Source organism: Ornithinibacillus scapharcae TW25 (assembly GCF_000190475.1).
GTDB lineage: Bacteria > Bacillota > Bacilli > Bacillales > Amphibacillaceae > Ornithinibacillus > Ornithinibacillus scapharcae.
In genome coordinates this window covers 1-49,948 of record NZ_AEWH01000014.1, presented here as the reverse complement: position 1 = coordinate 49,948, position 49,948 = coordinate 1, and the positions used below count along the sequence as shown (strand labels likewise).

Sequence of the window (49,948 nt, the reverse complement as noted above, 5' to 3'; positions counted from 1 at the left end):
AAGGTATAATTCCTTAAAAAAACTTGATTTTTTTCGAAAAAACGATTATAATAAAGTTTGTCACGAAAAAATCTGATCACTTGGTGATTAAGTATTATGTCTGGTGATGAAGGCGAAGAGGTCACACCTGTTCCCATACCGAACACAGAAGTTAAGCTCTTCAGCGCCGATGGTAGTTGGGGCATTGCCCCTGCAAGAGTAGGACGTTGCCAGGCATTTAATTCCATTCCACAGTAGCTCAGTGGTAGAGCAATCGGCTGTTAACCGATCGGTCGTAGGTTCGAATCCTACCTGTGGAGCCATATGGAGAGCTGTCCGAGTGGTCGAAGGAGCACGATTGGAAATCGTGTAGGCTGCGAAAGTGGTCTCGAGGGTTCAAATCCCTCGCTCTCCGCCACTATTCTTATATATCCAAACTCTTATATGGCCCGTTGGTCAAGCGGTTAAGACACCGCCCTTTCACGGCGGTAACACGGGTTCGAATCCCGTACGGGTCACCATGTGGAGGATTAGCTCAGCTGGGAGAGCACCTGCCTTACAAGCAGGGGGTCGGCGGTTCGAGCCCGTCATCCTCCACCATTTAAAATTTTTACTTCAAAAGATACACTTTATATCACCGCGGGGTGGAGCAGTCTGGTAGCTCGTCGGGCTCATAACCCGAAGGTCGTAGGTTCAAATCCTGCCCCCGCAACCAAAATCATTAATAGTTGGTCCGGTAGTTCAGTTGGTTAGAATGCCTGCCTGTCACGCAGGAGGTCGCGGGTTCGAGTCCCGTCCGGACCGCCACTATAATTTTTATTTGATACATAATGGCTCGGTAGCTCAGTCGGTAGAGCAACGGACTGAAAATCCGTGTGTCGGCGGTTCGATTCCGTCCCGAGCCACCATTTATGTTTTTTTCTTTTTCTGGAGGGGTAGCGAAGTGGCTAAACGCGGCGGACTGTAAATCCGCTCCTTCGGGTTCGGCAGTTCGAATCTGCCCCCCTCCACCACTTTCAATTAAATAGTAGTCATATTTTTGACAGTAGGGGTATAGTTTAATGGTAAAACGAAGGTCTCCAAAACCTTTGATGTGGGTTCGATTCCTACTACCCCTGCCATTTTTTTAATATGGCGGTCGTGGCGAAGGGGTTAACGCACCGGATTGTGGCTCCGGCACTCGTGGGTTCGATTCCCACCGATCGCCCCATATTATCCCAAAATTATTGGGCTATAGCCAAGCGGTAAGGCAACGGGTTTTGGTCCCGTCATTCCTAGGTTCGAATCCTAGTAGCCCAGCCAGTGCGGAAGTAGTTCAGTGGTAGAACACCACCTTGCCAAGGTGGGGGTCGCGGGTTCGAATCCCGTCTTCCGCTCCAATTACATGATAATGGCGGTATAGCCAAGTGGTAAGGCAGAGGTCTGCAAAACCTTTATCACCGGTTCAAATCCGGTTACCGCCTCCAGATTTACTTTCTATCAATAAATAATAGCTTTATTCTCAGAATAAACTCTTTTGTTTTAACTGCTATATTCATAGCAACTAAAACAAGAGAGTTTTTATTTTGCCTTTTTATGGGAGTTATGACTGTATAATATTTACATCTAGGGCATACTAATGTTTAGTATTAGTTCTGGAGGTAAGGTAAGTATGGAAATAGAACATAACCCTCGTTTATCTGCTGTTGAAATAACACAGGTTTGGAATGCGTATATGACAAACAGTCTTTCAGTATGTGCTTATAGTTATTTTCTTAATAGTGTAGAGGATCAAAGTATAAAGGAGGTAGTACGATTTGGTCTAGATTTGTCAAAAGCAAATCTAGATGCTCTAGAGGGATTTTTTAAGAAGGAAGGATATCCGCTTCCAATTGGATTTAATGTGAAGGAAGATGTTGATGTACATGCTCCTAAACTCTATTCTGATAATTATATCCTAAACAACGTTCGTGACAATGCAATGATAGGGATGAATACGTATGCTGCATGTATTGGACTTGCAGCAAGGAAAGATGTGTATGAATACTTCTCAGCGTGTTTTGCTAAGACCAATCAACTTCATCGAATGGCTAAGAACCTCATGCTTGAAAAAGGTACTTATGTAAGAGGTCCATATCTACAACCACCTTCTAAATCGGACTACGTTAAGAAGCAGAGCTTTTTAACCGGTTGGTTTGGTGAGAGAAGACCATTAACAGGGTTGGAAATCACAACCTTATATGCAAATATACAACGAAACCATTTAGGTGGTTCAACATTAATTGGATTTGGGCAGGTAGCACAGTCAAAGGATGTAAAAAAATATCTAATTAGAGGTAAGGAAATAGCGTCTAAACACGTTGAAATCTTTGGCTCCTTATTAAATGAGGAAGACCTTCCAACACCAATGTCATGGAGCTCAGAAGTTACCGATAATACTTCGTTTGTCTTCTCTGATAAATTAATGATGTTTGAAACTTCCTCTTTAATCTCAGCCAGCATGGGGTATTATGGCCTTGCATTGTCTCAAAGTATGAGAAGAGATGTGTCTACCCACTATACCCGCTTATTGGCTGAAATTATGAAGTATGCAGAGGATGGAGCTAATATTATGATTAAAAATGGTTGGTTTGAGGAACCACCTATGGCTTTAGACCGAGGTAAATTAGCAGATGGGTAGTGTGGTTAATGTCTCAAAGTAGAAAAGCAGAAGTATTTTTCTGGAGTATCGCCTTACCAGGTTTTGGTCAATATTTAAACGGAAAAATAGTAAAAGGTACGGTTTTAATATTATTGGAATTTATCGTTAATGTTAAGTCAGGACTTAATCATGCCATATTACCAAGCTTTTATGGAGATATACCCGCGGCGATTTCACATGTGAATTATCAATGGTTAATGTTTTATCCATGTTTATATTTATTTGCCATGTGGGATGCATATCGGGATGCAGGTGGAGGAGAGGAACCTTATGCTTTCTTACCATTTGTGTTTTCTGCTTTTATTGGTACGATTGGAGTAGTTTATTCTCCTTTATTTCATATTAGTCGTGTTTATTTTGGCCCAATATGGTTACCTATTCTATTTCTATTTTTAGGATTTTTCATTGGGAAGGCAATCCAGATAATTATTAGGAAGTTGGCAAAATAAAAACAGCCTGCCGGCAAATAGAAACTGACATTGTGAACAATAAACTTTTCATTGACTTAGAGGAGTATTTTGTGCTATATTATTACTTGTCAGTCAAGATTTACGTCATTTATTATTATGCCGGTGTGGCGGAATTGGCAGACGCGCGGGACTCAAAATCCCGTTCCTTCGGGAGTGTCGGTTCGACCCCGACCACCGGTATCATAAAACGTTGATAGGACGGCGTTCTCTACGGGGAGCGTCGTCTTTTTTGCGTTCAATTTAACGCAGAATGTGCGAAGATTAGTCCCACGCGCTTTCCTTTGATTTTATCGAAGGGGAGCGCTTTTTTTATGTCAAAACGTAGAAATAACGCACTTACCGCAGAGGAAATCGAGATAGCTTCGGAACCCATCGAACTGGATACGTTATCCTTTGACGAGGCTATGAGTCGCTTCATTTCTGACGGTGAACGCAGAGGATTACGTCCGGACACTATTACGTACTACCGGACAAAGCTCGGTCAATTTAGGCGGTGGCTGGTGTCGGTTGACAAGGTGGATAAAATTAGCATGGTCCTACGACAAGATATTGACGACTATGTGGTCTATCTAAGAGATAACCGAGGACTAAAAAACGGAGCTATCAATACCTCTATTCGTGCAATACGGTCGTTCTTCGGATTCCTCTACGAATCTAAATATCTACGTAATAACCCGTTAAAAGGCTACTCGTTGTTAAGTGTGCGATCGGGGAATGTTGAAACCTTTACTATAAAGCAGTTACGGGACTTACTTAACGCGCCCGACAAGCGGACATTTATAGGAGTTAGAGATTATACATACATGCTATTACTCTTGGAGACTGGTATTCGACTATCAGAATCCGCAGCTATTCTAGTTGAGGATGTGAAGTTGTCGGAAGGGGTTATTTTTGTCCGACATACAAAGAATCACTTTCACCGATATGTGCCGATACAAGCAAAAATGAAAGAGCAGTTAAAACGATATTTAAAATTAAGAGGGACATGTGAAAGTAATCACTTGTTTGTGACTTTGGACGGAGAGGCTATGAAAAGAAGTGCTTTGCAAAAGATTGTTGCGAAGTATGGCAAGATAGCAAAGATAAAAGACGTCCGATGTAGTCCTCATACGTTAAGGCATACCTTCGCTAAACTATCGGTTATGAATGGTGCCGGAGTGTTTGAGCTACAAAAAATTCTAGGTCATTCCACAATGGAAATGGTAAAAGTCTATGTAAATTTATATTCAAGTGATGTTTACGAAAAACATAAAGAGTTTTCACCTTTAAAGAATCTATAAAATAAAAAAAGTGCAATGCACGGATTTACACCCGATACATCACACCTGTCGCTAGGTTTAATTGTATCGAAAAAGTAAACGTATTGCAAGGCTTATTTGCTTTACGTTTCTAATAGAACATATATTCCTATATTAAATATGTACGTTTCTGGACTAAATAACTTATTTATATGTATGGGAGTGTCTGTAACCGTGTATATGCGCCTCAATATGGAGGGATACGCATGGAACATGTAACACTATCATTCGAGAATATCGAAAAGTACCGCACATTCGAAACCACTCGCGAAATGGACGATACCATTTACGAGTATATCGACATACTATTAAAGGATGAAGCTGCGCCGTCAGTAATCGAAGTATTACGATTCTTTGGGCGTTCTAGTTTGCGATTTACTGGCGTATCATTTGCTAAGTACCAAACTATCGCTGACAGTATCGGAGTATCAAAAAGAACGGTTCTGCGTGCGGTCAAGACGCTTGAACAATACGGAATGATCGAGAAGGTTGCAACGGTTAAAAAGTGGCGCCGTTCCGTTAATATAATCCGTATTATGCCGGAGATGTCACCGCAAAATGTCGCCACAACGGAGAGCGTCGAAACTAACGGAGACAAGGCAAGCATGTCCGAAATGGAGCCGCAATCAACTATATTTAATCACTCTAAAAAGAATTACATATTAGATACGGCACTCGCGACTAAGAATGCAATCCCTGCGCCAATATATAACGCATTATCTCCGTTCTTTAACGGTGCAGACATTCGCAGATTAACCGGAATCATACTGCGAGCTAAACGAAAGGATCAACGTGTAGAGTCGTATTCCGACGAACTAAATATGCTGATATTAGACGTTATCAGGCGTTTTAAAGGCGGTCTAATCTCGAATATAGACGGATACTTATATACGTCTGCACAGCGCTTATTTAGACGTTTATACTGGATGGAATTGCATACCGAAGTATACGGAGAGTCGCATTGATAAGTAGTCGACCGTTCATAAAAAAATTGGTACTTGTCTCATTTGTTACTTGTCCGTTACTAACATCGGCTATTTGATGACCGGACATACTCCGAAAAATGCACATAAGAAGAAACTCGGGTAAATGACGTTATTTTCATGTCCGATAGTGTCCGAAATTATGTTAGTTTACGTTAGTTTACATCGGTAATTATCGGTAAATTTACGGAATTTTAATGAGCGATTTTGCACGGTTTTTGTGCGACTCAGTTAAACTATATTGAGCGTTTTATCTGCGAGGAGGGGTTGGCGCGTGACCCTCCGAACACTTTGAAAAGGTGTGCGTAATTGTGCATATATCGGATATTATGGGTCTGCGAGGAGGCTCCGGAGTGGACGCCTATCCAAAACTCGGGGGGTCTGTCGATGTATAAAAGCGCCTGTTTTTATGCACTCGGAGTGTTCGGTTACTATTAGTAAGTATACGGTATATAAGGGTTTCAGCGTAATGCATAAAAAATTGTATGCGGTAACTAATTAGCGATTGTCAGAACGTAGTAGTATCAACATTTCTTACGTTTAGTAAGTAGACATAATGTAAGTTATCGGAAGTAATTACTGTATATTTATACGGATAATATACGCCACATCGGCGCGCTCATGACGGTCAACGTGGCGTTGAAATAGCTTTATTAATAACGTGTTTACTTCGATATGTATAAGTCGATTAATATGATCGGAGCTTATGCGCAGACCCCCAACGGCACCCATCGTTATGCCGTTTCCTGGTGGGTCAACCGCCTGAGCAAAAATTTTAACTTTGACTTTTTTCTTCATATTCTACTTGTTCTAATGAAATGATATCGTTTATATCCCTTATATTGAAGATTTCCGCAATCTTAGCGATCGTTTCCGTGTTTATACGTTTAATTGGCTTCTTACACATATCATTAACTGTTGACGGACTTAATTCTAGTCTCCTCGCTAACTCATTTTGACTCATACCGTTCTTTGTCAATAAATCTTGCAAATGAATTTCTACTCTTACCTTCATAATTATTAAGCTCCTTTTTAGCATTGTATGAATCAATTATACACTTATTCGGTTAAACCGTAAATTTATGCTTGACATTCGGATAAACCGAACGTATACTAAGGTTAAGTTATTCGGATAAACCGAATACACTAAAAGGAGGGAATCACGATGAGTGGAGTAGTTTGGTTCAATGGTGAAGATTACATTAAGCAAGTTATCGAAACCTATGATGAACTCAAAACGGACTCACGACGCAACAGTCCGGAGGATTCACCGGAATACGAACAATGGGCGCTAGAATCGCATAACGCGGAGGTCGAGGTGATCGAGTCGTATCTGTATCAGTTTATTCATCCGGCGCAGCTACCACCGGTATTTGACCGCATTATAAAGGAATACGATTTCGATGAGGATGAAGTGGAGGCGATGCGGAAGGAGTTGGCGAAGTATGTTACCGACTAAAAATGCTCGTAGGCTACAGACGTTACTACAAGATGCGCGACAAATTGCGGTCAAGGAGCGCGCTAGGGTGCGCCAATGCTTATCGAAAGCCGACCGCGCCGTATCGGACTTGTATCACGATATAGAGTTTAGCAGAAATGTAAACGTACTTAATAGCGGTCGCACCGTTAAGAGCTTGCAAGCTGCGTTACAGCATAGGCGCAAGGTAAAGGACGAGCTTGCTAATTTAGAGTCATTAATGACGGCATTAGATAGAAATATAATAATCGAGGAGGAATCGGAATGATAGCAATAATGGAAAGAAATACGGATTTTAAAGCAATCGCAGATAGGTACATACAACTAATGAATGATGAGCGTAACCATCTACCGGAAGGACATCCGGAACTAGAAAAACTATACGAGGAGCAATTCGAAAATTGGGACGAAATATTATCGGCATATTATTACGCACATGTTCCGCCAGGAGTATTGCCGGATTGGATGGAGAACGCAATCTTTAATATGGATTTGACTGCCGACGAATGGGACAAGGTTATTAATTTCGTAATGGAACGCGCCGGAATAACACAAAACCCCTCTAGCGGGCAACTAGAAGGGTCGAAAGGATAAAACTTTGATGATTAATATTATAAAGAATTTTCGACGCAAGGTCAACGCTATTGACTCGTTTTACCTCACTTTATTTATAGGATCATTACTCTACTTGTTAATCGAAATGATAAACGCGTGACTGCGGCAACAGTTACGTAGTTTAAGACGCTGCCACGTCTCTAAATACCGAAAGCTTGGTCAGCTACAAATATGCGGGTGAGAAAACATGGGGTGTGTTTATGATACTTTGAATTGAACGGAAAAGGTGCGGCAACACCTTAAGCATTAATGTTACTCGGAATTGTTACCGACCATACGACGAATGGAATCAGCGATAGCAAGCAGGCGTTAGGTTACGATAAACCACGAAAAGGTGACGAGTAATACGGATAATAGACCGACTGTCATAGCGATAAATATAAAAAGCGTCACTCTTTCGGGGGTGGCGTTTTTGGTGTGAAAAATTCCGTTGGTGTGCGTCTAAATATACATAAAACTAAAAAGTTCACAAAATGTTCACAAATTATGTGTCGGAATGGGTTTGAGAAGCAACTCATATACCGTGAAGTTCTTTTTTAGGCGGAAAAGTCGCGCAGAAGGTCTTTCTCGCGCATCTATTAAAGAGATAGGTGTTTAAAAAAGAAAAGGTTCGCAGAATGTCTTTCTCATCCGTCATATATAAAAAGAGATATTTTTTCTGATTAATGGTGCGGTAAAAATTACCGGACGAGTTATCACTACTACATCCGATATTTACGATTTAGCAAATAAAAGTGCTAAAATTCGTTAGAAACGTTGATATACCGCGGTTTGTAGCGTCCTCTCTTAAAATAAGGGGTATAAAACGTGCTAAATGATGATAGCGGAAAAATTGAATTTTATTTTTACGCAAGGGTTTAACTGTAGTTACAAAGTTCAAGACATTCCGAGTCAGACAAGCTGCCTCGGGGTCATATATAAGTATTTATTTCGAAAGGGGGTGTTATATGTGGGTATTTGTCGGAGGTATTAGGTTTACCCGTTATAAGCGTGATAACCGGTTGTAGTAGTCAGAACGATTAAAAGTTTAGCGGTTACTTTTGTAGTGACCACGAATTGTGTCACGTCGTACAAATCGTAGGCACCACACCATAAGGGAGGTGTAAGTTGTGTTCGTAAGAGTAAAGAAACGGAAAAGCGTTAGAGGTCCAGGTCAGACGACATTCAACATCGTTTTAGTTGAGAATTACCGAAGTGGAGGGAAAGTAAGGCAACGTCATATCAAGCACTTAGCGACTATCAACGAATATCATGCAACGCTAGAGCATGTTCTATATAGAATGTTCAATGAAATAGAAACGCGCCTGGGAGAGATTAATAGACACCTTGATGTGGAGAGTATCATCTCCGAAGTAGAACGAAAACTTGACGTCAATAGACCGACGAGGGAGCAAGCGGAAGCCAGAGTGTCACAATTATGGCAGGAATTAGATTAAAAGGGGAGGAAAAGTTATGACGAAAATTAATATAATCGACTCGATCATGGGTAGCGGTAAAACGTCCTGGTCCATCCAATACATGAACGAAGCAAGCGCGCTCGAAAAATTTATCTATATAACTCCGTATCTATCGGAAGTTGAGCGTATTCGCGCAAACACTGAGCGGACGTTCTTTGAGCCGAATAACAACAATAAAGACGGAAGTAAAATGCGGAGTTTAAAAGAGTTGATAGTCGACGGTAAGGATATCGTCTCGACGCATTCTTTATTCCAAACGGCGGATGACGAGTTAATCGAACTCTTAACCGATTCGGGGTATACATTAATATTAGACGAGGTTATGGACGTTATAGACAAAGCTAACGTAACACAGCAAGATATACGTGATTTAATTGCGTTAGGGCATATCGAAGTAAGGGGTAATCGAGTCGACTGGTTATACGATGGTTATGACATTCTAGCCAAATATGCAGACATAATGCGGTTAGCCAAAGCCGGTAATCTATTTTATCACCGTGGGAGGTTCTTGATATGGGCGTTTCCACCAAGGGTATTCGAAGCGCTTTCTAATGTGTACGTAATGACATATTTGTTCGAAGGGCAGTTGCAACGGTATTATTTCGACTTATTTAATTTCGAATACAGATACTTCGCAATAAAACGCATGGGAGATAAATACGAAATTACTGACTATAATCCGCACAATGAAAATAGAAAAGCGCTCTATGAATTAATTAACTTGTACACCGGAAATTTAAACGATATCGGAGAGTTGGAAAACGCATTTAGTGCTTCTTATTTACGTAATATGTCAGCGGAAAAGAAAAACGAGGTTCGCAAAAACATCTATAACTATTTTCGAAACATCTCAAAAGCTAAAAGCAAAGAAATATTATGGACGACAATTAAAGATGCAAAATCGGGACTGTCCGGCAAGGGTTACGCTAGGTCATTTCTTCATTGTAACGCTAGGGCAACTAATGAGTACCAAGATAGATGGTCGTTAGCTTATGCATTTAACAGATATATGGGTCCGATGGAAAGGGCATTTTTTGAAGATCACGGTGTCACGGTCAATCAAGAATTATTAGCCGTATCGGATTTATTACAATGGGTATATCGCTCCAGGATACGAAACGGACAACCAATAGACTTGTATCTACCTTCGAAACGTATGAGGCGTGTATTAAAGCAATGGGCAGAAAACGAAATTTAGAAGGAGGGAGTAAAATGCGAGAACTAAGAAAACTTAAAGCAACTCATTCAGTAATGTATGACAAGGCTTTTCCTCAACGGAAATTATCGGAATTAGAGCAGTATGCCAACGTTGACGACGTTAAGCTAAAACGAGCGCCACTAAACACGTTAGAAGGCGTTGCTAATACCCTTATACTTAACACGCAACACGCTGAGCAACAACGCATAAAGGCGAATCCACCCGTATACGATAAAGCGTATGTCGAGCGCGCAGACTACTCTATAATGTCGCTATACTCCGATTACAAGGACGATATCGAGGAAGGCAACGCCACTTGGTCGGATTACCGGAAAGAACGCAAGAAATGGCGCAAATGCAAGCATAAGTTTTGCCTTAATATGTATCCGATTGATAAGGACAACTTTAAAGGTATGCGTGCAAAACGAAGTGACAGCCGATTCTGTTGCGAAGATTGCAAGGATAAGCACCACGAATCAATAAAACGATATAAGGAGACCGGATCATACTTATCGCGATGGTATTACGTGCCAGCGCTCGATGAATCGGTGGGAGATCGGACTCGTAAGCGTGATATTGCGGTAGAGGCGGACAAACTAGAGAGAGAAATAAGTAAGAATCGACCGATAAGGTATGCGCCATTAAAAAAAGAGAAACTGCCTATATATCCAGTTAAAACTTACAATCTAGCAGATTTATCTGATGAAGAAATAAAACGAGAAAAATTAGAAAAATATGTAGAAAAAGTGACTAATAACCGTGGGCAAAACCCCATTATTAGTAACCAGGTAGGTACGCAAGCCGGCAGCGTATCTGCTCAATTTTTTTGATTGGAAGTCATAAAAAGGAGGTAAAGGAATGGATAGAGAAACTTTCAAATCTATACGACTATGGCTAGGTATGAGCCAACCGGAGTTTAGTGAGTTTTTAGGGATTAGCCAATCGACTGTTTCTAGAATTGAAGCCGGTAGTCGCTCGGTCACCGATCTAGTTAGGGCGAAAATTGCAAAAAACTTCGAACCAACAGAGGATTTTATCGAGTTTTTGGAACGGAGTAAGAAACTAGCTTTATAATTTTTTATTTACATTAACTACCATGAATATACTTATCCAATTTTAAGTGTATGTCAAATGGGGTGGAATGTCAACTACAAAAAATAGATAGGGGACAGTAGGCATTGAAATGGAAAATGAACTATGGAGATTAGAAGTTGGCTGGCTTGCAGCATACACAACCGATAGGCAAGTAGTTAAAAATATCAAGCGCTCTAACAAGGACTGGAAAGTCATGGCAGAGTATATGATTAACGGAAAAATCAAGGCGACACAATTTAAAATACCGGTGAAAGATAGGCGCCAGGCTGAACGTAGATTCGGAGTAAAAGTATCATAGCAGATTTTTCATAAAATTAGCCGTTTTAAGAGGCTTTTAACTTAGTAGGTACAAATACAAGCGAAGCTGTTAAAAGTGTGCTTATTTGCTCGCTATACACCCGATTTCTGTCTATATGGTATCGGGAAAACGAAGGGAGTCGAACTGGTTGAATAAAACAGTAAAGAGACGAAAAAGAAAGCTAAAACGTAATCGACGCGCAACGTATTCAGTTGATTTACTAATAAGCAGTGATACCAAAGAACGCCTTATAAAATTCATGGAGGGATCGTGTTGTGAGTAATTTTGGAGTACGCGTACCTGGTACTGGACTACGTACGATAATTTGTTATGGCGGCGAACATGCTCCGAAGTATTTCAACGTAACCGCTAAGGTATATGACGGGAAACAATTTGTTACTTATTCTTTCGGTCCACATTACAAATTAGAAAAAGTACTTCAACTCATACCTAAGTGCTATAACGATAATAAGTTTCTGCCTAAGAGGAAGGTCAAAGATATAACACAGGGAGAAATCATTGAAGTTAAGCAAGCTGAAAATAAAACTGAGGCGATTATGCTTGAGGATGGGACAATCATTGTAAAAGGAGGTGACTGAAATTACAGAAGAAAATCAACTAGACAGTGATCGTATGTACTATCTCAATATACTATTTAAACCCGAATCGGCAGGCGTCCTAGTATTGCTAAAACGATATGACGAAACTTTTTATCTGTATAAGGTTGGTTCATTCTATTGTCCGAATAACATCACACATCGAGAGAAATTTACCGGGATAATGAGTCAGATTCTTCCGGAATTACCGAATGTTGAGGGAGTGGTAATCCGTGGAAGCAATAACATCTTTTTCAAGAAGGAGGCACTTTCAAAGATTGCCGAAAATGTGTCGCCCACACCGCTAAAGTTTGTTTCAATCGGAAATAGAAAAATTGGACGGGCATATAGGGCGGACTTGGATACGTTAGCAACCGACGCAGAAAATAGGAAATCAACAGTAATAGCAACCGTAGAGGATATCGAGGCAATAAGGGGGCGTTTAAGTGGCGATTAAGGCTTGTCATATCCTTGCTAATGTTTATCCGCAAGATATGAAGAGTCATTTAGCTTCAGTCAAAATCGTTGATGCGGAGACAGGGGAAATAGTCGAGGATTGGTCGCAGACATATACCGGATTAAGTTACGGGGTATTGTGCGACCACGTTAAAAATAGAGCGTATGAGACAGCTAGAGATAAAGGATTTAACCAGGTTAATATTTTTGAAAATAACTTTCCTACTGAAACGGAAGTGTTTTAAATGAAACCCATATTAATAATTAATGTCGAGATGCTCGAGAGTAAGCCGTTTATAGTTGCGATTCTATACGATTATGAAGGTAAAATGACCGAGAGTTTGATACTTCCGTATAACAACGATAATCAAGTCTTAGATGTAATTAGAGATATTGCAATCCAATATGACTTATATCCACTGGACGTATGGACATCAAACCAAGGGATTTATACGATTTTGTTTAAAGTGATTGGATTTAACGGTGTGTATAAAGTAGCTAACGATACGAGTAATACTAGGAGTCTATTAATGCAATATAAAGAGGAATTAATCGACTTATATGATTTACATCCGAAGGTTGAGGTTCCGAGTGAATCAAAACCATTCCCAATATGGCGCGGATGGATAATAAAAAAGTTAGAAAAAATAATAGAATTATTGAAAGGTGGAAAAAAGTATGGAGAAAACAAAACTTCAAATGCTCCAAGAACAGAAGCAAAAAATGGCACAATCGGATAGCACAATGAGGGCACGCATCAAGAAAGAGGAAGAAAAATTAGAAGAATTAAAGCAGCAATTTGACCAAACAATGCAAGAGCAAATCTTATCAGGTGAAGATAAAACCGATAAACTTGACAAAATATCCGAAGAAATAGCAAACCAAGAAGAACTAGTTGAAAGGCGAAAAAAAGAACATCAAACGTTTCGAACGTTGAAACTAGCAGAAGTTACATCAGAGGATGTCTTGCTAGAGTTTAACCAAGAAGTAGTTCCGAAGTTTAAAGAAGAACGACTCGATGACATACTTGATCGGCTTGCCTTCGCCAAAGTTGAATACCTCAACGCTGTCGTTGACTACCTCAAATCGTTAAAAGAATTTGATGAAATAAAGAAAGAGTATAAGGATGAGTTGGGGGATGCTTACCACTACAAACTCGGAGATATAGCTTTAAAAAACAGAGATGAAAAACTGGTATACCTTTTCGATTGGACACAAATTAGACAAATCCATAGAGGGAATGTACCCAACGAAATAAAACACAATCCAAAAGTAAGAGGAAAGGTGGAAATATAATATGAAAGCACATGTAGAGTTAAATAAATTGCGGGAAAAAATGAAACAAGGAATCGGTTTTAATGAAGATGATTTAACAATCGCGAGAGATGTAGCCTCCCAATTAAATTCACCGGAAGCGATAGGAATGTACGCAACTGTTAAGCGAGGAAGGAACCTTCTCGACACAGAAGAAATGAAAGATAACTAAGTAAATTGCGATGATGGAAAAGGTATGACAAACCTTTTTCGGAGCAAGAGAATCTCCTTTAATTGACCTGCCATTACGGTGGGTCTTTTTATTTATTTTTTACAAATTACGAAGGGGTGACGAGATGGATTTTGCAAAATTACCGGACGAAGTTCACGAAAGCGAACGAGAACTCTATTATTTTAAAGTTCTAACCGGTGCAAACGAGATGATTTATTCCGCATCGGTAGGATTAAAGCCATATCCTAACACATTTTTTATCGAGGGATTCGCGAGGGAACTCGTAAAGTCCGACGATATGGATTGCAGGAAAGCAGGTCAAAGCTTGCTAAACGCTATTAGGTTAATGGAGCGGACTAAAAAGAATAACGGGACTATAAAACCGTCACAAGAAAAACAGATTTACCAAACGCTTGAAGTATTTAGAAAATGTGGATACAGGTACGCAGCGAAGAAGGTCGAAGAAATGAGGGAACAAAATGGCGTTTGATTTAACGGCGAGGGTACAAGTAATAGACAAGTTCTCTAGTAAATTTAAAAAGATGACTTCGGCTGCGCAGAAACTTGATTCCGCATCAGAGAGAACGTCATCTAGTATGCAGAAAATGAGTCGTTATTCCGACGGTGCAGGAGGTTCAATCAGTAGATTGCGCGATAAAGCATCCGGTACAATCGGAAAAATGACCGCATTAGCGGGCGCGGTCGGTGGAGTGGCGTTAGCATACAAGGGATTTTCCTCAACCATTGGCGGAGCCGCGAATATGGAGCAGCAGATGATTTCGATGGAACACTTCTTAGGGTTGACTCGTAGCACCGAAGAGGCTAAAACCGCCGCAGCAGAATACGTAAAATATTTGCGTAAGAATGCGAATATGACTCCGTTTGCTACCGATGAAGTTATCGGAGCCGGTAGACGGTCAATTCAAGTAGCCGGCGGAGATATCGGCCAAGCTAAAAAGATGCTAACTATTGCGCAAGACATGGCGGCACTCAATCCGGAGAAAACGTTATCAGATGCTATGGAGGCGTTAGCCGATTTAGCGACCGGCGAAACGGAGAGGTTAAAGGAGTTCGGGTTCAAGATTTCCGCGGACGACCTTAAAGCCGCCGGAGGAGCTTTCGAAGTGATGAATAACCAAATTGCCGAAACCTTCAAGGGCGGAGCAGAAAAACTTGGCGAGTCTAGTAAGGGTCTATTATCGACGATAACTGGTACGATAAGTTCCGGATTATCTGATGCGGGGGATAGAGCGCTAGAACGTCTAAAACCGCAATTAAAGGCTGCTGCCGATTGGCTAAGTGCCGGAGGAGCAGACGGAATATTTAGCGCAGTCGAGAAAGGTATCACCTTCATTACGGAAAAGGCGATAGATTTCGGGTCTTACATCCGCGATAATTGGTCGAATATTAAAGGCATAGCTTCCGGTATATGGGACGCCTTAAAAATGGTTGGAAATGTTATCCAAACCGTTTATGAAAAAGCGAAAGAACTATATTCGTCAATTAAAGATAATTGGTCGACCATTAAGCCTATTGTTGTAGGTATTACCGTTGCATTAGGTTCATTATTCGCCGCATTTAAGATAATGACGGTTGTTCAAACGGTTACCGGATTCATTAAGGCGTTCAATGCGGCTTCAATAGCTGGTAAAATTGCAATGCTCGGCTTCAACGCTGCCATATGGGCAAGTCCTATGACGTGGATTGTAGCCGGGATTGTAGCGTTGATTGCAACGATTGCGCTATTAGTCGCCAATTGGGATTGGGTTAAAGCCAAAGCAATGGAAGTTTGGGCGGTAATTTCCGCAGCATGGAGTATGGTGTGGAATAAAACTTCCGAGATATTTAACAACATTTGGAATAAAATCCAAGAAGTATTTACAAAGATCGGTGATTGGATTAAGACAAAATGGAACGAACTCACTACGACTATATCGACGGCTATCCAAGACATCAATGAAATTTTCGGCGATTGGATAAAGGGCGCAGTCGATATCGGTAAAAACTTCGTTCAAGGTATCATTGACGGATTCCTTGCGGTATGGGACTCGCTGAAAAAGACTGCGCAGAAAATATGGGATTCCATAACGGGAATCTTCGATAAGAAGAAAACGGTAAATGTCGATGTCAATGCGAATACCAATACGTCACCATCGAAGAAAGTCGGTAATCAGAATTACCACGGAGACCCTTACGTAGCTAAGTCCGGTTGGCGATACGTCCACCAGGGCGAGCGTATAATGACGGCGCAAGAGAACTCGGAAAGCAAGCAAGGAAAAGGCGGGGTTGTCGTTAACTTTAACGGAGATATGCACGTCCGTAAAGAGTCCGATATCGATGCGATCGCCAACAAACTTGCGATTAAGATTTTACGTGATGCCGAAGCAGGGGCATAACGAAACACTAACGATGACATAACGATTAGAAAACGCTTAAAACGTTGAAATGGCGGGTGTTTTGCCCGTCTACATATGATATAATTTAGATAAGTCAGTCAATTAAAAGGGGGATTACGATGGGATTTAAGCAATGGTTTAAAGAGGGCATGAAGGACGCAATGAAACCGCAAGTTGAGCTTGTTATATTGGCGGGAAGTGAGCAGTTAAACGCGATGTTTCCGGGCGGATTTAAGAAAACGCAAATGTACGACGAGGGTGACGGTTTCGTGAAAATATTCGTACCTGGTGCGAAAAATATTATCGCAAAGCTAATCGATATCGAGTGGGAAGAGAGCGCTAAACGAAGCGCAGGGAAAGCCGCAGTTGGTGCGATTGGTGGGACGTTAGTTGCGGGACCACTTGCCGGGGTTGCTGGCGCAGCGATCGGTGGAAGGCGTAAGGATAACTCCAAAGCGTTTATATACCTAATGGACGATAAAGAAAAAGAGTACGTCTTACACATCGAATGTGACAAGTCGACCTATACTAAAATCGCAAGTATGCGAAGGGCGGGATAATCCGACCCTTCTTTTTTATTCGATAATTTCGTATAACTCATCGACTTTGCATCCGAACTTACGAGATAATGTCCATAACGTCTTAACGCCTGGGAACGATTTGCTATTTGCCCATTTAGAGACAGTTTCCCTACTAACGCCTAACTCCTCCGCAAGCCTTTCGTTTGTGTATCCACTACGTACAATCCACTCTTTTATCCTCGATCTCAACTCCATATTAATCACCCTATATACATATTCTACAACTAGTCTCTAAAACCCTTGTGAATTATTACTTCACATTTTTGTATTTTAAATTCACAGGGACACGCATTATTTACAAAAGAATTAATAAAGTATTTACATAGGCTCCTACTAAATTATCGATAAAAGTATTCTTACAAGGAAATACAAGTTATGAAACTATGAAAATATTAGAAAAAGAAATCTGTTTAAAGAAGAGCGATAGCGAAGCGGACTGTAGGGGGAGCGGCGAGGGGGAGAATTAAAATTCAGAAAATTAGGAGGGTAAGGAATGGGCGCATTGGCAACATGGGGATTACTAACTATGAGCGCGGTAGGTTTATTGTCGTTAGCCATGGCAAGGTTCGAAAATGAGTTATTATCGATTATAGGCTACCTAGTTATGACCGGTCTTATTGCCGGCGGTTTGTGGTATGTAACTAATTCGATTACCATTACGTTCTTTTAGGAGGTCGACAGCATGATTATGGAGATAGCTTGGGCAACGTTAATCGGTTCGGTTGTATATGGTTCCGCGCCTTATGTTTACGACGGTATTAAAAAGAGTAGTGAGAACTCTAAGTTAAGGAAAGCGTTTCTTAATGGAGAGCTCTTCTTAAAACGAAAGGACGAGAAAATAAAGATTAAGCCGAATATCCTTAAAACGAAGATATCAGACGACAAAATGACGTTTGTATTTTCTATTCCGAAAGGTGTCAATCCGGAAAAATTCGTTGAGAAGTCTTACGTATTTAAGCAGCATTTTAACGACTATATCGACCTAAAAGTCGAGAGTAAACGCGGTATATTGAACGTTTATCCGAAAGGACTTCCGAGGGAATTTAAGTATAAATTCGAGGATATCGACGTATCAAAGCAAAAACTTCCGATAGTATGCGGAATGAATCTCGCCGGGAAACTGTTTACTTACGACATGGTGACGCATCCTCACCTATTAATTGCGGGTGAAACGGGCAGTGGTAAGTCTAGCATGGTTCGCAGTATTTTAACGACGCTTATTAAGAGTCAAAGTCCGAAGCAAGTACGACTAATTTTAGGTGATCTCAAAAGGAGTGAATTTTTCGTATTTAAGAATATCGACCATGTAGAGGGCGTCTACCATTCGGCGGATGAATTGCGACCGGTATTAGCAAAGGTTAAGCGAGAGATGATTAAACGCGGTAATTTGCTCGACGAACAAGAGGTAACATCGATTGACGAATTGGATAAGAAACCGCCGAAGATAGTGGTCTGTATCGATGAAATAGTTCTACTGAAAAAAGAGACGGATATCATGGATATTTTGGAGGAGATTTCGAGCATAGGACGGTCACTAGGCGTATTCCTAATACTATCTATGCAACGCCCCGATAGTAATTTACTTGACGGTAAGCTAAAGGTTAATTTAACCGTTCGTATGGGATTCAAGACGGCTGACGCAATCAATTCGAAAATTATCGGTACACCTGGCGCAGAAAAGTTAGATACGGCTGGACGGATGATATTACGTATAAATAGCGACTTACAACAGATTCAAGCTCCTTGGTTGGATGCGGATAAGGCTCGGAAACTATTAGCGCAATATAAACAAACTACGAGTAATGTCGTTCCAATACGTAAAGAAACCGTTAAAAAAGAGGATATATGGGGAGTGCTTACCGATGATGAAACGTGATTTAGCGATAATTAAGGACTTGGAGAGGTTCCGCGTCATGAGTCGAAACGATATCGCAGACATACATTTCGGACATTTAAAGAACCCGATCACCAACGCAAATATCGTACTCAAACGGTTAGCACGCGACGGGCAAATCGAGGTAGGTACCGACTTCCGACCTTACGTATATTTTCCGCATGGTTCGAAAATGAAGCGGAACTCTACGAAAATTCCGCATTATCTCGAACTAGTTAACGTGTATAAACAGTTAAAGAAGTACGCCGAACCAAAGGTGTTTACGGTTGAAGTTCGATATGAAAAAGGTTTATGCGAACCCGACATTTTTACGATATTTAAAGGGACGCCATTTTACATCGAACTCCAAAGAAATACCTACTCGCAAGCCGTTATGGATAAGAAGATAAAACGGTATGAATCGTTATATTACTCCGGAACTATCGAAAAGGAACCGTGGCAGAAGGCGCGGAAAGTGTTTCCGTACATCATTATGATTAGCGATACAAGATACGAAATTAAATCGGATGTGCTTCGAGTATTTCAAGTGCCGTCAATACACGACTTTATGCGGAGTGTGGCGGGTGAGAAACGAGAGGTAAGGCGTGAGCAACCGAGGGTAATATCGAAAAGGCTTGTATAATCCGTGGCGATTCGCTATACTATACGGTAACAAAGGAAAGCGGTCCTATTACCTAGTATCGCTCAATTTCCGTAGAATGTACGCCGTTATTCGATTAACTACGTAGATACCTAATAGCGGGACTCAAAATCCCGTTCCTTCGGGAGTGTCGGTTCGACCCCGACCACCGGTATCAACTTTGTATACAAAAAACTACTAAACATTACGTACTAAAAATAGTGGGTAAGGTCATCAATCTGATGATTTTATCCACTATTTCTCTTTTTAGAGCTAAAGTAATTGGCAAATGTAATAAACTAAATTAACAAGCAAAGTAACCATTCTTTTGTCTTTAGGAACAGGAAAGGTAACTATTTTTAGAAAATATGCAAAAAACTATTTACAAATAGTAAAGAACTGGATATACTTACCAGGTAAGTGAAAAATTCTTAAGGAGGTCGGATGAAATGAACGTAATTGTTAAATTGATTTCTTTAGTAGCTAATACTTCAACTAAATATAACACTGCGCATTCGACCAGAACGGAATGGATCGCTTAAGATTTTGCTTTGGGAAGTAGAATGTCTTTCCGCATGTAAAAGGAAAACGAACGTATTGTGAGTTTTTCTAATGAAAATTAAGCATACCCATACCGCAGGGAGAAGTGTGCCCTGCGGTATTTTTGTGTCTTTTTTTACCGTGGGGAGGAGTCTCTCTGCGGTTTTTTTTATATTCCGGGTAAATTTAAGGAGGTGATTTGTATGACATTAAATATATTTCTATTCACGATAACAATTAAAAAACGTGAAACTTCATTTGAGGAAGTACTTCATAATCAAAGAGCAAAAAGATACTATGAAGAAAATAAAAATAATATACCTCATTATATCCGTTATTTTAAAATTGGAATGTAAAAATTAGGAAGGTGGTATTGGAAATGATTTATTTGATCCAAGGACGTCGAGGAGTATTATGGGAAGAGAAAGACACAACCTAACTTTGTGCCATGGGGGTGGATGCTAGGCTCTAAGCCGAATCATCTGTCTCTGTGGCCTATCTCATTAGGAACTCGGAACAAGAGGGATCTGGAGTAACAAATGTACCCTAGGAAATGTGATATTTAAATAATCTTTTATTAATTCCATAACGTCTATCTAAAATGTCTTACGCATATAGGAAATAAACTTGAAGAGGTTAAAGATAGAAAATCTTCTTCTACATGTAGTGGACTATGCTAGTTGGGAACGTAAAGATGATGCACCAAATGGCGGAGTAATAAATGAAGAAGAGGAAATGGTAGAAATAGAGGTAGACAAAAACACCTTTATTTATGTATTAGACTCTGCACAATTATCCTGTCAATCTACGGAAGACTTTATGAATTCATGGGATGCTAATGGACTTTATCAATTCTTTTTTAAAGTGATAAGGTGGTTTTAATTACTCAAGTTCAATTGCCTTAACATAACCCGTTCCTTATTCCGAATAAGGAGCGGGTTCAAAATGAACCAATTTACGAAAGACGTAAAATTGATAAGTGATTTTTTCTTTATTTTTATTTTACTTTATTCTGACTGAAAAACCTCTATTTCACACTATTCTCCCGTCTACCATTCGTATGACACGATCCGTGTACTGCAACATTTCTTCATCATGTGTCACCATTAAGGTAGATATATTTCGTATTCTAGTTAACTCTCGGATTAGTTCCATGACATCCTTGGATCTTTTAGAATCCAAGCTTGCTGTTGGTTCATCGGCAAATAGGACGTTAGGTTCATGGATAATGGCGCGAGCAATGGCTACCCGTTGCTTTTCCCCGCCCGATAAAACAGCTGGATATGCATTTTTTCTGTGATCCAAATTGATTAGCTGAAGTAGTTGATGAACCTTTTCTTTTTTTTGTGTCTTCTTTAGTTTAGATTCTGCAACTTCAAGCATTAAGAATAGTTGTTCTTCCACGGTTAGGAATGGAACAAGGTGGGAAAATTGAAATACAAAACCGAACTTGCTAGCACGTATTTTACGAAGATGTTCTGGTTTCATGTTGGACAGGTTATGACCATTAAACTGGACAAGTCCCTTTGTGGTCGATTGAAGCCCTGCTGCAATAGTTAATAGAGTACTTTTGCCTGAACCGGATGCTCCTACTAATGCTGTTATCTCGCCAGGATTTAGTGATAAACTAATTCCTTTTAAGATTTCTTCCTCTATCTCTCCATTAGTAAATGTTTTTGTTATATCTTTCAATGCTAACATTTAATTACCTCCATTCTGTATAGCTTGTAATGGTTCTGTCCGTTTAATTTGCAAACCGGAGAGCGTAGCGCCAAACAACCCAATGATAATAAAAATAAGGGCGAGCTTCGAAACAGAAAGAAGATTTAAATGAAATGGCATACCCTCTGGTGCAAGGATGACGAATAACTGGCTACATATAATAGAGATTAAAAGAGTTATCGCCGTAATAAAGAGCATTTGTGTCCACATCATGATGAATAGGGTAATTGTCTTTACTCCAATCGCCTTTAAGATACCGTACATATCGATTTTTTGTACGTTCATCATGTAGAAGAAGATTGCAAATAACATGCCACTTATGGCGATGAGGAACCAAACAATCATGTTTAACGATGTTTGTTCCGCGCTATAACTAGGAAGCGTTTTTAGAAAATCATTATTTGTAAGAGATTGTAGTCCTACAAACTCCTGAGCCATATCCATATTAGGTACAAAAACGAGTTGCATAGCAGTAGTCTGATATATCTCTTCATAGTCCTCTAAACTGATATATGCGACAGGTGCATGGCTATATTTTTTTGATTTATAAACCCTTTAACCTCGAGTGTTCCACTAAGTTGACTAATGGTTAATGAGTCGCCAACGCTTATTCCTTCTTGAGCGAGTGACTGGTCTAGGATTATTTCACCGTGTCTCACCTGCTCGAATAGAGGTGAATCAGTAGCTGCCACAAAGGCTACACTCTGTTGCTTATCGGATTCGTCATGTAAAAATCCCATTTGAATGGAAAATGCCACAGCATCTGGATGACCTTGTTTAATTTGTTCTAGTGTATAGTTGTCAATTCTTGATAATGGGAAAGACTCGTTCGCCTCCTCTTGCATGTAGAACGTACCATTTGGTAGGTCTGTAATGAAGGAGGCATTATCCTGTGATAACCCGTTGGCCAACCCAGAAATGATAAAAGTTAATAAGCTTACGAGAAAAATAATCGAACCTAAAATAAGAAATCGTACTTTATTTTTTACAATTTCCTTCCATGCCATTTTCATAGAAATCTCTCCAATCTAATATATGCAACTAGTTTTCGTCACAAAGAAATATGGTTATCAGTAAAAATACGATAAAACTAACTAGTAGTAATACCCCCCCACCAATATAAATGGCAAGAGTAACTCCTTCTGATAAGTCTAATGGTTTGACCATATATAGCCACATTCCTATGGTCAATCCGATTGAACCTAAAATGGCAGTAGAAACATGAATTTTCGTTAATAAAGACTCCTTAACCTGAAATGCTTTATAAAATATTGCCCATCCGAATAGAGTTAACCATCCAACAACAAGAATGTGGGCATGGACAGGGCGGAATGCGTATGATCCAGCCCCTGCCATATGGGCACCTAGAATGGCGCCGATGACACCATAAATTGCTGCAAGACGTAGTAGAGTTAAGCTGTTTGTATTCATTCATAAATCCTCCTTAGAATGATTAAATATTCTCCTCTACTATACATTTGGAATATGAACAAACGATGAACAAAAGATTACAAAAATGCCATGCCTCACTGGTAGGAGGCATGGCTATAAAAATTATGTTCTCGGTAATTCTACAGTGAACGTAGTTCCTCTATCTTTCTTACTTTCCACATAGATTTGACCATTATGAAGTTTTATAATACTGGCAACTATCGAAAGGCCAAGTCCTGTTCCTTCTGTTGACCTGGATCGAGCAGTATCCACACGATAAAAGCGGTCAAAGATTCTCTCTTTATCACTATTCGTCATTCCAATTCCAGTATCTCGAAACGTAATCATGACGGATTTCTCTTTTTCTTCCACCGTTATTTCAATACTCCCCCCCGGCTTATTGTACTTGATAGCATTGGACATTAAGTTATCCCAGACGGTGTTTAATAGGGCAGAATCACCCACAATTATTGTATCGCTAATGGTATAATCGAGCATGATGTCTCTCTCATGAAATAACCATGTGTAACTTCGTATAAGTTCTTTGAGTTGTTTTCCGATATCAACGGGTACTCTTGATAATCGGTCTTCATCCTTGTCTAGGGAAGCTAGTAACAATAATTGTTTCGTCAATGTGGAAAGTCTCTTAATCTCATCGTGGATGATGGTAATATATTGATTTTTTTTCTCTTGACTTAATGATTCGCTTTCCAATAAATTGGTGTACCCTTTAATATTTGATAGTGGTGATTGGATATCATGAGAAATATTAGAGACAAATTCTTTCCTCATATCATCCAGCTGCTCTAATTTTTTAGCCATCGTTTGAAAACTATGAGACAGCTCTCCTAATTCATCATGGCGGGACGTGCTGACATCCACATGGAAATTACCCTTTGCTAGTGATTTTGTTGCTGCTGTTAGCTGTGAAATTGGTTTCACTAGATACTTCGTGCTTATCAAGACGAAGAGGATGCTCAAAGATATAGTTAGCGCTAATAGCCAGCCAAATAAAACATGCATTTCATTAAACAATAGCTTAATGTCAGGTCTAAGGAAAAGGGCATAGTCTGTCTCATTATGTGTAACAGGCACCCCAATCGTATTCTCTAATTCATTGGCAAAAAATCCTGTAACAAATGTTTCTCTAGGAAAATGAAGCATTCCGTGATAAATATTGCCATCGAACACATCGTTTTTGATAGAGTCGGGTAAATGTGTAACTCGATAAGGCGCACCAAAGAACGCTTCATTACCAAAATAATCGGTGAGAAAGATTTGATATCCAATGGAAGAAAGATGGTCTAAGTACCCCATTAAGTTTATGTTAGGATGATCCTCTATAAATGATGCGATATTTAATGCGATACGGGTGTTTTTCTCATCGTTTTCGGGCTTTAATCTCTGTTGGTAATAGGTATTCGATATGAGAAAGGCAAGAACACCACTTAAAATCATGATACTAATTGTGATGACGACAAATTTGACATATAAGGATTTCATCTGTCTTTTGCCTCCAATAAATAACCAACGCCACGAACCGTTTTGATGTGGAAATCAACTGAAAATGTGGAAAAACGCTCTCGTAGCCGTTTAATATGGACATCCACGGTTCGTTCATCTCCTTCAAAATCCATTCCCCATACATGGTCAATCAGTTGATTTCGTGTAAATACTTGCATCGGATTAGCTGTTAAGAAATAGAGTAGCTCAAATTCTTTTAAAGGCAAGAGGATAGTTCGCTCTCCGATCTGAACTTCATAATTATGCATATTCACCGTCATATTACCTAACTTGACGATGGAGTTGTCTAGTTTTTTGTGATAGCGTCTGAGTAGAGCTTCAATTCGGAAAAGTAATTCCTTCGGCTCAAAAGGTTTAACTAAGTAGTCATCAGTACCGGATTGGAAGCCTTCCTCTTTATCTTCAATTTGATTTTTAGCTGTAAGTAGGATAACTGGGATATCATATCTTTTACGGATTTCCTTCGTTAAGGTAAAGCCATCCATAAAGGGCATCATCACATCCACCACAGCCAAGTCACAAGGTTTATGAATAAGGATATCTAACGCCTCAGTTCCATCCTTCGCTTCTAGTACCTGATATCCTGCTTTGGACAGATGGATGGATACAAGGTTTAATATATGATGATCATCATCTACAATTAGAATGTTTGTCATGTTATATTCTCCTATTAAACTTCAGTACATATTCTGCCATTATTTTAACATAGATTAATTTGTAAGGAACATTCCGTACAACCCTGCTGGTTAACATTCTTAATCTTTACTCAGAATGGATCCATTAGCCGTGTTATCTAGTTTCTCCGTTATAACAACTTTCGATTGACCACTAAATTTGGCAATTACTACACCAATAATAGTCCCTAATAGTGCAGGGAAGAACCATTCCAACCCTGCATCAGCTAATGGTAATGATGAACGAATAGCATCGACCGGACCCAAGTCTAATCCAAAGGCATTTAACCCACTGATGACAGCAAATACTCCTGTAAAGGAAAGGGCACTGACATAGACGACTTTCGCCCCTTTAAACTGATGATGAAAGAATGTTAGTACGATTAACACAATCGTTAATGGATAAGCCGTTACCAAGAATGGAACAGACACTTTTAAAATTTGGCTAAGTCCCATATTAGTTAGTGTAAAACCAATCACTGTTGTAACGAAGACCACTGTTTTATAGTTTGCTTTCGGAATGAGTCTTGAGAAATATTGTCCGCAAGCGGATGTTAAGCCAACTACTGTTGTAAAACATGCTAGAGTAAATATTAAACCAATTAGTAACGTACCACTACTCCCAAATAGATTGAAAGAAACGGTTGACAGAATTTGAGTACCATCTGCAAAACTCCCATGAATAGCCATTTTACTGCCTACAATGCCAAGCGAAACGTAGACAGCAGCGAGTAGTGTTCCTGCAATAAGAGAAGCTTTTAGCATGTAGCTTTTTAATTGCTTTTCATCCGAGATCCCACGTTCGCGGAATGCCGTTAAAATGACTATACCAAAGGCAAGCGCAGCTAAGGCATCCATTGTGTTATAACCCTCTATAAATCCTTTGAAAAATGCTCCAGCTTCATATCCACCAGTTGGGGTTTGGAACTTCCCATCCAGTTGTATAAAGCCAACGACACATAAGATAACCATTGCAACGAGTAAGATTGGTGTGATAAAGCGCCCAAGGTATCTCTCTAGATTAGTAGGATTTAAACTAATGAGATACACGAGTAAAAAGAATACAACGGAAAATAACAGTAAAATAACCGTTGTGTTGGTTCCTTCGATAAAAGGCAAAGGCATGACTCCCATTTCAAAGGCAACATTCGCATTCCGGGGAATTGCTAAAAAAGGACCAATAGATAAATAAACGATGACCATAAAAGCAGTGCTGAATACCGGGTGAACTCGGTTTCCAATTGCTTGAATGCCCCCCTTAACACGGGCAATGGCAAATAGAACAACCAGCGGCAATCCAACCGCGGTAAAAATAAACCCCGCTATTGCTAACCAAAATGTAGTTCCAGATTGAGCACCTAAGAATGGCGGGAAAATCAGATTTCCAGCTCCAAAGAACATGGAAAATAACAGTAGACCGATAAAAAGTGAATCAAATTTACGCATGTGTTTCTCCTCTTTTCATTGTTTTTGAATACAAAAAAACCCGCCCCTTACAAAGAAGGGACGAGTTTATACTCGCGTTACCACCCTAATTCCGCAGAAAATAAAAAAACAACGGCGCTCAGTCAACGTACTATCATACGCGTTCCATTGTAACGGTGGACAACCCGTCAAAGCTTACTAGATTTTCAGCTTTGCATCTCAGAGATGATTTTCGGATAGGGGCTGAACACCGACTTTCACCAAACGTCGGCTCTCTTTGGATCAGATTTCCTAACTTACTGCTCTCGTCATCGATTTTTGTATTAAAGGTAATTTATCAGAAAAAATAAAACCTGTCAACATCTTTCCTACAAAGTGTAGGGACGCCACTAAAATAAATGAATAGAAGTGCCTATCAATTTTAGGGAAAAATCCTCTCGTTATCATATCTCGACTATTATAAAGTTTTAGTAGTAGTTCAACTACTAAATTTACTAGGGGAGGATTTATTATGGGTAAGAAAAGTAAATTTTTATCTATTGCACTTGCCATTACTTTAGTGATTGGAAGTTTAAGTGTACCGGTCTTTGCTCATCCAACAAAAGGTCAACCGCAAAGTATGGATAATCCGCTAGACAAAAAAGTAATTAACAAGATTGATGCAGATAATATTTATAACACGATTGACTATTTACAACAAACACCAAGAGTTGCATCCACACCAGAGGAATACGCAGCTGTTCAATATGTTAAGGGGCAGTTTGAGTCTTATGGATATGATGTGGAAGTACAGGAATTTGAATATTTTGGTTATACAGCTCCACATACAATTGAATTAACTATTAATGGGGAAAGTCTGAACCCTCTTCCGTTTACATACACCCCTAGTGGAGATGTTCAAGCACCGTTACAATATGTAGGGCAAGGAACAGAAGCTGAGTTGGAAGGAGAAGATTTGACGGGGAAAATTGCACTAGTTCAGCGGGGGACGAATTCGTTTGCTGAAAAAGTAATCAATGTTGCTGAAAAGGGAGCTATTGGTATCATTATTTTCAATAATGCTGCTGGTGCAATTAACGGTACCCTTGGGGCAGTCGACGATCGTTACGTACCAGCTGTTTCGATCACTCAAGCGCAGGGGAGTGAGCTGGTTACCAAGCTTCATAATGGTGAAACGGTAACTGCTTCTTTAAGAGTTTTAGGAGCGGATGCAGGACTTCGCACATCTCATAACGTTATCGCTTCAAAGAAACCTACGAATAAAAAGAAAGATACTGGTAAAGTTATTACGTTAACATCTCATCATGACTCTGTACCTGGTGCACCAGGGGCAAATGATAATGCTTCAGGTACAGCAATGGTTCTTGAATTAGCTCGTGTATTTAAAAACTTACCGACTGATACGGAAATCCGGTTCATTACATTTGGTGCAGAGGAGTTAGGGTTAATCGGTTCAAGTCATTATGTAAGCAATCTTCCAGAAGGAGACCTTGATCGTATTGTTGCTAATTTTAACCTAGACATGGTTGGGAGCCGTGATGCTGGGGAGCTTGTGATAAATACGGTAGATGGTCAACCGAACTTAGTTACAGAATTATCGCAAGCGTCTAGCTTACGCTTAAATGGTGAGCCTTCGCGACTTGGACGCAGTGGAAGCAGTGACCATGTTCCATTTGCTGAAGCGGGTATTCCAGCAGCACTCTTTATTCATAGCCCACTTGAGCCTTGGTACCATACACCAGAGGACACAATTGATAAAATAAGCAAAGAAAAACTTCAAGATGTTGCAGAAATTGTAGGTACAGCAATCTATGACTTTGCTCGTTTCGATAACCAAACTCCAAAACAGCCTCAAAAACATAACAAGATAAAGTTACCAAAACAAATGTACTTTGAGGAAAGCATTCAATAGATTAAAGAACCAGCCCTGTTGCTGGTTCTTTTTTTCAGTATTAGCAAACATGCGAGAGTATGACCTTTCGTGCCATTCATGTTAACAAGATGGGAATTCAGACGATTTACTTTCCAATATTTGCTCAAGTTCATCTGAGCTATTTTTTTGCTCGTTAGAACCATGTTTCAACTCTCTTTGAATAATTTCCTTGTATGAAACCTGATCCGTATTTCCCCATTTTTTCCAAGGAACTTTATCATATTTGTGGTGCTGGTAATACTTCCATGGCACGATACTACCAGGAGCAAAGTTATATGTACCCATGTTTACTGGATCTGTAACCATTTTTCCAGATTCCATATTATATACAACTTCAAAACGTCCATCAGATGAAATAAACTTTACATTATAAGCAGAATCATACTCGTTTACTTCATATCGGTGATACCTGGCACTGAATACTTTCCATTTTCCGCAAGCTGCAAGTTCAATCATTTCTTCTAATTCCTCAGGCGCTTCTCCATAATTATTTAATTCATTACGATAATGGTGGATTTCTTCTGTGATATAAGGCAGTTTTTTTACATATCTGTCAAAGGTATCAAAAAACAAGTTAGAATTCTTATGTCCATATAGAAGTGCTTGATTATTCGTCAAGTCTTGCATCATACGCATAACGATAGCATGTGATGCTATTGCTTTGGATTGGTCAAGTAGATACCATTTCCTATGTTCGGACCTGATTTTTTCATACTGGTCTGTAAGCTCTGTAAAGTACGTATCGGATAAAAAGTTAGATTCTAACTCTACTTGAATAGTAGGATAAGTCATTTGCTAACGAGAGTATCCATATATCGAAAATGTTATTATGACAAGAAGGATTATAGCAATGGTTCTTGGCGACTTAAACCTACTGATTTTCCATATTTTCAAACTCCTTCTCTCCTTCCATGTATTTTTCTTCAATTATTCAATGTCATTTATCTAAAGTAGGCAAGCTGAATCGTCATTAGATGAATATATGTTGCACTTACTTTGTTCTTATATAATTTGCAGCAGATATTTCTCGAGATTAATTGCCAACCTAGTAGAATCCAAGTCATGTAATAGTTGGATAGCTTGTCTTACTTTTACAGTACCTTCTTCTTTATTATCAGTTCTAATGTCATAGGCACCCTTAAGCTGTAATAGATGTAATCTTTCCATCAGGTTACTTTCAGGAATTGTAATTTCCTCTAGATAGGAAATAAATTCACTAAATTCCCTTTGATATAAAAACTCTTCATGAAATCGATTTACAGGTCCGAGTAAATAGATAATCGTATTAAATAGTACTGATGTGATCGCATTATTTACTTTACGATAATCTCTAAAACGAGCACTTTTCTCATAAGCGGTTCTTGATAACAAAATAACCATTTCTGGCTGGAGTAATAGTAACGTACCATTATAAAGTGTTAATTCATAATATCCCCATATCTCCACCCGAAATAAATAATCAGAAAGGAGAAGTATTTCATTTTCTTGTACTCCTACTTCGATATAGTCCTTATCTACTATACTTTGATATACTTCGATTAATAGAGCATTATAATGATAGGTTTCCACGCTATATTGCTTCCACTTTTTTAATTGCTCATTTTTTAATTGCTTTAGGTGTTTCACATCTCTGTTTAGGTAAGCAGTACTTGCAGCACTAAAAAACTGTTGCAGTTTATCAGGCTGAAAATCATGATGTATGTATAAGAACTCATCAAAGTTCATCATGAGCTTCTCTAAGATTTTTGTCATCAGACCAAGCGTAATGTCAGATTCCCCACGTTCAAATTTTGATAGAAAAGAGATAGAACAAATACCATCTGCTAGTTGCTTTAAGGTAATTTCTTTTTGTTTTCGTACCATTCTTAGTGTTTTACCATATTCCTCAAGCATTTCGAACCCCCTGTGAAAAAATTCCACTATATGACAATTTTACAAATCTATTGTTGTTATCAATATACAATAAAATCAGAATAATAAATACAGTTATATCATTGAGGAGGAGAAATAAATGAAGAATTTATTAATTCATAATGGAACGATTATCGATGTAGACAATGGTGTATCTTTCGTAGGAGCTATCGAAGTGGAAGGAAGTAAGATTAAAAGAATCTATACACAGGATGAAGTATTACCAGAGGAAATGGAGACTATTGATGTAAAAGGTAAATATATTATTCCTGGACTAATTGATATGCATTGTCATATTAATGCAAGTTATGCGCCCCATTTTGTTGCTTCAGGGGTAACGACAGTACGAAATGCAGCAGGAAATGTTCTCTTACTAAAGAACTTAATTGAAAAACCGGATGATGCACCTACACCAAGAATTTATGCTTCAGATAGAATGATTGATGGAACACCTGGTCAATGGGGGCCAAACAGCTATGGTAATTGCGTAACAGATGATCCAGAAGAAGCAAGAAAAGAGGTTCGTAGGCAAGTAGAAGTAGGTGCGAAGTTTATAAAGCTGTACGGATGGATAAAAAGAGATGTGATGGAAGCGGCTGCAGATGAGGCGAAAAAGTATAACTTGGAGGTTGCCTGTGATTTAGTAAATTCTAAGGAACTAACTGCATTAGATGCAGCGGAATTAGGGGTTAATTGGTTAGAGCATGCATCTGGATTTGCACAGGAACTTTATAAAGGCTGGAATCCATTAGTGGACCAAGACGAGTGGAGTCATATAGACTGGGATAATCCAGATCAAGATAAAGTAAAGAAACTATGTGAGAAAATGCTAGGATACAATGTGAAATTATGTCCAACTATGGTTTGTTTTGATCAGTCCATGCTATATCCGGATTATTGGGCACCGGATAATAGTGTAATACGTGCAATAGAAAATAATAATCTTCTTATGAAAGAGTGGAAAAGTAATACAGAATATGTAGATACAGTAAAACTAAGAACTGCTACGATAAACAATTTAACAAAAGCAATCGCAAAGACCTATTATGATATGGGTGGAACGGTTGTAGCTGGAACGGATACTCCAGCCTTAATGTTTACATACCCTGGAATGGCATTGCACCGCGAACTAGAAATCTTTGTGGAAATTGGCTTCACAGAATTGGAAGCTCTACAAGCAGCAACGGTCAATGCGGCCAAGTCTATTAATCTAGATGAGATTGGCTCAATCCAAGAGGGGAAAATAGCAGACCTAATAATTCTAAATGAGAATCCATTAGAGAATATTAAGCACACAAAGGAAATAGACCTTATCATGAAAGGTGGAAAATTATACAATCAAGAGGAAATATTGCAAAGTGTCCCAAGCGAGGAAGAGGTTAACCAATCAATACAAGCATTTATCAAGGAATGGGAAGCGATTCATGTAGATGGTGTTAGAAATTAATGAAATCAAAACACTCACAAATATGGATAGTAAAATTTTTGTGAGTGTTTTTTTGAAAAAATAAATCTATCCATACCAGCATACCCCCAATTAAACGGAACCAATTGCGAAATAAATCGTATAACAGATAAATATCATCGGATCTTCATAGGATAAATAAGGGGGAAGTGGTATGACAGAATATCTTATTCCATTATTAGTTGTGATTGTGATAACAATCCTAGTTACGATAAAAAGAAGCAAAAAAGTAAAGTTTATTATATGGGGATTAGTGACAATGATTTTACTCCCCAAAATGCTAGGGTTACCATTAAGTATCTATTTATTTATTCTCATATTCCCAGATGCCCCATCTGGTATTCTTGCTGGACTTATCGCGATAGGAATTGTCATGCCACTAATATTTCTAGTAGGACTTGTACTTTTACTCATAGGAATTTTTAAGATAAAACGTGCTGATTTGGAAAATAATACGTAAATAAATGAAAACCAGTAAACATGCTTGCCATGGTTTACTGGTTTCATTCATACTCGTGAACATCAGTTCATTGATCTATTACCCTGCTTTTCGAGTTGGAGGTACCTCCATATCAACAGACAATTTTTCACTTCTGTTCTTATTCCCCTTCCAGAAAAATAAGGCAACAATGAATAAAGTCATGATGATTCCGCCTATATGTGCTGCTTGGTAAGATAAACCAAAACCAAGATTACTATCATATAAGATATAAGTAAATACCATATCCGTAATAAATATGGCAGGGACAAGTGCGATGAAATAATTCTTCTTTTTCACAAATAAATACATCGTACCAATCCAGAGGGCCAGTGCTGCGGTACCTTGGTTGGCAAATGAAAAATAACGCCATAGGATATTAAAATCAATAGTCGTTAACCAGTAAGAAACCACAAACATTGGAATTGCAATCGCTAAACGTTTTACCACTTTGATTTGATCCATTCTAATATAGTCGGCGATAATATTACGTGCTGCGCGGAATGCTGTATCACCAGAGGTTATTGGTAATACTACTGCACCAAGCACAGCAATTGTACCTCCAACCGCACCAAGTAATGTCATGGATACTTCATTCACTACAAGGGAGGCAGTACCTTGATTAATTAACCCTTGAAGACCTTGGCCATCAAATAAACTCATTGCAGCAGCTGCCCAAATCATTGCAATGATACCTTCAGCAACCATCATACCGTAAAAGATATAACGCCCTTGTTTTTCATTTTGAGTCGTTCTGGAAATAAGCGGAGATTGAGTTGCATGAAAACCAGATAAAGCACCACAAGTAATGGTTAGAAATAAGATTGGGAAAATTGGTAGGTCAGCTGGATGCCAGTTTGATAAAGATAATTCAGGAATGGGGTAGTCTGATATTAATAATGCTCCACCTACCCCTATTGTACCTACTAGTAACACTGCTCCGAAGAACGGATAAATCCGTCCAATTATCTTGTCAATTGGAAGAATAGTAGATAAGAGATAGTAAATAAAGATGAATAAAACAATTGCAATTACAGCAATTTTACCATCAATTAAGTTATGTAATAAGGACGCTGGTGTCGTAACAAAAACAGTCCCAACTAGTAACAATAATAGTAACGCAAAGAAGTTAACGAGATGTCGAGATATTTTCCCCAAAAACTTCCCAGCAAGCTCAGGAATATGAGCGCCTCGATTTCGAATGGAAATCATACCTGTTAAGTAATCATGCACAGCTCCAGCGAATATAGAACCAAGTACAATCCATAGGAAAGCCACTGGTCCATATAAAGCCCCCATGATTGGTCCAAAAATAGGACCAGTACCGGCAATATTCAATAGTTGTATCAATGCATTTTTCTGTTTATTCATCGGTACATAATCAACACCGTCTTTATTAGAATAAGCTGGTGTTGGTCTTTCTGCATTTGGTCCAAATACTTTTTCGATATATTTCCCATAGGTGAAATAAGCAATGACCAATGCAGCAACTGCGATTAGAAATGTAATCATGTTAATCACTCTCCCTATGTTTTTTAAGCGTTATCGCTTATAACTATCTTTACGAAGAAATACATAAAAATATAATCAATAGATATAATTAATTCATTTATATAGTACTATTATCTTAAATATAGACTTTTCAATAAATTATGTAAATTATCAACTACAATATGGAAAAATTGTATTATAATTATAATGGAAGAGGGTAATGGCTTAGCGATATAAGACAATGAAATATATTTTCTCTTATACCAGATTTAAACCTCTCTTATTTAAATGAGAAATTTAAAATAACGTATGTTCATTCAATATTACACTAGTAAAATAGACTTTTGAGGAAAGGAGAAATAACTGTATCTTCTAAAAGAGCAGATACAGTTTGAAGTTAAGTGCTAGGTATAAACCTGCGCTTCTTCTGGTCTAGAGCGATGGAAAAAATATTAATTATTGAAGATAATGTAGATGTAAGTAAATTATTAGCAGAGACTTTAGAAGGTGAAGGATATCAAGTGAGTACAGCACTTGATGGAATGGATGGTTTATATGAAGCACAACGTAATCAATACGACTTGATTTTATTGGACATTATGCTTCCATATAAAAGTGGTGAGGAAATCTTAAAAGAGATACGTTCTCAACATGACATACCGATCATAATCATATCAGCTAAAAATATGGTTACTACTAAGATCGACTTATTGCGTTTAGGGGCAGACGATTATATTACTAAACCATTTAACCTAGGCGAAGTTGCAGCTAGGGTTATGACTAACCTGCGTCATTATAATAGCCAGAAAAAACAAATAACATTTTGAAATATAGAGATTTAGAATTAGATATTACTAAAAAACAACTGACCATCTCCGGAGTGGAAATAGAACTTACCGGCAAGGAATATCTAATTATGGAATTACTAATGCGAAATCCTGAAAAAGTATATTCCAAAAGTAACATCTACGAATCTCTATGGAATCAAGAATACTTAGGAGATGATAATGCGGTAAAAACGCATATCAGTAATTTACGAAATAAATTAAAAACTATTAATCCGGAAATAGACTATGTTGAAACAGTCTGGGGGTTAGGATATCGCTTGTATAAGGTTTAAGTAAAAAAAATTCTTAAACCTTTTTTTATTTCTTAACCTTTTCTTAACTTTTAGTGTTTATAGTTAGTATCGAGGTGATGATGAGTGGCAGATTACATTTTAAAAACAAATGAGTTAACCAAGACATTTCGTCAGACGGATGCGTTACGTAACGTATCCATTACATTAGACCCCGGAAAAATATATGGACTAATAGGAAGTAATGGGGCAGGTAAAAGTACATTAATGAGAGTTATAGCGGGACTTAGCTTCCCTACATCCGGTAGCATGGAACTCTTTGGGAAAGAGAGTGCTAGAGCAATTCAAGCAGAACGTAAAAGAATAGGATGTATGATAGAATCACCGAGTCTCAATTTAGGTTTATCTGCTAAGGAGAACATCCGGTATCATAGAATTTTACGCGGAATTTCAAATGTAGAGCTTGAGGATGAACTCATTGAGTTAGTTGGATTGGGAGACACGGGGAAAAAGCAGGTGAAAGATTTTTCACTTGGTATGAAACAGAGATTAGGAATTGCTGTTTCACTGATAAACAATCCTGAGTTACTGATTCTAGACGAGCCAATTAACGGGCTTGATCCATTAGGGGTTAAAGAGATAAGGATATTACTGAAGAAGTTATGTGAAGAAAGACATATTACGGTTCTTATTTCCAGTCATAATCTACCAGAATTATATCAGGTAGCAACCGACTATATTATTATCCATGATGGGGAGATTAAACAAACCTTAACTCTAGGAGAGTTAGAGAATAAATGTCAAAGACATATTCTTATCGAGTGTGAAAAACCAGAGGATCTATTAGTAATATTAGAAAACGATTTAGGGACAACAAATTATAAGCTAATGCCTGACAAGACTATTAAGCTATATGATTATGTAGATGATAAGAAGAAAGTAGCCACTACAATTTTTGAGAATGGGATAATTACAACCAATTTTTCTGTTGAGGGAGACACGTTAGAAAACTATTTTATTTCTGTTATTGGAGGAGAAAAGAATGATTAATATCATTCAGGCTGATCTATATAAATTAAAAAAGTCTAAACCTATAAAAATCCTGTTTTTAATTATGTGGGCTGCCGCTGCTATTGTGACATTTGTGTCCTATTTAGTAGCACAAGGAAAGATTGGTATGGAAATAAGTGGTCCTATTTCGGGATTAAGTGATGTGATGACGATAGCAATTGTCGGACCGTTTTTAGCAGGGATATATATCTGTAGCGATTTTAGCAATAAATCTATCAATGATACCATCTCTTCATGTGGTATGGGTAGAGGAGTTGTCATTATAAGTAAGGCAATCGTCCTATATCTATTAGTACTTCTTATGATTTTACCCTACGCAGTAGTTACCATCATTGCATTTGCCACTGGAGCAGAGTTTTCCGAACCGTTTTCCGCATCTGTATTTCTCCATATATTAGCAAATCAGACGGATTTAAGTTTAACAGGTGCAGTAATTGGGAAAATGCTTGTCATAATGTTTGTTATGATGCTAGCATATGCATCCCAAATGAGTATAGGGATCATTCTAGCATTTGTTCTAAGAAAGACTTCTTTAGTTATATTCTTAGGGTTCGGGATTATATTAGTATTACAAATCTTAGGAGGAATAGGGACAGAGATTACAGCAATCGAAAAGTTTCTTTCCATCACCCCTTTTTCTGTTAATAATCAGGTGCTAGCAATGGATTCAGAAGTTAGCGACATATTAAAAGCAATCGGTGTTTGCTTCTTGTTTATAGTCTGGATGCTTAGCATTGCTAATGGAGCATTTAAAAAATCAGAAATTAAATAAATGGAAGGCTGATCAAAGTGAAGATTGTAGTTGTTGTACTGATAGTAATAATTTTTGTATTAGTCATCTATATCGGACTTATACAACTACAAGTGCGTAAAATTAATATGCAACTTGAAAAACGGTTGAGAGAGAATACCCGTCAGCCTGTAAGTATTGAGTTAATCAATAAAGATATCAATAGACTAACAGCGAATATTAATAAGTACCTTAAGGTGGAGGAAAATCTCCGCCTTAAGGGAATACGGGAAGATAAGAAGTTCAGGGAATTAATCGTGAATATTTCCCATGATTTGCGCACGCCACTTACAGCTATTAAGGGGTATCAGCAGTTGATGAAGAGAGAAGAGTTGTCTCAAGAGCAAATAAAAAGACTGAAAATTGCGGAAAAACACACCGAGGATTTAGAGAATCTTATTCAACACTTTTTTGAATATTCATACCTTACAAATGCAGAGCCCCAGATTGATTTAGAGAGGACAAACCTTAATAGTCTAGTAGGAGAATGTCTTGTTACTTTTATTCCTTACTTGGAAGAGAAAAATTTGTCCATTCGATTAACAGAATCACAATCTATCTTTGTACTAGCAGATAAACATCTGGTTAAGAGAATTATAAAGAACCTTATACAAAATTGTATTCAACATACTAAAGGGGTTATTGAGGTGAGTCTACTGGTGGAAGATAATGCTATCATTTCTTTCAAAAATCTAGTAAGGGATCTACCACATTCTGATGGAGAGCGACTTTTTGAGCGTTTCTATACCGGAGACAAAGCAAGAGGTAAGTCTGGTGGACTTGGTTTAGCTATCGTGAAGCTTCTTGCCGAGCAGATGGGAGGAAGCACTCAAGCGATTATAGAGGATGATACATTAGATATCCGCGTTAGTTTACCACTATATAGATAAGAAATTAGGGGTCATAGTTATTAAAATTTCAAGTAGGTGTATAAGATTGGAATGGAAAACAATAAAAGTTCATTTTAAAGATCCTATCTGTTTTATACAATTCAATCGACCTGAGGCAAAGAACGCAATCAATGAGATACTAATAAAAGAATGTACTCAAGTGATGAGGATATGTGAGGAAAGGTGCAGTATTGTTATATTTGAAGGGTCAAAAGACGTATTTTGTTTTGGCGCTGACCTGCAAGAAGTAGATGTAAATCAAAGTAGTGATCAATCCTATAGACCAGATGTACTTTATGACTTGTGGTTGAAGATGGCGAGTGGGCCGTTTATTACCATATCACACGTGCGTGGAAATGTGAACGCTGGAGGAGTGGGATTTGTTGCCGCAAGCGATATCGTTATCGCTGACGAGACAGCAGTATTTAGCTTATCGGAATTATTGTTCGGTTTATATCCTGCAATGGTTCTACCTTTTCTAACTAGAAAAATAGGTTATCAAAGAGCAAACTATTTAACGTTAAAGACAAATGGTATCAATGTCAAACAGGCCCATAGTTGGGGATTAGTTGATGCTTTTCAGCCTAATAGTAATTTGCTCTTAAAACAACACCTTACTCGTCTAACAAAGCTTCCAAAATCAGCGGTTATCCATTATAAGAACTATATGGCTGAGCTAAATGATACGCTTATTAAGAGTAAAAATAGTGCTGTTTCTGCTAATCGACAAATATTTACGGATAAAGATAACTTGAGTCGAATCTATCAATTTGTAGAAAATGGTGTACTACCATGGGAGGATTGAACAATGAATTCGGTAGTAGAGTTACGGGAAGTTAAACCAGGAATTGCATTACTTACAATGCAAGATAGAGAAAACAAAAATACTTTTACAAATGAATTTTTGCTAGGAATAAAAGATGCATTTGAAGAAGTGAAACATAACACTAAATTTAAAGTATTGGTAATTACCGGGTATGATAATTATTTTGCGTCAGGTGGTACGAAAGATGCCCTAATAGCTATTCAAGAAGGAAAAGCAAATTTTGATAAGATTTCTCCTGGAATCCCTAATATATACAGCCTTCCTTTAGACTGTGAAATTCCAGTAGTAGCTGCTGTACAAGGACATGCAATAGGTGGAGGTTTGGCGTTTGCATTGTTCTCAGATTTTATCATTCTTTCTAAGGAAAGTGTTTATACAGCTAACTTTATGAACTTTGGATTTACACCTGGGTTTGGTTCAACCTATATTTTTCCTGCTAAGCTAGGAATTACACTGGCTAAAGACATTTTGATAAGTGCTCGGAAGTTTCGTGGCGAGGAATTAAGAAAACGAGGCATTCCATTTGAAGTTTATCCGCGTAAAGAGGTATTAGGACAAGCACTGGAACTAGCAGAAATAATTGCGGAAAAACCACGTTTATCTCTGATTACGTTAAAGAATCAACTGGTCAAGGAGCATAGAAACGCGATTTCTGAAGTTATTAAACAAGAGGTTCAAATGCATGATATTACCTTTCACCAGCCGGAGGTGAAAGAAAATATTCAAAAACTATACATCGATCCTAGACAAGCCTGATTCGTATTCGATGTAACCTAACTAAAAATAGATTCTATCTAACATGGTGCTTTAGAAGTCTTTCAATAATCAGTATAAACAAATTGAATTAAAAAAGGATGTAGATGAATATGTCAAAAAATGAAATATTTGAGGTTCTATTAGAAAGTATATATGAAATTGTTCCAGAACTGGAAGGCGAAAAAATTACGATAGAAGATAGTTTACAAGATTTAGGGGCCAACTCAATAGACCGTGCAGAAATCATTATTACCACATTAGAAAGCATCAATGTTTCTATACCGATGATTAAATTTGGAGAAGCAAAGAATATCCAGGATATTGTAGAAATTATCGACATAGCAATCGATGAATTACATATTAATAGCTGAATCTGTGTTGGTATCGATTAGGAGTGTCATAGATGAATAATCAAGGGGTAGCAATAACAGGCTATGGCATAGTTTGTTCTATTGGTCATAATAGCGAGGAGTTCACAGAAGCTTTGAGGACTGGCAAGTCGGGAGTTAGTCAACTGAAGGATAGTAGAACAGGACTTGGAGTGAACATCGGAGCAGAAATAAAAGATTTCTCATTAAGAAACTATTTATTAGACGCAAATTTTTCAATAGACATGATTAATAGAGTAAAAAAAATGACGAGACGTGCTCCTCTCATGATGGAGACAGTAGTCGCTGCAGCACTGCAAGCAATGGAATGCGCAGGATTAAGCTTAGAACAACCTCCAACAAGTAGAACCTCCATTATAGTAGCTGGAAGTAACCTTTCACAGAATCTCAATTTTAATACTGCTGAGCGACATTTCGATAATCTAGAATTTGTGAGCCCTAACTATGCATTACAGTTTTTTGATACGAATATTATGGCAACGCTCAGTGAGCTGTTTAATATTCATGGTGAAGGCTATACGGTAGGCGGGGCTTCTGCAAGTGGAAACTCTGCTTTGCTTCAGGCTTATAGACTAATTAAAACAGGTTATGCTGATCAGTGTTTAGTGGCTGGGCCAATGTCAGATCTTTCACCAATCGAACTACAGAGCTTTTATAATCTTGGGGCACTTGGTGGTAATGGGGTAAAAGATCCCAAAGCGGCTTGCCGACCTTTTGACGCTGACCATGATGGATTTATTTATGGGCAGGGAAGCGGATGCTTGATTTTAGAATCGATTCAATCAGCTAAAAATAGGGGGGCCGATATACTGGCAGAGTTAGCTGGCGGGGCAATGATCTTAGATGGTAATCGTCTATCTGATGCGAGGGAGAGTGGTGAGGTTGCTGTTATGAAAAAGGCATTACTCGAAAGTAATATATCGATATCAGATATTGATTACATTAATGCACATGCTACTTCTACACCATTAGGTGATGAAATAGAAGCACGTTCGATAAAATCTGTTTTTAAAAATGAGATTAATCGAATTTGGATTAATTCTACCAAGAGTATGACCGGACATTGCCTTACTTCTGCAGGTATAATCGAGCTTATTGCATGCATAGAGCAGATGAAAAACGGCTTTATTCATCCTAATCTGAATTTAGAAAACCCAATTGATCCCGATTTGCGTTTTGCAGGTAGTCATTCTATCAATGTAGAAATAGATACAGTGATGAGTAACTCCTTTGGATTTGGTGGCATTAATACATCCATAATTTTGCGAAAGTCAGACCATTAACAAGTATGTAAGTAAGAGAATTATCTCTGAAAATAAAAAATGGAAAGGAAGGTATTTGAAATGAAAAGAGTTCAATTGTTTGAACTTATGGATTTTGAATGGTTTCCGAAATTTACTAGAGATCTTATTACCGATGTACTTTATTCAATGGCATCTAAAGAGAGTTTTTTTACGCAAATCATTCCCGTCGTTAAAAAAGTAATGGCGAAGACGAATTCCAACCAAATTGTAGATTTATGTTCAGGTGCAGGCGGACCATGGCTTAGTATGATAGATGAGGTCCAAGAAGAAAATAAGTCTATTAAACTTACATTTACAGATAAGTTTCCGAATAAAGAATCTGCTGAGAGAGTTTCAAAGGACTTTATAGGACAAGTAGAATATTATCGTGAATCAGTTGATGCAGCAGAAGTGCCGAGTAATTTAACTGGTGTAAGAACTATATTTGGTGGGTTCCATCACATGAATCCAACTGTTGCTACAAACATCCTTAAAAATGCAGCAGAGAAACGTGAGGGTATTGTTGTTGGAGAGGTTATGTTAATGCCTCCCACATTCGCGTGGATTACACTTCCTATTCTATTACTTCTTTCTCCATTGTTTTTAATCTTCTATTGGTTTCATTTCGCGAAGGTAATGAAAGGAAAACCTTTGACCGTTATGGGAAGACTACTAATTACCTACTTAATTCCGATTGCACCATTAGTAATGATGTTTGACACATTTATTTCGATTGTTCGAGTTTATACAAAAGATGAATTAAAACAGATTACAGATACCATCCAAGTAGAGGGTTACACCTGGGAAGTAGACATGGTGAAAATGGAGAAAAACGGCCCACCAGTTGTTTACGTTGCAGGTTATCCGAATGAAAATTTAATAGTGAGAGGAGAATAATTTAATGCAGGATTCATCGAACAACAAATTATTAAAGCAGTCGCTTTTTACTATTCAAAAATTACGTAAACAACTAGAAGAAGCTAATCAAAATCGAAATTTAGAACCGGTAGCTGTTGTTGGAATGGCATGTAGATTTCCAGGCGGTTGTAACTCACCAGAGGAATATTGGGAACTATTGAAAAAGGGTGAAGATACTATTGTGGATATTCCCGGAGATAGATGGGATGCAGAAGAACATTATGATCCTTCACCAGATACAATCGGTAAAATGTATGTGAAGCAAGGTAACTTTTTACAACGTGATGTATCGGAGTTTGATGCGAGATTCTTTAAAATATCATCCGCTGAAGCAAATTCTATGGATCCACAGCAACGTCAGTTATTAGAGGTATGTTGGGAATCTCTCGAAAATGCTGGCCAAAACCCAAATCAACTTAAGGGAAGTAAAACGGGTGTATTTATTGGGATATCTGGAACGAATGAATATGCTATGCTTCCACAGGATCAATCTAAAGTTAATCAATACATCGGAACAGGAACTACCGCAAGTATTGCTTCCGGGAGAATATCGTATGTCCTTGGTTTTAATGGTCCATCCATGTCGATTGATACGGCTTGCTCATCTTCCTTAGTAAGTACTCATATAGCAGTTGAATCCTTGCGCCGAGGAGAATGTAATATGGCGTTAGCAGGTGGAGTGAATTTAATGCTCTCACCGATTGTCATGTCTAATTTAAGTATGATGAACGCTATTTCAAAAGATGGAAAATGTAAACCTTTCGATGCGAATGGATCTGGTTACGGACGAGGTGAAGGCTGCGGCATCCTAGTATTAAAAAGACTTGAGGATGCAAAAAAGATGGAGATACTATTTATGCGTTAATTCGTGGTGGCTCCGTAAATAATGATGGTGCTAGCAGTGGCTTAACTGTTCCGAATGGAAAAGCACAGAAGATGGTTATGGAGTCTGCCTTAGCGGCATGTAATATTAAACCAGATGAAGTTAGTTACTTAGAAGCTCATGGTACAGGAACACCTCTAGGAGATCCTATTGAGGTTGGCGCAATTACAGAAGTATTCCAAAGTGAAAATAGAGTGAATCCTTTAATGATTGGTGCTGTTAAAGGGAATATTGGACATCTCGAAAGTGCAGCGGGAGTAGCATCCGTAATGAAGGTTGTCCTAAGCCTTTATCATAAGGAGATACCACCTATTACAAATTCAGATGTGCCGAATCCACGAATTAATTTTGAGAAAATACCAGCAAAGCTACCTCGTGAACATACTCCATGGTTTGTTCCAGAAGGGAAAGAAAGAATTGCCGGTATTAGTTCATTTGGCTTTAGTGGGACAAATGCTCATATTATCCTGTCAGAATCTCCAAAGAAGGAGTTACCGAATCATGATCGTTTTCCATCTTACTTATTACATTTAAGTGCAAAAGATGAAAATGCGTTACAGGAATTAGTAGCAAGATATGACGAGTATTTCCAGAACCACCCTGAAGCAAATATTAAGGATGTTTGTTATGTCGCGAATGCTTGTCGTCCGAATTATGCTCACCGTGCTGTATTTATAGGGAAGCACGCAGATGACTTCAGAGGACGGTTTAAAGAATATTTAGCACGGGTGGGATCGGACAAGTCTGGTGATCATAATGGAAACAGAATTAATCAAATAATTGAAAGTAATATTGTAAACCGATCAACCTTTAATGAATTACATAACGGACAGACTTATTATGCAAAAATTAATGAACAATTCCCTCCAAAAATTGCTTTTATCTTCGGGGGTAATGCGGAAGAAATACTAGAAAACGCAGTCGATATTTATCACATGTTTTCTATTTTTGAGGAAGAGTTTAATCGTTGTTTAGAATACTTCGAACCGTACTATGGTTCAGGACTAATGGATGCTTTTCTGAAAAAGGATTATTCTGACGACAAGCAGGATGTTAAGTACATGTACTTGTTCGTAGTAGAATATGCCATGATGCGATTATTGGAATCGCTTGGCATTAAACCAGAAATTACATTTGGTGAAAGAACTGGAAATTATATTGCTGCCGTAACTGCTGGCGTCATGAATATAGAGACGGCTGTTAAACTATTTGTAGAAGCTCAGAAGTTGACTAGAAAATTGGATATAAAATTTTCTAGAGTTTTTGCAGAGTTGGAACAGGTAGAAGAAGTCCTACAAGGAGATATGGAAGGAGTATATATTTCGGGTTCGTATTCCCAAAATGAGATTATAATATCTGGTCGAGCATCTGATTTGGAGAAAGCATCATTGCAATTTACTAAAATGGGTATTGAAACTGAGCAATATGAGGAATTTGGTATGCCTTCAGGTTTATTTGAAACTGATATAGAAGCGTATGGAGAGAGTATTAGTGATGATGTTTTCTCCAAACCAAAATGTCGATATGTATTGGCAAATACAGGTGAAGCACTTCGTAGCTCAAAGAAACTTACCGTCGATGACTGGAAGAAGAATCTTACTTCCACCATTAACTATGAAAAATCACTAGATTCACTATATCAACAAGGGTATCGCCATATTGTTGTTATAGGTGATCCAACTTCTTCTAATGGGAATAAAAGCTTATTATTCGAAAAGGAAGATGTCGTATGTATTCCATTAGTTAGTGATGGATATAATAGTTTTGTAGAGTTATTGCAAGGACTCGGGAAATTATTGTGTCTAGGCTCTACAATTAATTGGAATAGTTATTATCAAGGCTTCTCCTATCATAAGCCAGTATTGCCGAATTATCCTTTTGCAAAGACAAAATTCTGGATTGCTCCACCTTCTCTCGAAGAATTGAATATGGATACGAATATTTCCAATACCATTAATCCATTAAAAGGAAAGGAAATAGACTTACCATATCGACAAAAGCAATATTCATTTATATTTAACTATCAAAATTTACCAGAGCTTATCGATAATTCGGGTGTCGTTCATGTCGGATACTATACTGAAATGCTTGCAGATACCGTAAATAATCTCCAAGATAAGGTGAATTACGTTGTTAAAGATATGGAATTTATCAGTCCAATGATGATCTTTGAGAATGAGGTAAAAGAGATATTATTAGTATTAGAAGATAAGAACCAGGTTATTGAATACCAATTTCATAGTAAGAGTAAAGAACAGAGGTCGTGGAACTTACACGTAAAAGGAACCATGACCATGGATAAGAAGGATGTTGATATAACGGATACAGTTGCTATTAACGCTATCAAATCCAATTACCAGGGCAATAATTCTGGAGAAAGTTTTTATAATATTCTGGAACAACGTGGGTTCCGATTTGGTCCATCTGTCCAATGGGTTGATGAAATTTGGTATCAAGAAAGCGAAGCCTTAATAAAGATTAAAAATAATGCAGTAAAAGAAGAAGACTATGCCTTGAGTATTCATCCAGGGGTAATCGATAGTTGTGCGCAAGTATTTAACTTCGTGCCTATTGATTCGATGTCGGAAAATAAAAAATTTATGATTTCTAGATTAGGAGATTCGACACTCAAATCGATACAGCGAACGGAATCGTTATATGCGTACATTAATGTATTCCAGTACGATGATGAACAAGGTGAGATTAAGGGTGTAATTAAACTATTAGATGGATCTGGTAAAACGTTAATCTCTCTTGATGGAGTTGTGTTAAAGGAGTTTAATGAAGCATATCTTGGTGCTATGAAGGAACTTATGGAAGCAGCACCTGCCTCAAGAACAAAAGAGGAAAGTTCATTCTTAAGAAGGTATGAAGCGGCAGATACTGAAGAAAGATTGGATATGTTAACTAACTATGTCCGTGAAATATTTGCTTCTATTGTTGAAATGGAGCCAGAAGAATTAGATATCAGTACTCCAATGGATGAATATGGATTAGATTCGATGATGGGATTACAATTCCATGGTAAACTAACCCAGCTATTAGATACATCCTTATCATTTGTAGATTTGATTCAGTCAACAACTATAACAGAGGTTGCATTAACACTGACTCAATTCCTACCTGGGGGAGAAGAATTTGCAGGACAACTAAAATCTAAGGAGAATAATCAGGCGGTTGACAGTATAGAGACTTGGATTTATGACTACAAACCTAATGCTGAAGCGAAAGTCCGTATTTTCTGTTTTCCTTATGGATTTGGAAGTGCGGATATGTATAGAGAGTGGCAGGAAAGACTTGGTCCAGAAATCGAAGTTTGTCCTATAAAGCTCCCAGGCTTCGACTTTGAGAGAATGAATGAAAGTATATCAACAGACATAGATGAATTTATCGATACACTTATCGATGCCTTGGGAGACGTCCTTACTGAAAAACCTTGTATGACATTTGGTCATAGCTGGGGTTCATTGTTTGCTTATCGGATGGCATATAAACTTTCTAAAATATCAGATGTTGATTTTCAAAAGTTATTTGTATCTGGTTATACTTCGCCAGTATTACCGAATACAAGCTTAATGGAGATTTTAAGTGAATTAAAACTACTTGGTATCGATCATATCCCTGATTTTGAAGAAATTAAGGCTACTGCATCTTCTGATTTAGTAAGTAAAGCCTTTATGAGAGGATGGGGGATAGATGAGGAGGCAATCAATGACCTACTAGAGGGAACGAAACTAACATTGCCATTGATCGTATCCGCGTACCGTATTGTTGAAAGGTATGTATATGATCAATCTGAAGAGTTCCATATTCCTATTGTTGGTTTCCACGGAGTCGACGATGAAAGGGTTCTATTAGATGATATGAATGCATGGGACGATATAACAACTGAATCATTTAAGCTATACACCATGGCTGGAGATCATGTATTTATTGATAAAAGTCAATCTGAGGAAAGAATACTAGAAATATTAAAAGATGAAGTAGACGAGAGTATCAAAATGAAGAGATAACATCTAAATACTAGTTAAGCAAAAATATAGATTAAGAGGATCACATATGTGTTTCTATGGGATGAAGAAATTCTTAGATTAGAATTTCTTCATCTGAACTTTTTTATTTCAAATATGGGGTTGAACTAACTAAAAACTCCTTACACGATGCTTTTAGTAAAACGTTAGGAAAAGAGGTAAATTATGCATAAATTAGCAATTGAAGTAAAGGATATAAAAAAATCCCTTCAAGACCGTGACATTTTAAAAGGGATAAGTTTTGAAGTAGAACAAGGAGATATATTTGGTTTCATTGGACCAAATGGGGCTGGAAAAACTACTACAATAAGAATTTTATTAGGATTATATAAATACGATTCTGGTAGTGCGACCATTATGGGGCGTGATGTTGCAGATGATGAAGCTAGAAAAAAAGTTGGTTTTGTTATTGATGGGGATGGGTTATATGACAATATGACTGCAATTGCTAATCTCGAATATTATCAAATGATTTATGAAAAGTCGGTAGATAAAAAGAAAATAGGGAAAGTATTAGAACTTGTCGGTCTAGCTGATCGAGCGAGAGATAAGGCACAAACATTTTCTAAAGGGATGAGACAGAGATTAGCTCTAGCAAGGGCTCTTGTCCATGATCCGGAAGTTCTAATTCTGGACGAGCCAACATCTGGAATTGACCCTTCTGCACAGTTGGACATAAGGAAAATATTATTGGATATTGTTCAAAATGAAAAAAAGACAGTATTTTTCAGTTCTCATAATATGGATGAAGTACAAAAAATTTGTAATCGAATTGCTTTGCTCGATAAGGGTGAAATCAAATTATATGGCCATCTGGATGAATTGCGAAAGCAGATGGGTAAAAATGTTCTTACAGTGCATACGAGTAGCGAAATAAATCAAGATAATTTAGACGAGATTAAGCAAAAGAAAGATTTTGGTTTTTATAAAATACAAGACGGCAATCTATTATTTACCCCGTCCATTAATGTTAAAACTTCTGACATCATTAATCAGTTGGTGAAAGTTGGTATTGAAGTAGATGAAGTTGCTAAAAAAGAATCTTCTTTGGAGGAAATGTACAATAATATTGTAAGGGAGGCTGAGGATAAATGAGAATGGGGCCAATAATTAATGCCAGTTTAAGAAGTATCTTTCAATTCAAATCTTTGATTATTGTGTATTTGGGAATTGTATTAATATGTGCTTTGGCCATTGGTTTAATTGGATCAAAGCTAATTATTGAACCAATCATGAGTAACGGTTTAATCAATAAAAGTAGTCTTAGTTATTACATAGGAATCATTGGTTATAGCACTGCGTTCATTTTAACAGGGATTAATTATTGTGTTTTGTTTTCAGTTCCTCTAACACGTGATAAAGTCAATAAAGTGATTGAATCCCTACTAGCTACAGCATCAAGTGTAAAAGAAGTTTGGGTAGCCAAGAGTGTTGCCCTGTTTATCCCTGGATTACTTATCGGGGTTTTCATTCCGTATCTGCTAACTGAATATTTTAGCTTGACTTATCTATCCTCAAGCTTTTTTGCATCCACTAATATTTGGATTTTATTAAGTACATATTTAGCAGTACCAGTTATGTTCTTCTGTTTAAGCTTATTGATTCATTTTGTTGGGCTTGTAGGAAATGTTGAGAATGGAATAGTAATTGCCTCCATATTTCTACCTTCAATTTCTGCACTTTTTATAAACCTTTTAGCCCGTAATGTAATCTCGTTAGATACGCCATTATTCTTTTTGGGGAATATTGCTATCGCATTAATTTTGTATCTGATTTGTATGGCAAATCGTTCGAAACTAAACAAGGAGGATATTGTTTTATCATGTCAAAGTTAAAATTTAAAAGAATATCCGTCGTGTTTAAGCGTGATTATAATGAATTTATTAAATGGAAGTCCTATAATATTCTCCTTTTTTTGTTTGGAATACTTATAATACTAGCCATATTGATGACTAATTTTATCTTGCCAAATATGACCTGGATGAATGGGCAAAATGATGATCATATTTATCAGATAATTACATTCCACATTCTCTTATTATTGGCTATGGCACCACTGATAATAAGTATACCTCTTTTTACCAGTGGGCCATTTACCCGAGAAAAGGCAAATGGCGTAATATCTGCATTATTATCTACGCAACTTAGACAAGAAGAAATTTGGTTAGGGAAAAGTTTTGCGGTGTTTGTACCGACCTTTACCATTTCATTTGTTTCATCATTAATAGCTACATATGCAGTTAGTAAACTAATAACGATACCGGCAGCATTATTATTTACTATCTTTTTGATTACACCACTTATGTACTTAGGGTTAACAATATTTACAGTACAATTGTCGATGATTCTTAGCTCAGAATTGTCAATTGCACCTTCTTATCTCGTTGGAATGTTGTTATTAATTGGTATACCTGTGGGGTCACTTACAGGATATCTAGATATTAGTTCATGGAAATTTTCACTTCTTTGTGCATTGTTAACAGTCTTCACCTGGATATTAGTTTGGTTCTATTCCATTTATCTTACGAAGGAACGTATTATTCTATCAAAATAATTATGATACTTCTATCATCCTTTTTGAACGAATCACAACTTACAGAAGAGGGTGTCAGTCTGCGAAACTGATCCCCTTTCCAAACCATTCCTATGATATCTACATCTCTATTTAAATTTATAGAAAAAACTTAAGAAAGGAAGGACAAATTTCCCTTCTTTTCTAGAGTTTTAATGATACTCGTACATTTCAAGTGAAAACCTTTTATTAATTCATCCTTTTTCAATAAATTTTCCCAGGTTAAAAAAAATTTACTTAAACCTGCAAAAATAGACAAATTCGGCTTAATTCTGGCGAGTGTGTACGT

At 38.0% G+C, this 49,948-nt stretch carries 55 protein-coding genes, 14 tRNA genes, 1 rRNA gene, 1 pseudogene and 1 other annotated feature; of the genes and pseudogenes, 60 read left to right on the top strand and 11 right to left on the bottom strand.

Features of this window, described 5'->3' with window-relative positions; all coding sequences use genetic code 11:
* Positions 1-99 precede the first annotated feature (99 nt).
* From rrf to G5W_RS0104135, 19 genes are all read left to right on the top strand, one after another.
* A 5S ribosomal RNA gene (rrf, locus tag G5W_RS0104225) occupies positions 100-215 on the top strand.
* A 12-nt stretch (positions 216-227) separates the two neighbouring features.
* Positions 228-302, top strand: a tRNA-Asn gene (locus G5W_RS0104220).
* 3 nt (positions 303-305) lie between these two features.
* Positions 306-397, top strand: a tRNA-Ser gene (locus G5W_RS0104215).
* Positions 398-425: 28 nt separating this feature from the next.
* Positions 426-500: transfer RNA gene (locus tag G5W_RS0104210), tRNA-Glu, on the top strand.
* Positions 501-503: 3 nt separating this feature from the next.
* A tRNA-Val gene (locus G5W_RS0104205) sits at positions 504-579 on the top strand.
* Positions 580-617: 38 nt separating this feature from the next.
* Positions 618-694, top strand: a tRNA-Met gene (locus G5W_RS0104200).
* A gap of 15 nt (positions 695-709) precedes the next feature.
* Positions 710-786 (top strand) — tRNA-Asp (locus G5W_RS0104195).
* Between the two features lie 25 nt (positions 787-811).
* Positions 812-887, top strand: a tRNA-Phe gene (locus tag G5W_RS0104190).
* Positions 888-908: 21 nt separating this feature from the next.
* Positions 909-992: transfer RNA gene (locus tag G5W_RS0104185), tRNA-Tyr, on the top strand.
* 34 nt (positions 993-1,026) lie between these two features.
* A tRNA-Trp gene (locus G5W_RS0104180) sits at positions 1,027-1,100 on the top strand.
* A 13-nt stretch (positions 1,101-1,113) separates the two neighbouring features.
* Positions 1,114-1,189 (top strand) — tRNA-His (locus G5W_RS0104175).
* A gap of 17 nt (positions 1,190-1,206) precedes the next feature.
* Positions 1,207-1,281, top strand: a tRNA-Gln gene (locus tag G5W_RS0104170).
* 2 nt (positions 1,282-1,283) lie between these two features.
* A tRNA-Gly gene (locus tag G5W_RS0104165) sits at positions 1,284-1,358 on the top strand.
* A 13-nt stretch (positions 1,359-1,371) separates the two neighbouring features.
* Positions 1,372-1,445, top strand: a tRNA-Cys gene (locus tag G5W_RS0104160).
* Positions 1,446-1,630: 185 nt separating this feature from the next.
* The gene (locus G5W_RS0104155) at positions 1,631-2,638 is read left to right on the top strand and encodes a DUF3231 family protein (RefSeq protein WP_010094493.1); all 1,008 of its coding nucleotides are present in this window, start codon (positions 1,631-1,633) and stop codon (positions 2,636-2,638) included.
* Positions 2,639-2,646: 8 nt separating this feature from the next.
* A complete protein-coding gene (locus tag G5W_RS0104150; RefSeq protein WP_010094492.1) occupies positions 2,647-3,108 on the top strand; it encodes a hypothetical protein in 462 nt (153 codons plus the stop codon).
* 119 nt (positions 3,109-3,227) lie between these two features.
* Positions 3,228-3,309, top strand: a tRNA-Leu gene (locus G5W_RS0104145).
* Between the two features lie 131 nt (positions 3,310-3,440).
* A complete protein-coding gene (locus tag G5W_RS0104140) occupies positions 3,441-4,409 on the top strand; it encodes a tyrosine-type recombinase/integrase (RefSeq protein WP_010094491.1) in 969 nt (322 codons plus the stop codon).
* Between the two features lie 224 nt (positions 4,410-4,633).
* Positions 4,634-5,392, top strand: a complete 759-nt coding sequence (locus G5W_RS0104135; protein ID WP_010094490.1) for a helix-turn-helix domain-containing protein — start codon at positions 4,634-4,636, stop codon at positions 5,390-5,392.
* A gap of 793 nt (positions 5,393-6,185) precedes the next feature.
* On the opposite strand, the gene G5W_RS0104125 is transcribed toward G5W_RS0104135, so the two are convergent.
* Positions 6,186-6,425, bottom strand: coding sequence for a helix-turn-helix domain-containing protein (locus G5W_RS0104125; protein ID WP_010094488.1), 240 nt, complete (start codon positions 6,423-6,425; stop codon positions 6,186-6,188).
* A 150-nt stretch (positions 6,426-6,575) separates the two neighbouring features.
* Between G5W_RS0104125 and G5W_RS0104120 the strand changes: the two genes are divergently transcribed.
* The 18 genes from G5W_RS0104120 to G5W_RS22640 all read left to right on the top strand — a co-directional run bounded on the left by G5W_RS0104120 (position 6,576) and on the right by G5W_RS22640 (position 17,044).
* Positions 6,576-6,869 carry a hypothetical protein gene (locus G5W_RS0104120; RefSeq protein WP_010094487.1) on the top strand — a complete coding sequence of 98 codons (294 nt, stop codon included), beginning with the start codon at positions 6,576-6,578 and terminating at the stop codon, positions 6,867-6,869.
* A gap of 67 nt (positions 6,870-6,936) precedes the next feature.
* Positions 6,937-7,155, top strand: coding sequence for a hypothetical protein (locus tag G5W_RS0104115; RefSeq protein WP_138918963.1), 219 nt, complete (start codon positions 6,937-6,939; stop codon positions 7,153-7,155).
* On the top strand, positions 7,152-7,481 hold the full coding sequence (locus tag G5W_RS0104110) for a hypothetical protein (RefSeq protein WP_010094482.1): 330 nt from the start codon (positions 7,152-7,154) through the stop codon (positions 7,479-7,481). The genes G5W_RS0104115 and G5W_RS0104110 overlap by 4 nt, the downstream gene beginning before the upstream one ends.
* Before the next feature lie 270 nt (positions 7,482-7,751).
* Positions 7,752-7,847 carry a phage holin gene (locus G5W_RS24450; protein ID WP_081472414.1) on the top strand — a complete coding sequence of 32 codons (96 nt, stop codon included), beginning with the start codon at positions 7,752-7,754 and terminating at the stop codon, positions 7,845-7,847.
* 764 nt (positions 7,848-8,611) lie between these two features.
* Positions 8,612-8,938: a hypothetical protein gene (locus G5W_RS0104105; protein WP_010094480.1), complete on the top strand. Its 327-nt coding sequence runs from the start codon at positions 8,612-8,614 to the stop codon at positions 8,936-8,938.
* Between the two features lie 16 nt (positions 8,939-8,954).
* Positions 8,955-10,157, top strand: a complete 1,203-nt coding sequence (locus tag G5W_RS0104100; RefSeq protein WP_010094478.1) for a hypothetical protein — start codon at positions 8,955-8,957, stop codon at positions 10,155-10,157.
* A 14-nt stretch (positions 10,158-10,171) separates the two neighbouring features.
* The gene (locus G5W_RS20390; protein ID WP_050801645.1) at positions 10,172-10,987 is read left to right on the top strand and encodes a hypothetical protein; all 816 of its coding nucleotides are present in this window, start codon (positions 10,172-10,174) and stop codon (positions 10,985-10,987) included.
* A 28-nt stretch (positions 10,988-11,015) separates the two neighbouring features.
* On the top strand, positions 11,016-11,231 hold the full coding sequence (locus tag G5W_RS20385; RefSeq protein ID WP_010094474.1) for a helix-turn-helix domain-containing protein: 216 nt from the start codon (positions 11,016-11,018) through the stop codon (positions 11,229-11,231).
* 109 nt (positions 11,232-11,340) lie between these two features.
* On the top strand, positions 11,341-11,550 hold the full coding sequence (locus G5W_RS0104085) for a hypothetical protein (protein ID WP_010094472.1): 210 nt from the start codon (positions 11,341-11,343) through the stop codon (positions 11,548-11,550).
* Positions 11,551-11,825: 275 nt separating this feature from the next.
* Complete coding sequence (locus G5W_RS0104080) at positions 11,826-12,149, top strand: hypothetical protein (protein ID WP_010094470.1); 324 nt, start codon at positions 11,826-11,828, stop codon at positions 12,147-12,149.
* Entirely contained in the window at positions 12,142-12,603 is a 462-nt protein-coding gene (locus G5W_RS0104075; RefSeq protein ID WP_010094467.1) for a hypothetical protein, read from the top strand. The genes G5W_RS0104080 and G5W_RS0104075 overlap by 8 nt, the downstream gene beginning before the upstream one ends.
* Complete coding sequence (locus tag G5W_RS0104070; RefSeq protein ID WP_010094465.1) at positions 12,593-12,847, top strand: hypothetical protein; 255 nt, start codon at positions 12,593-12,595, stop codon at positions 12,845-12,847. Before G5W_RS0104075 ends, G5W_RS0104070 begins: the two co-directional genes overlap by 11 nt.
* On the top strand, positions 12,848-13,342 hold the full coding sequence (locus G5W_RS0104065) for a hypothetical protein (RefSeq protein WP_010094463.1): 495 nt from the start codon (positions 12,848-12,850) through the stop codon (positions 13,340-13,342).
* Positions 13,281-13,898: a hypothetical protein gene (locus G5W_RS0104060; RefSeq protein WP_010094461.1), complete on the top strand. Its 618-nt coding sequence runs from the start codon at positions 13,281-13,283 to the stop codon at positions 13,896-13,898. The genes G5W_RS0104065 and G5W_RS0104060 overlap by 62 nt, the downstream gene beginning before the upstream one ends.
* A 1-nt stretch (position 13,899) precedes the next feature.
* On the top strand, positions 13,900-14,088 hold the full coding sequence (locus tag G5W_RS0104055) for a hypothetical protein (protein ID WP_010094459.1): 189 nt from the start codon (positions 13,900-13,902) through the stop codon (positions 14,086-14,088).
* Positions 14,089-14,212: 124 nt separating this feature from the next.
* Positions 14,213-14,578, top strand: coding sequence for a hypothetical protein (locus tag G5W_RS0104050; protein ID WP_010094457.1), 366 nt, complete (start codon positions 14,213-14,215; stop codon positions 14,576-14,578).
* Complete coding sequence (locus tag G5W_RS22645) at positions 14,568-16,484, top strand: phage tail protein (protein WP_010094455.1); 1,917 nt, start codon at positions 14,568-14,570, stop codon at positions 16,482-16,484. The genes G5W_RS0104050 and G5W_RS22645 overlap by 11 nt, the downstream gene beginning before the upstream one ends.
* Positions 16,485-16,603: 119 nt before the next feature.
* A complete protein-coding gene (locus G5W_RS22640) occupies positions 16,604-17,044 on the top strand; it encodes a hypothetical protein (protein ID WP_010094454.1) in 441 nt (146 codons plus the stop codon).
* Between the two features lie 15 nt (positions 17,045-17,059).
* Here G5W_RS22640 and G5W_RS20370 read toward each other — a convergent pair whose 3' ends face one another.
* Complete coding sequence (locus tag G5W_RS20370) at positions 17,060-17,260, bottom strand: helix-turn-helix transcriptional regulator (RefSeq protein WP_010094452.1); 201 nt, start codon at positions 17,258-17,260, stop codon at positions 17,060-17,062.
* A 298-nt stretch (positions 17,261-17,558) separates the two neighbouring features.
* Between G5W_RS20370 and G5W_RS23710 the strand changes: the two genes are divergently transcribed.
* From G5W_RS23710 to G5W_RS0104005, 5 genes are all read left to right on the top strand, one after another.
* The gene (locus tag G5W_RS23710) at positions 17,559-17,735 is read left to right on the top strand and encodes a hypothetical protein (RefSeq protein ID WP_010094451.1); all 177 of its coding nucleotides are present in this window, start codon (positions 17,559-17,561) and stop codon (positions 17,733-17,735) included.
* A gap of 12 nt (positions 17,736-17,747) precedes the next feature.
* Complete coding sequence (locus G5W_RS20365; protein WP_010094450.1) at positions 17,748-18,941, top strand: FtsK/SpoIIIE domain-containing protein; 1,194 nt, start codon at positions 17,748-17,750, stop codon at positions 18,939-18,941.
* Positions 18,928-19,581: a replication-relaxation family protein gene (locus G5W_RS0104020; RefSeq protein ID WP_010094449.1), complete on the top strand. Its 654-nt coding sequence runs from the start codon at positions 18,928-18,930 to the stop codon at positions 19,579-19,581. The genes G5W_RS20365 and G5W_RS0104020 overlap by 14 nt, the downstream gene beginning before the upstream one ends.
* Positions 19,582-20,321: 740 nt before the next feature.
* Positions 20,322-20,474: a YrzI family small protein gene (locus G5W_RS23130; RefSeq protein WP_010094442.1), complete on the top strand. Its 153-nt coding sequence runs from the start codon at positions 20,322-20,324 to the stop codon at positions 20,472-20,474.
* Positions 20,475-20,745: 271 nt separating this feature from the next.
* Positions 20,746-21,000, top strand: coding sequence for a hypothetical protein (locus G5W_RS0104005; RefSeq protein WP_010094441.1), 255 nt, complete (start codon positions 20,746-20,748; stop codon positions 20,998-21,000).
* 150 nt (positions 21,001-21,150) lie between these two features.
* Here G5W_RS0104005 and G5W_RS0104000 read toward each other — a convergent pair whose 3' ends face one another.
* The 6 genes and pseudogenes from G5W_RS0104000 to brnQ all read right to left on the bottom strand — a co-directional run bounded on the left by G5W_RS0104000 (position 21,151) and on the right by brnQ (position 26,915).
* Positions 21,151-21,819 carry an ABC transporter ATP-binding protein gene (locus G5W_RS0104000; protein ID WP_010094440.1) on the bottom strand — a complete coding sequence of 223 codons (669 nt, stop codon included), beginning with the start codon at positions 21,817-21,819 and terminating at the stop codon, positions 21,151-21,153.
* A pseudogene (locus tag G5W_RS21945) lies at positions 21,820-22,853 on the bottom strand (ABC transporter permease).
* 28 nt (positions 22,854-22,881) lie between these two features.
* Entirely contained in the window at positions 22,882-23,271 is a 390-nt protein-coding gene (locus G5W_RS0103990; RefSeq protein WP_010094439.1) for a hypothetical protein, read from the bottom strand.
* A gap of 123 nt (positions 23,272-23,394) precedes the next feature.
* Positions 23,395-24,774 carry a sensor histidine kinase gene (locus tag G5W_RS0103985; RefSeq protein ID WP_010094438.1) on the bottom strand — a complete coding sequence of 460 codons (1,380 nt, stop codon included), beginning with the start codon at positions 24,772-24,774 and terminating at the stop codon, positions 23,395-23,397.
* Positions 24,771-25,451, bottom strand: a complete 681-nt coding sequence (locus G5W_RS0103980) for a response regulator transcription factor (RefSeq protein ID WP_010094437.1) — start codon at positions 25,449-25,451, stop codon at positions 24,771-24,773. Before G5W_RS0103980 ends, G5W_RS0103985 begins: the two co-directional genes overlap by 4 nt.
* A 99-nt stretch (positions 25,452-25,550) precedes the next feature.
* Positions 25,551-26,915 (bottom strand): branched-chain amino acid transport system II carrier protein, encoded by a 1,365-nt coding sequence (brnQ, locus tag G5W_RS20355; protein ID WP_010094435.1) that lies wholly within the window; start codon positions 26,913-26,915, stop codon positions 25,551-25,553.
* A gap of 53 nt (positions 26,916-26,968) precedes the next feature.
* Positions 26,969-27,215 (bottom strand) — a binding site (T-box leader).
* Between the two features lie 190 nt (positions 27,216-27,405).
* Between brnQ and G5W_RS0103970 the strand changes: the two genes are divergently transcribed.
* Positions 27,406-28,806: a M28 family peptidase gene (locus G5W_RS0103970; protein WP_010094432.1), complete on the top strand. Its 1,401-nt coding sequence runs from the start codon at positions 27,406-27,408 to the stop codon at positions 28,804-28,806.
* 81 nt (positions 28,807-28,887) lie between these two features.
* On the opposite strand, the gene G5W_RS0103965 is transcribed toward G5W_RS0103970, so the two are convergent.
* Positions 28,888-29,619, bottom strand: a complete 732-nt coding sequence (locus G5W_RS0103965; RefSeq protein WP_010094430.1) for a hypothetical protein — start codon at positions 29,617-29,619, stop codon at positions 28,888-28,890.
* A 210-nt stretch (positions 29,620-29,829) separates the two neighbouring features.
* Positions 29,830-30,720 carry a helix-turn-helix domain-containing protein gene (locus G5W_RS0103960; protein ID WP_010094429.1) on the bottom strand — a complete coding sequence of 297 codons (891 nt, stop codon included), beginning with the start codon at positions 30,718-30,720 and terminating at the stop codon, positions 29,830-29,832.
* A gap of 118 nt (positions 30,721-30,838) precedes the next feature.
* On the opposite strand from G5W_RS0103960, the gene G5W_RS0103955 reads away from it, so the two are divergent.
* Positions 30,839-32,185 carry an amidohydrolase family protein gene (locus G5W_RS0103955; protein WP_010094426.1) on the top strand — a complete coding sequence of 449 codons (1,347 nt, stop codon included), beginning with the start codon at positions 30,839-30,841 and terminating at the stop codon, positions 32,183-32,185.
* Positions 32,186-32,357: 172 nt separating this feature from the next.
* The gene (locus G5W_RS0103950; protein ID WP_010094424.1) at positions 32,358-32,663 is read left to right on the top strand and encodes a hypothetical protein; all 306 of its coding nucleotides are present in this window, start codon (positions 32,358-32,360) and stop codon (positions 32,661-32,663) included.
* A gap of 78 nt (positions 32,664-32,741) precedes the next feature.
* On the opposite strand, the gene G5W_RS0103945 is transcribed toward G5W_RS0103950, so the two are convergent.
* Positions 32,742-34,193: a carbon starvation CstA family protein gene (locus G5W_RS0103945; protein ID WP_010094422.1), complete on the bottom strand. Its 1,452-nt coding sequence runs from the start codon at positions 34,191-34,193 to the stop codon at positions 32,742-32,744.
* 380 nt (positions 34,194-34,573) lie between these two features.
* Between G5W_RS0103945 and G5W_RS24175 the strand changes: the two genes are divergently transcribed.
* The 15 genes from G5W_RS24175 (at position 34,574) to G5W_RS0103875 (ending at position 49,641) form a co-directional block, all read left to right on the top strand.
* On the top strand, positions 34,574-34,999 hold the full coding sequence (locus G5W_RS24175) for a response regulator transcription factor (protein WP_237706195.1): 426 nt from the start codon (positions 34,574-34,576) through the stop codon (positions 34,997-34,999).
* A gap of 89 nt (positions 35,000-35,088) precedes the next feature.
* On the top strand, positions 35,089-35,292 hold the full coding sequence (locus G5W_RS24170; protein ID WP_237706194.1) for a winged helix-turn-helix domain-containing protein: 204 nt from the start codon (positions 35,089-35,091) through the stop codon (positions 35,290-35,292).
* A gap of 84 nt (positions 35,293-35,376) precedes the next feature.
* A complete protein-coding gene (locus G5W_RS0103935; protein WP_010094421.1) occupies positions 35,377-36,300 on the top strand; it encodes an ABC transporter ATP-binding protein in 924 nt (307 codons plus the stop codon).
* Positions 36,293-37,093, top strand: a complete 801-nt coding sequence (locus G5W_RS0103930) for a hypothetical protein (protein WP_010094418.1) — start codon at positions 36,293-36,295, stop codon at positions 37,091-37,093. Before G5W_RS0103935 ends, G5W_RS0103930 begins: the two co-directional genes overlap by 8 nt.
* A 17-nt stretch (positions 37,094-37,110) precedes the next feature.
* Positions 37,111-38,001, top strand: a complete 891-nt coding sequence (locus G5W_RS0103925) for a sensor histidine kinase (protein WP_010094416.1) — start codon at positions 37,111-37,113, stop codon at positions 37,999-38,001.
* 46 nt (positions 38,002-38,047) lie between these two features.
* Complete coding sequence (locus G5W_RS0103920) at positions 38,048-38,806, top strand: enoyl-CoA hydratase/isomerase (protein ID WP_010094414.1); 759 nt, start codon at positions 38,048-38,050, stop codon at positions 38,804-38,806.
* Between the two features lie 3 nt (positions 38,807-38,809).
* Positions 38,810-39,583: a polyketide synthase gene (locus G5W_RS0103915; RefSeq protein ID WP_010094413.1), complete on the top strand. Its 774-nt coding sequence runs from the start codon at positions 38,810-38,812 to the stop codon at positions 39,581-39,583.
* 110 nt (positions 39,584-39,693) lie between these two features.
* Positions 39,694-39,954 (top strand): acyl carrier protein, encoded by a 261-nt coding sequence (locus G5W_RS0103910; RefSeq protein ID WP_010094411.1) that lies wholly within the window; start codon positions 39,694-39,696, stop codon positions 39,952-39,954.
* A gap of 32 nt (positions 39,955-39,986) precedes the next feature.
* Positions 39,987-41,255 (top strand): beta-ketoacyl synthase N-terminal-like domain-containing protein, encoded by a 1,269-nt coding sequence (locus tag G5W_RS0103905; RefSeq protein WP_010094408.1) that lies wholly within the window; start codon positions 39,987-39,989, stop codon positions 41,253-41,255.
* Positions 41,256-41,315: 60 nt separating this feature from the next.
* Positions 41,316-42,152 (top strand): hypothetical protein, encoded by an 837-nt coding sequence (locus G5W_RS0103900; RefSeq protein ID WP_010094407.1) that lies wholly within the window; start codon positions 41,316-41,318, stop codon positions 42,150-42,152.
* A gap of 4 nt (positions 42,153-42,156) precedes the next feature.
* Positions 42,157-43,038 carry a beta-ketoacyl synthase N-terminal-like domain-containing protein gene (locus G5W_RS22635; RefSeq protein WP_010094405.1) on the top strand — a complete coding sequence of 294 codons (882 nt, stop codon included), beginning with the start codon at positions 42,157-42,159 and terminating at the stop codon, positions 43,036-43,038.
* A complete protein-coding gene (locus G5W_RS22630) occupies positions 43,026-47,069 on the top strand; it encodes a thioesterase domain-containing protein (protein ID WP_337445653.1) in 4,044 nt (1,347 codons plus the stop codon). The genes G5W_RS22635 and G5W_RS22630 overlap by 13 nt, the downstream gene beginning before the upstream one ends.
* Before the next feature lie 183 nt (positions 47,070-47,252).
* The gene (locus G5W_RS0103885; RefSeq protein ID WP_010094401.1) at positions 47,253-48,182 is read left to right on the top strand and encodes an ABC transporter ATP-binding protein; all 930 of its coding nucleotides are present in this window, start codon (positions 47,253-47,255) and stop codon (positions 48,180-48,182) included.
* On the top strand, positions 48,179-48,922 hold the full coding sequence (locus G5W_RS0103880; protein ID WP_010094399.1) for a hypothetical protein: 744 nt from the start codon (positions 48,179-48,181) through the stop codon (positions 48,920-48,922). The genes G5W_RS0103885 and G5W_RS0103880 overlap by 4 nt, the downstream gene beginning before the upstream one ends.
* Complete coding sequence (locus G5W_RS0103875; protein ID WP_010094397.1) at positions 48,910-49,641, top strand: ABC transporter permease; 732 nt, start codon at positions 48,910-48,912, stop codon at positions 49,639-49,641. Before G5W_RS0103880 ends, G5W_RS0103875 begins: the two co-directional genes overlap by 13 nt.
* Positions 49,642-49,948: the final 307 nt, after the last annotated feature.

Excerpts from the sequence above, each read along its gene's own strand:
- G5W_RS0103905 (WP_010094408.1), top strand. The coding sequence starts at position 39,987 with ATGAATAATCAAGGGGTAGCAATAACAGGCTATGGCATAGTTTGTTCT.
- G5W_RS22645 (WP_010094455.1), top strand. The coding sequence starts at position 14,568 with ATGGCGTTTGATTTAACGGCGAGGGTACAAGTAATAGACAAGTTCTCT.
- G5W_RS0104140 (WP_010094491.1), top strand. The coding sequence starts at position 3,441 with ATGTCAAAACGTAGAAATAACGCACTTACCGCAGAGGAAATCGAGATA.
- G5W_RS23130 (WP_010094442.1), top strand. The coding sequence starts at position 20,322 with ATGACATTAAATATATTTCTATTCACGATAACAATTAAAAAACGTGAA.
- G5W_RS0103915 (WP_010094413.1), top strand. The coding sequence starts at position 38,810 with ATGAATTCGGTAGTAGAGTTACGGGAAGTTAAACCAGGAATTGCATTA.
- G5W_RS0104060 (WP_010094461.1), top strand. The coding sequence starts at position 13,281 with ATGGAGAAAACAAAACTTCAAATGCTCCAAGAACAGAAGCAAAAAATG.
- G5W_RS0104125 (WP_010094488.1), bottom strand. The coding sequence starts at position 6,425 with ATGAAGGTAAGAGTAGAAATTCATTTGCAAGATTTATTGACAAAGAAC.
- G5W_RS0103875 (WP_010094397.1), top strand. The coding sequence starts at position 48,910 with ATGTCAAAGTTAAAATTTAAAAGAATATCCGTCGTGTTTAAGCGTGAT.
- G5W_RS0103910 (WP_010094411.1), top strand. The coding sequence starts at position 39,694 with ATGTCAAAAAATGAAATATTTGAGGTTCTATTAGAAAGTATATATGAA.
- G5W_RS0104085 (WP_010094472.1), top strand. The coding sequence starts at position 11,341 with ATGGAAAATGAACTATGGAGATTAGAAGTTGGCTGGCTTGCAGCATAC.
- G5W_RS0104120 (WP_010094487.1), top strand. The coding sequence starts at position 6,576 with ATGAGTGGAGTAGTTTGGTTCAATGGTGAAGATTACATTAAGCAAGTT.
- G5W_RS0104065 (WP_010094463.1), top strand. The coding sequence starts at position 12,848 with ATGAAACCCATATTAATAATTAATGTCGAGATGCTCGAGAGTAAGCCG.
- G5W_RS0104000 (WP_010094440.1), bottom strand. The coding sequence starts at position 21,819 with ATGTTAGCATTGAAAGATATAACAAAAACATTTACTAATGGAGAGATA.
- G5W_RS0103945 (WP_010094422.1), bottom strand. The coding sequence starts at position 34,193 with ATGATTACATTTCTAATCGCAGTTGCTGCATTGGTCATTGCTTATTTC.
- G5W_RS20365 (WP_010094450.1), top strand. The coding sequence starts at position 17,748 with ATGATTATGGAGATAGCTTGGGCAACGTTAATCGGTTCGGTTGTATAT.
- G5W_RS0103970 (WP_010094432.1), top strand. The coding sequence starts at position 27,406 with ATGGGTAAGAAAAGTAAATTTTTATCTATTGCACTTGCCATTACTTTA.
- G5W_RS0104150 (WP_010094492.1), top strand. The coding sequence starts at position 2,647 with ATGTCTCAAAGTAGAAAAGCAGAAGTATTTTTCTGGAGTATCGCCTTA.
- G5W_RS22635 (WP_010094405.1), top strand. The coding sequence starts at position 42,157 with ATGCAGGATTCATCGAACAACAAATTATTAAAGCAGTCGCTTTTTACT.
- G5W_RS0103885 (WP_010094401.1), top strand. The coding sequence starts at position 47,253 with ATGCATAAATTAGCAATTGAAGTAAAGGATATAAAAAAATCCCTTCAA.
- G5W_RS0103950 (WP_010094424.1), top strand. The coding sequence starts at position 32,358 with ATGACAGAATATCTTATTCCATTATTAGTTGTGATTGTGATAACAATC.
- G5W_RS0103930 (WP_010094418.1), top strand. The coding sequence starts at position 36,293 with ATGATTAATATCATTCAGGCTGATCTATATAAATTAAAAAAGTCTAAA.
- G5W_RS0104110 (WP_010094482.1), top strand. The coding sequence starts at position 7,152 with ATGATAGCAATAATGGAAAGAAATACGGATTTTAAAGCAATCGCAGAT.
- brnQ (WP_010094435.1), bottom strand. The coding sequence starts at position 26,915 with ATGCGTAAATTTGATTCACTTTTTATCGGTCTACTGTTATTTTCCATG.
- G5W_RS22640 (WP_010094454.1), top strand. The coding sequence starts at position 16,604 with ATGGGATTTAAGCAATGGTTTAAAGAGGGCATGAAGGACGCAATGAAA.
- G5W_RS24450 (WP_081472414.1), top strand. The coding sequence starts at position 7,752 with ATGTTACTCGGAATTGTTACCGACCATACGACGAATGGAATCAGCGAT.
- G5W_RS23710 (WP_010094451.1), top strand. The coding sequence starts at position 17,559 with ATGGGCGCATTGGCAACATGGGGATTACTAACTATGAGCGCGGTAGGT.
- G5W_RS0103900 (WP_010094407.1), top strand. The coding sequence starts at position 41,316 with ATGAAAAGAGTTCAATTGTTTGAACTTATGGATTTTGAATGGTTTCCG.
- G5W_RS20370 (WP_010094452.1), bottom strand. The coding sequence starts at position 17,260 with ATGGAGTTGAGATCGAGGATAAAAGAGTGGATTGTACGTAGTGGATAC.
- G5W_RS0103955 (WP_010094426.1), top strand. The coding sequence starts at position 30,839 with ATGAAGAATTTATTAATTCATAATGGAACGATTATCGATGTAGACAAT.
- G5W_RS0103985 (WP_010094438.1), bottom strand. The coding sequence starts at position 24,774 with ATGAAATCCTTATATGTCAAATTTGTCGTCATCACAATTAGTATCATG.
- G5W_RS0104100 (WP_010094478.1), top strand. The coding sequence starts at position 8,955 with ATGACGAAAATTAATATAATCGACTCGATCATGGGTAGCGGTAAAACG.
- G5W_RS0104135 (WP_010094490.1), top strand. The coding sequence starts at position 4,634 with ATGGAACATGTAACACTATCATTCGAGAATATCGAAAAGTACCGCACA.
- G5W_RS20385 (WP_010094474.1), top strand. The coding sequence starts at position 11,016 with ATGGATAGAGAAACTTTCAAATCTATACGACTATGGCTAGGTATGAGC.
- G5W_RS0103980 (WP_010094437.1), bottom strand. The coding sequence starts at position 25,451 with ATGACAAACATTCTAATTGTAGATGATGATCATCATATATTAAACCTT.
- G5W_RS24170 (WP_237706194.1), top strand. The coding sequence starts at position 35,089 with ATGGAATTACTAATGCGAAATCCTGAAAAAGTATATTCCAAAAGTAAC.
- G5W_RS0104055 (WP_010094459.1), top strand. The coding sequence starts at position 13,900 with ATGAAAGCACATGTAGAGTTAAATAAATTGCGGGAAAAAATGAAACAA.
- G5W_RS0103965 (WP_010094430.1), bottom strand. The coding sequence starts at position 29,619 with ATGACTTATCCTACTATTCAAGTAGAGTTAGAATCTAACTTTTTATCC.
- G5W_RS20390 (WP_050801645.1), top strand. The coding sequence starts at position 10,172 with ATGCGAGAACTAAGAAAACTTAAAGCAACTCATTCAGTAATGTATGAC.
- G5W_RS0104155 (WP_010094493.1), top strand. The coding sequence starts at position 1,631 with ATGGAAATAGAACATAACCCTCGTTTATCTGCTGTTGAAATAACACAG.
- G5W_RS0103960 (WP_010094429.1), bottom strand. The coding sequence starts at position 30,720 with ATGCTTGAGGAATATGGTAAAACACTAAGAATGGTACGAAAACAAAAA.
- G5W_RS0103880 (WP_010094399.1), top strand. The coding sequence starts at position 48,179 with ATGAGAATGGGGCCAATAATTAATGCCAGTTTAAGAAGTATCTTTCAA.
- G5W_RS0104020 (WP_010094449.1), top strand. The coding sequence starts at position 18,928 with ATGATGAAACGTGATTTAGCGATAATTAAGGACTTGGAGAGGTTCCGC.
- G5W_RS0103990 (WP_010094439.1), bottom strand. The coding sequence starts at position 23,271 with ATGAATACAAACAGCTTAACTCTACTACGTCTTGCAGCAATTTATGGT.
- G5W_RS0104050 (WP_010094457.1), top strand. The coding sequence starts at position 14,213 with ATGGATTTTGCAAAATTACCGGACGAAGTTCACGAAAGCGAACGAGAA.